This window comes from Paenibacillus sp. FSL L8-0494 (assembly GCF_038003695.1).
GTDB classification, from domain to species: domain Bacteria; phylum Bacillota; class Bacilli; order Paenibacillales; family Paenibacillaceae; genus Paenibacillus_AQ; species Paenibacillus_AQ odorifer.
The window spans coordinates 3572808-3630478 of record NZ_JBBOPQ010000001.1 but is presented as its reverse complement, the minus strand read 5'-3'; the positions used below and the strand labels follow the sequence as shown (position 1 = coordinate 3630478).

At 42.5% G+C, this 57671-nt stretch carries 48 protein-coding genes and 1 pseudogene (1 of these 49 only partly in view); 9 read left to right on the top strand and 40 right to left on the bottom strand.

Annotated elements, in window-relative coordinates:
• Positions 1-6: 6 nt before the first annotated feature.
• The 5 genes and pseudogenes from NYE35_RS16535 to NYE35_RS16520 form a co-directional block, all read right to left on the bottom strand.
• Positions 7-987: an aldo/keto reductase gene (locus tag NYE35_RS16535; protein WP_076106617.1), complete on the bottom strand. Its 981-nt coding sequence runs from the start codon at positions 985-987 to the stop codon at positions 7-9.
• Positions 988-1080: 93 nt separating this feature from the next.
• Positions 1081-1311: pseudogene (locus NYE35_RS31435) on the bottom strand (cupin domain-containing protein); the annotation flags it as partial.
• Between the two features lie 15 nt (positions 1312-1326).
• Complete coding sequence (locus NYE35_RS16530) at positions 1327-2163, bottom strand: SDR family oxidoreductase (RefSeq protein ID WP_076106615.1); 837 nt, start codon at positions 2161-2163, stop codon at positions 1327-1329.
• A 34-nt stretch (positions 2164-2197) separates the two neighbouring features.
• Positions 2198-2956 (bottom strand): carboxymuconolactone decarboxylase family protein, encoded by a 759-nt coding sequence (locus tag NYE35_RS16525; RefSeq protein ID WP_076099156.1) that lies wholly within the window; start codon positions 2954-2956, stop codon positions 2198-2200.
• A 205-nt stretch (positions 2957-3161) separates the two neighbouring features.
• A complete protein-coding gene (locus NYE35_RS16520) occupies positions 3162-4220 on the bottom strand; it encodes an NAD(P)-dependent alcohol dehydrogenase (protein ID WP_076106613.1) in 1059 nt (352 codons plus the stop codon).
• A 271-nt stretch (positions 4221-4491) separates the two neighbouring features.
• Here NYE35_RS16520 and NYE35_RS16515 point away from each other — a divergent pair, with 271 nt between their 5' ends.
• Positions 4492-5040 carry a TetR/AcrR family transcriptional regulator gene (locus NYE35_RS16515; RefSeq protein WP_341121680.1) on the top strand — a complete coding sequence of 183 codons (549 nt, stop codon included), beginning with the start codon at positions 4492-4494 and terminating at the stop codon, positions 5038-5040.
• Positions 5041-5140: 100 nt separating this feature from the next.
• Here the strand turns inward: NYE35_RS16515 and NYE35_RS16510 are convergent, their stop codons facing one another.
• The 3 genes from NYE35_RS16510 to NYE35_RS16500 form a co-directional block, all read right to left on the bottom strand.
• On the bottom strand, positions 5141-5503 hold the full coding sequence (locus NYE35_RS16510) for a cyclophilin-like fold protein (RefSeq protein ID WP_076296635.1): 363 nt from the start codon (positions 5501-5503) through the stop codon (positions 5141-5143).
• Positions 5504-5552: 49 nt separating this feature from the next.
• Positions 5553-6140 (bottom strand): NAD(P)H-binding protein, encoded by a 588-nt coding sequence (locus tag NYE35_RS16505; protein ID WP_076296636.1) that lies wholly within the window; start codon positions 6138-6140, stop codon positions 5553-5555.
• A 103-nt stretch (positions 6141-6243) separates the two neighbouring features.
• On the bottom strand, positions 6244-7227 hold the full coding sequence (locus NYE35_RS16500) for an aldo/keto reductase (protein ID WP_341121678.1): 984 nt from the start codon (positions 7225-7227) through the stop codon (positions 6244-6246).
• A gap of 201 nt (positions 7228-7428) precedes the next feature.
• Between NYE35_RS16500 and NYE35_RS16495 the strand changes: the two genes are divergently transcribed.
• Positions 7429-7974 carry a TetR/AcrR family transcriptional regulator gene (locus NYE35_RS16495; protein ID WP_076296637.1) on the top strand — a complete coding sequence of 182 codons (546 nt, stop codon included), beginning with the start codon at positions 7429-7431 and terminating at the stop codon, positions 7972-7974.
• Between the two features lie 353 nt (positions 7975-8327).
• On the opposite strand, the gene NYE35_RS16490 is transcribed toward NYE35_RS16495, so the two are convergent.
• Entirely contained in the window at positions 8328-8471 is a 144-nt protein-coding gene (locus NYE35_RS16490) for a hypothetical protein (RefSeq protein ID WP_176462520.1), read from the bottom strand.
• Between the two features lie 224 nt (positions 8472-8695).
• Between NYE35_RS16490 and NYE35_RS16485 the strand changes: the two genes are divergently transcribed.
• Positions 8696-9508: a class I SAM-dependent methyltransferase gene (locus NYE35_RS16485; protein WP_076296638.1), complete on the top strand. Its 813-nt coding sequence runs from the start codon at positions 8696-8698 to the stop codon at positions 9506-9508.
• Between the two features lie 93 nt (positions 9509-9601).
• On the opposite strand, the gene NYE35_RS16480 is transcribed toward NYE35_RS16485, so the two are convergent.
• The 16 genes from NYE35_RS16480 to NYE35_RS16405 form a co-directional block, all read right to left on the bottom strand.
• Positions 9602-9793, bottom strand: a complete 192-nt coding sequence (locus NYE35_RS16480; RefSeq protein ID WP_036677120.1) for a hypothetical protein — start codon at positions 9791-9793, stop codon at positions 9602-9604.
• Between the two features lie 128 nt (positions 9794-9921).
• Positions 9922-10185 (bottom strand): hypothetical protein, encoded by a 264-nt coding sequence (locus NYE35_RS16475; protein ID WP_081383901.1) that lies wholly within the window; start codon positions 10183-10185, stop codon positions 9922-9924.
• A gap of 159 nt (positions 10186-10344) precedes the next feature.
• Positions 10345-10932, bottom strand: a complete 588-nt coding sequence (locus NYE35_RS16470) for a DUF1349 domain-containing protein (protein ID WP_076099164.1) — start codon at positions 10930-10932, stop codon at positions 10345-10347.
• A 137-nt stretch (positions 10933-11069) separates the two neighbouring features.
• Positions 11070-12080, bottom strand: coding sequence for a phosphotransferase enzyme family protein (locus NYE35_RS16465; protein WP_341121674.1), 1011 nt, complete (start codon positions 12078-12080; stop codon positions 11070-11072).
• Positions 12081-12241: 161 nt separating this feature from the next.
• Positions 12242-14071, bottom strand: a complete 1830-nt coding sequence (locus NYE35_RS16460; protein WP_341121673.1) for an RCC1 domain-containing protein — start codon at positions 14069-14071, stop codon at positions 12242-12244.
• 53 nt (positions 14072-14124) lie between these two features.
• A complete protein-coding gene (locus NYE35_RS16455) occupies positions 14125-16431 on the bottom strand; it encodes an exosporium glycoprotein BclB-related protein (RefSeq protein ID WP_341121672.1) in 2307 nt (768 codons plus the stop codon).
• Between the two features lie 19 nt (positions 16432-16450).
• Positions 16451-18268 carry a glycosyltransferase gene (locus tag NYE35_RS16450; protein WP_341121670.1) on the bottom strand — a complete coding sequence of 606 codons (1818 nt, stop codon included), beginning with the start codon at positions 18266-18268 and terminating at the stop codon, positions 16451-16453.
• Between the two features lie 651 nt (positions 18269-18919).
• Positions 18920-19639, bottom strand: coding sequence for a trehalose operon repressor (gene treR / locus NYE35_RS16445; RefSeq protein WP_038571269.1), 720 nt, complete (start codon positions 19637-19639; stop codon positions 18920-18922).
• Between the two features lie 164 nt (positions 19640-19803).
• Entirely contained in the window at positions 19804-21774 is a 1971-nt protein-coding gene (gene treP, locus NYE35_RS16440; RefSeq protein ID WP_076272597.1) for a PTS system trehalose-specific EIIBC component, read from the bottom strand.
• Positions 21775-21824: 50 nt separating this feature from the next.
• Positions 21825-23528, bottom strand: a complete 1704-nt coding sequence (treC, locus tag NYE35_RS16435) for an alpha,alpha-phosphotrehalase (RefSeq protein ID WP_445321957.1) — start codon at positions 23526-23528, stop codon at positions 21825-21827.
• 384 nt (positions 23529-23912) lie between these two features.
• The gene (gene deoB, locus NYE35_RS16430) at positions 23913-25100 is read right to left on the bottom strand and encodes a phosphopentomutase (protein ID WP_341121668.1); all 1188 of its coding nucleotides are present in this window, start codon (positions 25098-25100) and stop codon (positions 23913-23915) included.
• A 20-nt stretch (positions 25101-25120) separates the two neighbouring features.
• Positions 25121-26302 (bottom strand): NupC/NupG family nucleoside CNT transporter, encoded by a 1182-nt coding sequence (locus NYE35_RS16425; RefSeq protein ID WP_036677141.1) that lies wholly within the window; start codon positions 26300-26302, stop codon positions 25121-25123.
• 15 nt (positions 26303-26317) lie between these two features.
• The gene (locus NYE35_RS16420; protein WP_076274534.1) at positions 26318-27622 is read right to left on the bottom strand and encodes a purine/pyrimidine permease; all 1305 of its coding nucleotides are present in this window, start codon (positions 27620-27622) and stop codon (positions 26318-26320) included.
• A gap of 47 nt (positions 27623-27669) precedes the next feature.
• Positions 27670-28377, bottom strand: coding sequence for a purine-nucleoside phosphorylase (deoD, locus tag NYE35_RS16415; protein ID WP_036677145.1), 708 nt, complete (start codon positions 28375-28377; stop codon positions 27670-27672).
• Between the two features lie 161 nt (positions 28378-28538).
• Positions 28539-29972, bottom strand: a complete 1434-nt coding sequence (locus tag NYE35_RS16410) for a helix-turn-helix domain-containing protein (protein ID WP_036677148.1) — start codon at positions 29970-29972, stop codon at positions 28539-28541.
• Positions 29973-30091: 119 nt separating this feature from the next.
• On the bottom strand, positions 30092-30643 hold the full coding sequence (locus NYE35_RS16405; RefSeq protein WP_076272593.1) for a biotin transporter BioY: 552 nt from the start codon (positions 30641-30643) through the stop codon (positions 30092-30094).
• A 247-nt stretch (positions 30644-30890) separates the two neighbouring features.
• Between NYE35_RS16405 and NYE35_RS16400 the strand changes: the two genes are divergently transcribed.
• Positions 30891-31868: a biotin--[acetyl-CoA-carboxylase] ligase gene (locus tag NYE35_RS16400; RefSeq protein WP_038571255.1), complete on the top strand. Its 978-nt coding sequence runs from the start codon at positions 30891-30893 to the stop codon at positions 31866-31868.
• A 130-nt stretch (positions 31869-31998) separates the two neighbouring features.
• Here the strand turns inward: NYE35_RS16400 and NYE35_RS16395 are convergent, their stop codons facing one another.
• The 4 genes from NYE35_RS16395 to NYE35_RS16380 all read right to left on the bottom strand — a co-directional run bounded on the left by NYE35_RS16395 (position 31999) and on the right by NYE35_RS16380 (position 36304).
• The gene (locus NYE35_RS16395; RefSeq protein ID WP_341121666.1) at positions 31999-33351 is read right to left on the bottom strand and encodes an MATE family efflux transporter; all 1353 of its coding nucleotides are present in this window, start codon (positions 33349-33351) and stop codon (positions 31999-32001) included.
• A 233-nt stretch (positions 33352-33584) separates the two neighbouring features.
• Complete coding sequence (locus tag NYE35_RS16390; RefSeq protein ID WP_051490959.1) at positions 33585-34268, bottom strand: MarR family winged helix-turn-helix transcriptional regulator; 684 nt, start codon at positions 34266-34268, stop codon at positions 33585-33587.
• A 296-nt stretch (positions 34269-34564) separates the two neighbouring features.
• On the bottom strand, positions 34565-35347 hold the full coding sequence (locus NYE35_RS16385; protein ID WP_036677157.1) for an ABC transporter ATP-binding protein: 783 nt from the start codon (positions 35345-35347) through the stop codon (positions 34565-34567).
• A gap of 114 nt (positions 35348-35461) precedes the next feature.
• Positions 35462-36304 carry a helix-turn-helix transcriptional regulator gene (locus NYE35_RS16380; RefSeq protein ID WP_076296645.1) on the bottom strand — a complete coding sequence of 281 codons (843 nt, stop codon included), beginning with the start codon at positions 36302-36304 and terminating at the stop codon, positions 35462-35464.
• Positions 36305-36453: 149 nt separating this feature from the next.
• Here NYE35_RS16380 and NYE35_RS16375 point away from each other — a divergent pair, with 149 nt between their 5' ends.
• Complete coding sequence (locus NYE35_RS16375; protein ID WP_341121664.1) at positions 36454-38163, top strand: glycoside hydrolase family 2 TIM barrel-domain containing protein; 1710 nt, start codon at positions 36454-36456, stop codon at positions 38161-38163.
• A gap of 218 nt (positions 38164-38381) precedes the next feature.
• Here NYE35_RS16375 and NYE35_RS16370 read toward each other — a convergent pair whose 3' ends face one another.
• From NYE35_RS16370 to NYE35_RS16360, 3 genes are all read right to left on the bottom strand, one after another.
• Positions 38382-38954 carry a TetR/AcrR family transcriptional regulator gene (locus NYE35_RS16370; protein WP_076296647.1) on the bottom strand — a complete coding sequence of 191 codons (573 nt, stop codon included), beginning with the start codon at positions 38952-38954 and terminating at the stop codon, positions 38382-38384.
• Positions 38955-39236: 282 nt separating this feature from the next.
• Entirely contained in the window at positions 39237-39989 is a 753-nt protein-coding gene (locus tag NYE35_RS16365) for an SDR family NAD(P)-dependent oxidoreductase (RefSeq protein ID WP_038571241.1), read from the bottom strand.
• A 236-nt stretch (positions 39990-40225) separates the two neighbouring features.
• The gene (locus tag NYE35_RS16360) at positions 40226-41227 is read right to left on the bottom strand and encodes an NADP-dependent oxidoreductase (protein ID WP_076274528.1); all 1002 of its coding nucleotides are present in this window, start codon (positions 41225-41227) and stop codon (positions 40226-40228) included.
• A gap of 183 nt (positions 41228-41410) precedes the next feature.
• On the opposite strand from NYE35_RS16360, the gene NYE35_RS16355 reads away from it, so the two are divergent.
• Positions 41411-41959, top strand: coding sequence for a TetR/AcrR family transcriptional regulator (locus NYE35_RS16355; RefSeq protein WP_038571236.1), 549 nt, complete (start codon positions 41411-41413; stop codon positions 41957-41959).
• Positions 41960-42410: 451 nt separating this feature from the next.
• On the opposite strand, the gene NYE35_RS16350 is transcribed toward NYE35_RS16355, so the two are convergent.
• Complete coding sequence (locus NYE35_RS16350; RefSeq protein ID WP_038571232.1) at positions 42411-42719, bottom strand: WGxxGxxG family protein; 309 nt, start codon at positions 42717-42719, stop codon at positions 42411-42413.
• Between the two features lie 702 nt (positions 42720-43421).
• Here NYE35_RS16350 and NYE35_RS16345 point away from each other — a divergent pair.
• Positions 43422-43943 (top strand): DUF3231 family protein, encoded by a 522-nt coding sequence (locus NYE35_RS16345; protein WP_036677170.1) that lies wholly within the window; start codon positions 43422-43424, stop codon positions 43941-43943.
• Positions 43944-44062: 119 nt separating this feature from the next.
• Positions 44063-44695 (top strand): LysE family transporter, encoded by a 633-nt coding sequence (locus NYE35_RS16340; protein ID WP_038571226.1) that lies wholly within the window; start codon positions 44063-44065, stop codon positions 44693-44695.
• On the opposite strand, the gene NYE35_RS16335 is transcribed toward NYE35_RS16340, so the two are convergent.
• Complete coding sequence (locus NYE35_RS16335) at positions 44692-46128, bottom strand: amino acid permease (RefSeq protein WP_076223656.1); 1437 nt, start codon at positions 46126-46128, stop codon at positions 44692-44694. The two genes, NYE35_RS16340 and NYE35_RS16335, sit on opposite strands and share 4 nt — an antisense overlap.
• 357 nt (positions 46129-46485) lie before the next feature.
• Between NYE35_RS16335 and NYE35_RS16330 the strand changes: the two genes are divergently transcribed.
• On the top strand, positions 46486-47295 hold the full coding sequence (locus NYE35_RS16330) for a MerR family transcriptional regulator (protein WP_076099179.1): 810 nt from the start codon (positions 46486-46488) through the stop codon (positions 47293-47295).
• Positions 47296-47312: 17 nt separating this feature from the next.
• Here NYE35_RS16330 and NYE35_RS16325 read toward each other — a convergent pair whose 3' ends face one another.
• The 6 genes from NYE35_RS16325 to NYE35_RS16300 form a co-directional block, all read right to left on the bottom strand.
• Positions 47313-49079 carry a M20/M25/M40 family metallo-hydrolase gene (locus NYE35_RS16325; protein ID WP_341121660.1) on the bottom strand — a complete coding sequence of 589 codons (1767 nt, stop codon included), beginning with the start codon at positions 49077-49079 and terminating at the stop codon, positions 47313-47315.
• 192 nt (positions 49080-49271) lie between these two features.
• Positions 49272-50597 (bottom strand): amidohydrolase family protein, encoded by a 1326-nt coding sequence (locus tag NYE35_RS16320; protein ID WP_076105761.1) that lies wholly within the window; start codon positions 50595-50597, stop codon positions 49272-49274.
• A 172-nt stretch (positions 50598-50769) separates the two neighbouring features.
• Positions 50770-51378 carry a TetR/AcrR family transcriptional regulator gene (locus NYE35_RS16315; protein WP_341121659.1) on the bottom strand — a complete coding sequence of 203 codons (609 nt, stop codon included), beginning with the start codon at positions 51376-51378 and terminating at the stop codon, positions 50770-50772.
• A 92-nt stretch (positions 51379-51470) separates the two neighbouring features.
• Complete coding sequence (ppsA, locus tag NYE35_RS16310; protein ID WP_341121657.1) at positions 51471-54086, bottom strand: phosphoenolpyruvate synthase; 2616 nt, start codon at positions 54084-54086, stop codon at positions 51471-51473.
• A 286-nt stretch (positions 54087-54372) separates the two neighbouring features.
• Positions 54373-57024 (bottom strand): endo-beta-N-acetylglucosaminidase, encoded by a 2652-nt coding sequence (locus tag NYE35_RS16305; RefSeq protein WP_326047154.1) that lies wholly within the window; start codon positions 57022-57024, stop codon positions 54373-54375.
• Between the two features lie 235 nt (positions 57025-57259).
• On the bottom strand, positions 57260-57671 hold the end of the coding sequence (locus NYE35_RS16300) for a phosphotransferase family protein (protein WP_326047153.1). The gene runs 512 nt beyond the window's last position; 412 of the gene's 924 nt are visible here — the last part of the coding sequence; its start codon lies off the right edge, out of view — the gene reads right to left on this strand; the stop codon is at positions 57260-57262.

Sequence of the window (57671 nt, the reverse complement as noted above, 5' to 3'; positions counted from 1 at the left end):
ATAGGTTCACTGAGCTCCCACTATAGAATGCGGAACATATAGTTCTTCTAGTGATGAAATTTCTTCAGAGGTTAATTTCACAGATAGAGCTTCTACTGAATCTTCGAGTTGAGAAATTTTCGTAGCACCTACAATAGGAGCAGCTACAGATTCTTTTTGCAGCAGCCATGCAAGCGCAATATGAATACGGGGTACACCGCGCTTCTCTGCAATTGACGCCACTCGCTCAATGATCAATCGATCTGCATCAATAGTAGAATCATATTTTGCTTTTTGAATTAGATCTGTTTCGGATCGTTGCGTGGTTTCCGACCAGTCGCGAATCAGTCTTCCAGATGCTAATGGACTATAGGGAGTCACCGCAATTTTTTGGTCCTTACAAAGTGGCATCATCTCCCTTTCCTCTTCGCGGTAGATGAGATTCAGGTGATTTTGCATGGATACAAAACGAGTCCATCCATTTTTCTCAGCCACATGTATTGCTTTTTGAAATTGCCATGCATACATAGCAGAAGCACCGATATATCTGGCCTTTCCAGACTTCACCACATCATGCATAGCTTCCATGGTTTCTTCAATTGGCGTGTTGTAATCCCAACGATGGGTGATATAGAGATCTACATAATCGGTCCCTAGTCTCTTTAGACTTTTATCTATCTCGCTCATTATAGCTTTTCGGGAAAGCCCAGCACCGTTTGGACCTTGATGCATGCGCCCCCAAACCTTTGTTGCGAGGACAATTTCATCCCGATTTGCATAATCCTTTAGAGCTCGTCCTATAATCTCTTCACTGGTTCCACTTGCATAGATATTCGCTGTATCAAAAAAGTTGATGCCGAGGTCCAGCGCTCTTTTTATAATAGGACGGCTGTTCTCCTCATTAAGCACCCATTGATGCCCTTCTGGCTGCACATCTCCAAAGCTCATACAGCCTAGGCAAATCCGAGAGACATCCATACCTGTATTTCCAAATTTAATATATTCCACAATGTAAACCTCCTTCTATTTATATAGATTAATTTCTACAGTTGTTCAAACCATTCATCATCGACAGCTTCAAACCATTCTGTTTCCCCTGGAGTCACCTGTTTTAAGTAATTGGGCAGATTTTCCTTCTTCTTGATACCACCCGTTGCCGCCAGTAATTAACAGAACTTGTCCAACGTGATGAGCGTGCCAATTATTGCGAGCACCTGGAGCAAAGGTTACATTTCCAATTGCAGTATTAAGTGGAGTAGGATCTGTAAACACCATTTGCAAATAAGCATCACCCGTAAAGTTTGCTTTAACTTTTTCCCCTAACGGAAAAATGGTACTGTTATCCTCTTATTCTCCCGCAGAAAAGTCAGTTGAAGCGGCCAGTTCAGTCTGCGTCTCGTAGTCAGCAATACGGGCTTTCAAGGTCGAAACGGTGTTTGCCAGTGCTTGAGAACCGAGTACCATTCTCATTGGCGCAGGTTCTTGATCAACGCTCTCAATGATTCGGGAAACCATACGCACTGGATCACCGGGAGCTAGTCCATTGGAAGGGTCGAGCATATTCAAGAAGCTGTGCGCCGGATTTTCATCGTATTCTGGCATCAGGTTCGCTACCTGTGCACTGCCATATCGAAACTCGGTACGGGCGCCTCCTGGCTCAACCAATGTAATACCAATGTTAAACGGTGCAACCTCTTGAGCGACCGATTCGCAAAATCCCTCAATACCAAATTTGGTGGCATGGTACATTGAATTACCTGGAAAGGCAACCTGCCCACCATAGGAGGAGATCTGAATAATTCGCCCGCCACCCTGAACACGCAGATGCGGCAGAGATGACCGAATTAGCTGGATGGATCCAGTTAGGTTAGTCGCGATGATATGATCAATCTCGGCGTCTGAGAGTTCCTCGGCTGCACCGAAAAGGCCATAACCTGCATTGCTTACGATAACGTCGATATGTCCAAACTTCTCAAAAGAGCCGTCAACAAGTTTATGAATAGCAGGAACATCGGTTACATCCAGTGTCTCGCAAGTGAAGGTATCGGGATAATTCTCGATGAATTCGGCGACCTTGTTTTTGTTACGGGCAGTTCCGATAACCTTGTCACCCTTCTCAAGAAGCTGTTTTGTCATCTCATAACCAAAGCCACTACTAACACCAGTAATAAGCCATGTACTCATAATTAATTCCTCCAAAATTTTATTTCGTTCTTTTTTAATTAGATTTCGCTGCTGCTTCATTCACACATCGTAGAGCATTCAGACTGCGCGGGTAACCTATGAAAGGTAGGCATTGAGATATAATTTTGATCAGGAATGACTTATCATTTCCAAGCCTGATATTGGCGGCCGCATGGCTGGTTAACTGAGGTTCACACCCACCCTGGGCAAAGAGAAAGCAGAATGTAATCATCTCTCTTTGTTTGTAGTCGAGTCCTTTTCGGGTATAGTAATCGCCAAAGCAGTTAGCAGCAAGCCAATGATTAATGTGTCGACTCTCTTCCGGACCGGATTTCCAGAATTGTTCCATGCTTTCTCCAAAAATTTCTACTTGTGCTTGAATTCCTGCTTCTAAACGATTCTCTGTGGTTGTAGTTGCCTGACTAGGTAAAGGTAGTTCCACACCTCCGGCAGTCAAAATATCATTTACCGCATGCAGAAAGGGAAATACCCTTCCAATGCCAAGGTAAGGCACTGACTGATAGACAATTTCCTTCGCTTCCACAGGAGTAACACCAAAGTTTAGTGCTGCTGGAAGCATGGCTTTAAACTCGTCAATCCCTTGACAGCCAATTAAAACAGAGAGAATGGCCATCATACGAGTACGATCATCCAAATCGTCCTGATTTACCACTTCATCAAAGGCAAAGTTATCGAACCGTTCAATAAAATCTGGATCCGTTGTTAATAATTTAGATTCATAGCCTGGGAACATTCTTTCATGGTACTTATTTGCTGCCTCCGTTATTCTCATGATTCAAACCTCCTCTTAATTTAATAAAAGCTGGTTTATCGCTTTCTGTAGATACTTTTCCGTGAGATCTCGATTCCTATTAAAAGTTTATCCTTTTCGGTTATTTCATAGTCGACTTATCTACCCCAATAACGGTATGGAAGTTACAGATAAACTAAAGATGAGTCAATCCTTTGATTGACCCATACTTCATCAGAATAAACAATTACAATGTAGACATATCGATTACAAACCGATATCGTACATCACCACGAAGGACATGTTCATATGCCTCGTCAACTTGGTCCGCACGAATGACTTCGATCATTGGAGCGATTCCGTGCTCAGCCGAAAAGTCGAGCATCTCTTGAGTTTCTTTGATACCACCAACGTTTGATGCAGTTATGCTCCGACGCCCAGCAAATAAGGAAAAAACATTGTATTGATCTGGTTTGTTTGGCAGACCCAAATTAACTAATGCTCCGTCCACATTAAGTATGGATAGAAAGGCATCGACATCTATATTCGCAGAAACTGTGTTTAAAATTAGATCAAATTGACCTGCCAACTCAGTAAATGTGGCGGGATCATTCGTTCGATAATAGTGATTTGCACCAAATGCAAAGGCTTCTTCTTTTTTGTTCAAATTATGACTTAGGACAGTTACTTCAGTGCCCATCATATGGGCAAACTGAACTGCCAGATGACCAAGTCCTCCCATTCCCACAATCGCAACCTTCTTACCTGGTCCAGCGTTCCAATGTCTAAGAGGCGAGTAAGTGGTAATGCCTGCACACAACAGTGGGCTTGCCACATCCAGTTCTAAGGCATCCGGAATACGTACAACAAACTTATCTTTCACAACGATTTTCTGACTATATCCACCATATGTTAGATTTCCGTCGTAATCTATAGAATTAAATACGACGACGACACCTTTCTTACAAAACTGCTCTTCTCCTCTGAGACAGAAGTCACATTCCCCGCACGAGTCAACAAAGCAGCCTACGCCAACACGATCGCCAGCAGTGAATTTTGTCACACTACTACCTACAGCAGTAACAACACCTGCAATCTCATGACCCGGAACCATCGGGAAAACTCCGCTGCCAAAATCATCATGAGCATTGTGAATATCAGAATGGCAGATACCACAATATTTAATATCTATTAAAACATCATCTGGCCTTAAATCTCTACGTTCTATGGTTGTTAGTTCAAATGGTGTCTTTGCCGCTGGAACACATAGTACTCGAGTAGTAATGTTGTTATGATTGTTACACATATTACAACAATCCTTTCTAATAAAAGATGAATTCCATAATTAATGTTCATAATTATCTTAATGAACTTATGTCTATTATTATAATTGATTTGCATTTGAGGTCTATTGTCAATTTCAAGTGATTTGTGCATTAATAAATAGAATGATTGAATTTGTTTATTATTTACTGATTTATATTGAAAAAATAATAAACATTTGTTAATAATTAAAAACAAGTACAAAAATGTATTTTCTCTATATTTATGATGATAAAGAAAGTTCGGTGGGCAAAATGACTAAGGTCGATAGAAGAATTCTTAAAACCCAGGAAGCATTAAAAACAGCAGTAATTAAACTAATGGCTGAGAAAAATTTTGATGATATAACCATTCAAGATCTTTCGGATCAAGCAAATGTCAGCCGTGGGACGATTTACCTCCACTACATGGATAAATACGATTTGTTGGATAAACTTATTGAAAACCATATTAATGAGCTTCAGGAGAGATGCGAAGCGGCAGCTGATTTGGATTTTGTAACTGGGTCTCTGATTTGGACGGAATACTTCGAAAGTAATTACGATTTTTTCTCCATGATGTTAGCGAGTAAAGGAGCGCCTTTCTTTCGCAACCGGTTCCTTGAATTTTTGATTGAAGAGTTCAAAGATGAAGTAGATAACACAAAGGGGAAAAACGAAGGGCTAAATAAAGATCTTGTCGTACGATTTGTGGCTTCCTCGTATGTGGGCGTAGTTGAATGGTGGTTTACGAACAAAAGGCCTATAACTCATCAAGTATTAGCAGAACAGTTAGGGGCCTTGTTGGATAGAATTTGTGAGTAATAGGTGCAAGTTCTTGGCTTAATCAAAGATTGTACCCATAAAACAGAAAATCCGCGCTGGGCGCGGATTTCGTACAGTATATTTAATATTTTATTTTTCACTAGTTTATCTCAACTTTAGCCTTTACAGTAGCACCCGCTACGGATAACGGTAGGATGACATCCTCATTTACATCTCCGATATGCACGACCTCATAAGGAGCAATATGTGCGTCATCAAAAAGCACTGTAAAAGCACTCCAGCCATCATAGTAGTATATGCCACCTGCATGTGCATCTGAAGTCATAGGAACTCCCTGAATTGATGGCTTGTTAGGAAGTGAACTGTAGTATTCGTGACCTGCATATCGTTGCAGGGTTAATTCCATTGGTAACATATTTAGTATATCTTCTACTGTACGGTTACTGTTTAATGTTGCTGTATATTCTTTTCCATCTAAAGTTAATTTTATTGACTTCCCCATTGCTCTCTCCACTCTCCTGATGAATTCAGAAGCCCATCGTATTCTAAACTTACTCAGGCTTATTCACACCCAAGCTACTACGGACTTCCAATCCCGGCGTTACAGCTAATTTAACAATTAAATCAGCAACACTCTTACGTGATACTTCCGACCCCTTAAACAATTCGCCTTTCTGAGTTGTTTCATAGTTGATTTCATTCTTATTGGTAAACCATGCGGATCGCAATATCGTATAGTCAAGATTTGAAGCCTCAATGACTTGAGCTGACTTTCGATATGGGTTTAAAATGCTACCATATTTCTCCCCTGGAACTTCATCATAAATGCCCATAGAATTGATGAAAATAAGGCGTTTCACGCCGCTCGCATTCATAGCTTCTACAATGTTCTTAGCCATCTTTTCCAAGTTGCCCGCTAGATTGGCATAGACAACGTCTTGGCCTGCCATTGCTTTTTCTAATGTTTCCATATCCATAACATCGCCTTCAAAGACACGAGTGCGATACGGATCAAGTTTTCTTAGGTTGCCAGCATTCCGTAGGAAAAGCGTTAACTCAGCATCCGTTTCTTTGAGGAATAAATCGATAGCATAACCAGCAATTCCTCCGTTTGCTCCAAGAATCAATACTTTGGTCATAATTAATACTCCCTTTCATCTTTAAAAGTTAAAGCTTTGACATATCAATAACAAATCTGTATCGAACATTACTTTTGAGGACTCGTTTATACCCGAACTTAGATTAGAACGTCATACCCAGAACTGGATGTGGCACATAAGATTCTTCCAATAAGTCCATTTCTTCAGGTGTCAACTTAATCGAAAGTGCAGCTACTGCGTCTTCAATATGAGAGATTTCAGTTGTTCCAACAATTGTAGATGTAACGGGCTCCTTGTGAAGCAACCAAGCAAGTGCGATTTGTGACATCGGTACCCCCCTTGTTGCAGCAACTTCGGCTACATGTTCAACGACTAGTAGATCTGAATCAGCTGTTGAGGAATATATCGCTGTTGCGATTGCATCAACTTTGGCACGCTCGTCCGTTTCCCCCCAAGGTCTTGCCAATCTTCCAGCAGCCAGCGGACTCCAAGGCATTACTGCGATTTTATCTTCCTTACATAGTGGCATCATCTCTCTCTCCTCTTCTCGGTATAAGAGATTGTAATGATCCTGCATAGCTACAAACTTGGTCCAACCATTACGGTCAGCAGCATGTTGTGCTTTTAAGAACTGCCAAGCATACATCGTGGAAGCGCCAATATATCTAGCCTTACCTGCCTTCACGACATCATGCAAAGCTTCCATAGTCTCTTCTATAGGCGTATTGTAATCCCAACGGTGGGTATAATAGAGATCGACATAATCGGTTCCTAGACGCTTAAGTGTTTTATCAATTTCACTCATAATAGCTTTGCGGGAAAGCCCACTACCATTTGGACCTTCACTCGTTGGGTAAAAAACTTTAGATGCTAGGACGATTTCATCCCGGTTGCCATACTCCTTTAGGAGCCGTCCAATGATTTCTTCACTCGTTCCGCCCGAGTAGACGTTCGCAGTATCAAAAAAATTGATTCCTACATCAAGTGCTTTTCTAATCATAGGACGACTGCGTTCTTCATTAAGTGCCCACGGAAAATCGCCTCGTTCTCCTATACCAAAACTCATCCCTCCAAGACAAATTCGTGATACATCCAAACCTGTATTTCCAAGTTTTACATATTCCATTCTATAGTTCCTCACTTTCATTTCGTTATATTTTTTAGATGTACCGTATAAATTAACTTGAAAGTTGCTCTGTTAGGTTACATCTGTGTATTATTATATATAGATATTAAAGGTCTACAATTACTAATTGACCGATATTTGTGCATTAGTTCACAGATTGATTCAAAATAGCTAATATTTATAGAAAGCAGTGATCCTCATATGCCTAAAGTAGATAGAAGAATACTTAAATCTAAAGAAGCGATAAAACAAGCGGTTATTGAACTTATTTCCGAAAAAAACTTTAATCAGATTACGATACAGGATATTTCCGACAAAGCAAACGTAAGTCGTAGAACGATTTACCTTCATTATCTAGATAAATTTGATCTGCTGGATAAGCTTATTGAAGAACATATTAATGAACTAGAAGAACTGCGTAATGCATCAGTTGAAATGGATTTTATAGATGGAGGTTTGATTTGGTTTGAATACCTAGAAAGCAATTATTTATTCTTCTCGACGATGTTAGCCAGTCAAGGCGCCCTCTCTTTTCGTAATAGATTCCTTGAATTTGTCATGGAAGGTTTAAAGGATGAAGTGACTATAGAAGAAGGGAAAAATGAGGGGTTCAATGAAGAGGTAATTCTTCGATTTATTGCAGCGGCTTATGTAGAGGTAGTGGAATGGTGGTTTAAGAATGAAATGCCTTATCCACCTCGTGAAATGGCCAAACAAGTGGGAGTATTGATAGAGAGGATTGTATAGTCAGTATCTTAAACAAGGATGAATTATCCCAATTTCACGTAGCCATTCAGATACAGCTTCTTGTGCAGTTGTCACTTCATTACACTCTATATCAAAGCCTTCTAAGACGTTTTGCCTCCGGGACAAGCTCTCTGATCATTTCAAAGCTCTGTCCAGGTCCATATCCACATGAGTAATAAAAGGTACGATGGTTTTTCCTGAAAAATCATATTCAGATATAAACGATGCAATTGGAGCAACTTGAATAGGTTCCTATTATTCGGAGTTTGTTATAGTTTTCAATATGGCGTACATCCAATAACTTTAACGTCGCTTGATCTGCAGTCAAACGGACAACCAGATAATTGCGCTATTTAGTGAACAAACCCATAGGCATCCAGATTGGCAAAATAATTTATTGAGATCACCTCGTATAGGTCCTGATGATAGAATCGCCATTCTAGCGAATGGAGCAGCAAGAAAAATTGATCCTGACCGTAATTCATATATCGTTCCATTCATACGTATTCTTCTCCCCCTGCGAGTGGAACAGAAATTCATGCTTTATTATAAATGGAAGTTTTAGTGGAAAATTTTGGGTAGATATGTTAATAGAAAAATGGTAGATTATTCTATGGTTGATACCTCAGCTTGTTCGTGTTCGATATATGTTATTAGGATTACGCGCAAGTCGGGAGATATGTTTAGGCTTATATAATCTATATTTGGGGCGGGTGTCTGCATGGACAAAAATTCTGGTTATAGAACAAACGTTATAGGCGCGGGTGAGGTTGGCGTCGCCATCTCGGTCGATATGAATACGAATGCTATTCATGAAACAAACAGCTTATTTTGGGATACAAAAGGAAATGATGTTTTAGGAGCTACCGCACTACCTTTATATGGAGCATTTGTCTCAGAAGAACAATGTCAACTTTTTGGTGATGTCTCAGGGAAAAAGTTGCTGGAGATAGGCTGTGGAAGCGGTCAATCTTTGCAATATTTGGGGGAACGCAATGCATCTGAACTATGGGGTACGGATATATCAGAGAATCAAATCGAAAAGACTAGGCAACTTTTGACGGCGCACGGACTTTCAGCAAATTTGATCTGTTCTCCCATGGAAGAAGAATGTGGCCTGCCAGAGGATTATTTTGACTTTGTTTATTCGGTTTATGCCATAGGCTGGACAACAGACCTTGAGGGTACTTTTAGCCGGATTGCTTCTTACCTTAAAAAAGATGGAACATTTATTTTCAGCTGGTCTCACCCTATACACAAATGTGTTGTTGCAGAAAATGATATGCTTGTTTTCAAAAAATGTTATTTCGATGAATCTTGGTATTCAGTATCTCTTGAAGAAAGTACGCTAACCTTATCGGATCGTAAATTATCAACCTATGTGAATGCGCTCTCTAAAGCTGGATTTGTTATTGAGCAAATGATTGAGCAATCTGATGATGAACTTATGCAGTCGCGGGACGATAAAAGCGATTTTGCAAAAAAAGCAAAGATGCTTCCTGTAACTTTTGTAATTAAAGCAAGAAAACTCTAGCATCCGATACCTATTGAACAACCTTACAACGTAATAATTATTATTCTAAGCCGATCCAGAAAAGGATCGGCTTATTTGATAGCTTTTTTAAGATCAATCTTGTCTGTTCTCAACAGATTTCATACGGTTTTGATCATCTGGCACTCGGTCATTACTGAATTCCTGGCCTGCTTCTACTTCACCATGACCGGAAGCACTTCGGGCAAAATTTGTGAACTGCCTCTTCTGCTCATCTAGCTTATGTTTACTTTTAAGAAGCTCCTGCGGATCTTGATTTGTCATCATTATCACCTCGCAAAATGGATTCATGCTGTTTATTCGCACTACATAAGTTTTCCATAATAGAGCGGTGCTTATGCAAGATAAAAAAACTCCTGCTCACCATAAGCAGAAGTTTCTAAATGAAGTTCTATTTAACGAAAAATATCAATTATTTTATGCAAAACAAGGTATTCCAAAACAACAATCCCACCGCAAATGAGTATAAAAAACTGAAGTCTTGCCGTATTCATTCTATCCTTCCAATACTCTCCCCGGAATAAAGAAATGATGTTAGGCGTAAAAGTATGCCTAATCGATTCGTTATAATCATCATTATCCTCGAAGAACACGCGAAACAAAAATCTATATACTGGAATATTTAAGAACAGTAACAAAATGATCATCACAAGACTCAATGTCCTCTCCTCCCAAGATCCACTTATCCTAATTTTACCACATGGATAACTGTAGAAAATGGAAACTGATGACAACTTTATAACCGCTCCACTAAAAAAGACCTTTCCTTTATAGGAAGGCCATTATTGAGTAATATTCACTTTCAGCTGTGTAAACGACTATTTATGCTCCAACCACTTACACTCAGTAATTTCCATTTCCGTGAAAACGCCTTTAAATGAAGAATTCTCTGGGCTACAAGCATATAAGCCAAAATTTATTTCCTCATTCCCTTCAAACAAATGAAAAATACGCATCTGTTCAAACGTAGTTCCATCCAAAGAGCTTTCAATACAGAAATCACTTTCACGTCGACTTAGTCTATAATACATTGTTTTAATATTTGCATCGATATCTGTTGTTGCCCAATCTGAATATCCGTGATTTGTAACCACACTTCCAAGTCTTTGGAATTCCTCATTTTCATATTCTACCGATGCTTTGAACCAATTGTCACTGTCCTGATAGATGACTATCCCACACTGCTCGTATCTATTTGCACTATCATAATCTGTTCTTACTATAAATGAAAAATACTTCTCAGCAGTTTTCATTAACAGTGCAGGTGAATTATCATTTCTAAAACCATAATAGGTTCGTTGCCAAAAATCTGTATTCGGCATCGTTACAAATTCAATCCTGTTTTCTGTAATAGAATAATCATTGATTGGATTTATCCAAAAAAGCTGTTCTTTATTAAAGTTCATTGCTCTACTCCTCACTTTTTATAAAGTTTTGTCAACCATTTTCATTGCTAAGATTCCAAATACAATTTAAATAGTTTTCAGCAGTTCATCCTAATAATACCATTTGAAGAATATAACGCACATTATTTTCTAATCTTTTATATTGAAGTATCCAGAGAATTAAATAAAAAGGTTGTCCCGTTCACATAAGCTCTCAAAATCGCTTGAGCATATGGCTGCTCTTCAATCAAACCCTCGGTCTCTAGCGGATTCTCTGCATGAAAGCTATAGGCTTCGATTATTGCCATGACTAAGAAGCACTCTAGCTTCATTATATGTTCATCTTCCAGCTTTCTGATTCTCTGATATCCTTCGACGAAATAAGCTCTTTGTGTTGGGTATAATCCCATAATAGCCTGAGCTATATCGTAAAGATGGTAGCCGAAGCCACACCTGCCAAAATCAATAGGGTACGGTTCATTATCCTGAAAAATGACATTTCCATTATGTAAGTCCGCGTGGATCATCCCATAATTTTGTTCATGTCTTGTGATCGTTTCGAGACATGTTGCCACTTTAGTGGCAGCTACGGAATACAACTTAAAACCCTCATCCGATATGAAATGTTTGCGATGTAGACTTAGGTGATCCCAGTCCCGTTTAAAGCTCAGTGCACCCCAAGAAGGACGAGTAAAGCCGCTGGAAGGACTAAAATCAGAGCTGGCCTCATGAAGCTTTGCCATCAATGATCCTGTTTTACGGATGCCTTCCTCCGTTAGTTCGCTTTTGTCTACATGCTTTCCCTCGACCCATCTCATTAAGCTCGAATAAAACCGTTGTCCGTCACACACCGACGTTTCCGTAATAAAGGCCCCTTCACGATTGATTACAGCTTCGGGCAAGATGAGGCCCTTACTCTTCAATGCGAACAACCACTCTATTTCTGAAATGGTTCCTTCGCGTTGTTTGTTATTCGGGTGAATACGGAGCAAGAACTGTTCCCCCACTTCTCTTACAATGCGGAAGGTGACATGTTCGGATACTTGAATGAAGTGAATGGAGTTCCAGTCTATTTCGTATTCCTGCAAAGCATGAAAGGCCGCTTGCTTTACTTGTCTCAGAGTTCGGAGTCGATTCTCCTCAGTATTGATCTGAAAACCGTTATTCATTGCTTATCTCCTTTGTCTACCATACTTCCATCATTTTAACAGTCTAAACGGATAGCTGTAATGATAAAGAATGAATATGAAAAGATTTTTCTCTTTTTGACTCACCTATAAAAATAGGGAATTCATTGCCATTTAGGCATGAAATTCCCTACTCTTTAAATCTAATAAGATTCTTCTACAAGCGAAATTGCAACAGGTTCTATGACATTAGTATAAGTGCCATCACCAAGCTGGGCTAACCCATTATACCCCCAGGTCAGCAAGGTCCCCTCCTCACTAACCGCACCGCCGCTCATATAACCTGCACTAATAGCGACGATACGACTGCCAATGTTGAGCTTAGAAGCGAGGGAACGCTCCGACTCAGCACTACCACCGAGCTGGCCCTCATTGTTCGCTCCCCATAACCATACGTTTCCATCGCTTTTCAGAGCCATGCTATGCAAGGCGCCAGCGGATACACTGATAACTGAACCAAGATCCAAGGCTTGAACGGGAGTATAATGATCTTCGGTTGTCCCATCCCCCAAGATTCCCTTAACGTTCGTTCCCCAGCTCCATACGGTTCCGTCCTTTTTCACTGCCATGCTGTGATAAAAGCCGGCAGATACGGAAGTAACGCTGCTTAACTCAGCAACCTGCACTGGGGTCACGTGGTCGATTTTTGTGTTATCTCCGAGCTGACCGTAGGCATTGAACCCCCATGCATAAACCTGACCATCGTGGCTAACCGCTAGATTATGAAAGGCTCCGGCTGAGATCGATGCGATTGAGTCCAAACCTGCAACCTGCACCGGTAATGCACTATCCTCGGTGGTTCCATCTCCAAGCTGCCCATATGTGTTAAGTCCCCATGCCCACACCGTTCCATCGGACAACAACGCTAACGAATGCTGCTCACCTGCTTGAACCGCTATGACATTCACTAATCCAGTCACTTGCTGCGGCACAAGCTGGGGCGCCGACGTACCATTACCCAGCTGGCCCACGCTATTGCTTCCCCATGTCCAAATCGTTCCGTCCGTCGCGAGCGCGATGGAATGGTCTTGTCCAACGGATGTGGCGCTTATCTCCGGCAAGCCAACAATTCGCACAGGCTTATTACGAGCAATGGTTGTGCTATCACCGAGCTGGCCCATCCTATTATTGCCCCAAGCCCATACGGTACCATCCGGCTGTACAGTCAATGTATGAAAGGAATTCCCGTTGCCCATGCTCATAATGGGACCAACATTACTTACAACATCAAGTGTACTAACCTTCAACTCGTTACTAATTGCTGATTTGTTCCCTGCTTCGTCTATAGCTTGTACTACAAAGGTATACTCCTGTCCAGCCTTCAAGTCGACGGCCGTGTAGACCGTTGTGCTAACTGTTACTTCTGCCAACAGATCAGAGTCCTTATATAGAACATATTCCGCAACTCCGACATTATCCTCGGATGAAATCCATGCCAAGCTAATGCTATCTGATGTGCGACTGAAAAGAGTTAGCTCGGGCGTACTCGGTGATTCTTGATCGGTTAGAGGGAGTTTCTCTTCCTTCGTTGTTGGTGGGTACGCTTCCGCTGGAAGCGTACTTGCGGTTAAAGGTGGACTTGTTTTTGACACGGGTCCGGATATGTTTACGGCTTGGACCGTAAATGTATAGCTCCGGTCGGAAACCAACCCCTTCACCGTATACTCCGTTAATTCGCCTGAATCGAAGGTATAGACCACATCGGTTACGCTAGGATTGGTAGACTCCATTAGATTTACCTTATAACTCACATCCGTGTTAGAGGTTCTCTCTACGGCATCCCAGGTAAGGCGAATGCTTGTGGAGGTTGAATCGCTGACTGCCAGATTCGCTGGTGCAACCAATAGCTTTACTTGTTCAAAAGAGCGTCCTTTTGCATCTCCTACAGACGGGAATTGAATGACGGATGGAAATATAAGAACTAACACCAACATTAAGCTCATTTTTTTTATCGGAAATAGCTTCCTTGCCATTTTTAATCACTTCCTATCAAATAAAATGGATGGTTCCTACCTCAAATCTTGAATTACTTAATCTCAATTCCGGCGCTGGCATAACCTGTTACAGTATTTATCAAGCTTAGACCGGAAGCCGTCGAAGAGAACACTAACATTAAGCGATCGCCAGCCTGAACAGCCGTATTTATGCCTTTGACTGATCCGTCACTAGTAGATCCAATAGAAATTATTCCTGTCAAACTAGGCGCCAAGGATACTGCTGAACCAATAATAGGTGTAAAACTGTTGCTATTACTATCCGCTTTATATATTTCTGCTTGAACGTTTATGGTCGTGCCTATTAAAGAAAACGCTAAAGTTGGGCTGAAAAAAGCATATATTGAAGTGATCGTACCATTACGTGGAACGATAAACGCTTGGTTGTACGGATCTTTTGTAGGATCAGAACCATTACTTCTGGTTAAATCTATTTTTCCACCTACTATACTAGCTCCTGAGTACGAACTGCCAAATCCAAGCATCGCAACTGTACCTTTTAATCCCCCGACGATTGTTGTTACAGTAATTGGTGATCCGGAAGAGAATGGAATTATAGTTGATGCGCCAGATGCCCCGGTAGCTCCGGTTACCCCTTGAATTCCTTGTACTCCCGTAGCTCCGGTTGCGCCAGTTACTCCTTGAACTCCTATTGCACCTGTAGCTCCGGTAGTTCCAGTCACCCCTTGAACTCCTTGTGCGCCTGTATCGCCAGTTACGCCTTGAATTCCCTGAACTCCTTGTGCCCCGGTAGCTCCGGTTTCACCTTTAGAGACAAGCAGGGTAAAGTCGTTATTTATATCAGAAGGTACTCCAGATGGGTTGTTTATAGTAACGATGTAGATACTTCCTAAATAAGTAACGACTTGTCCTGCATGATAGGAAGTCGCTGAATTGAACGGAGCAATGCTATCAAGACCAATGCCAGTTGCGCCAGTCGATCCGGGAGCACCGGTTATCCCTTGAATACCCTGTGCACCCGTTACGCCAGTTGACCCCATCGCTCCATTAGCGCCAGTTGCACCGTTAGCACCCGTGGCACCTGTTGCCCCATTTGCTCCGGCTGCTCCAGTAGCCCCGACAGCACCAGTTGCTCCGGCTGCTCCAGTAGCCCCGACAGCACCGGTAGCTCCAGTAGCTCCGGTTGCACCAGTAGCTCCAGTAGCTCCAACAGCCCCAGTAGCCCCGACAGCACCAGTTGCTCCGACAGCACCAGTCGCTCCATTAGCACCAGTAGCCCCGGTTGTGCCAGTAGCTCCAACAGCCCCAATTGCCCCGACAGCTCCGGTTGCACCAGTCGCTCCGGTCGCACCAGTGACACCTTGCGGTCCACTTGAACCAGATGCCCCATTTTGACCCGCTGGGCCGGTAGCACCTGTGTCTCCTTTTTCCCCTTTCGAACTAGTCTGGCCTACAGCCCCTAATCCCAACACTTCAACGAAGGATGCCATTCCTCCATTATGAATAAGCGTCACCAAAGATCCCGCAGGAAACACGCCCTTGCCATGGTCCCCGAACAGAACAGATTTACTATTGATTTCGAACTTCTCTGTCTGACCGCTGCTGCTTAAGAGTTCGATCGAATTTTTGGACATCGAGACGACAGAGCCATGGATAATCCGATCGGATACCTTGCTCGCAAATATTTCAGTCTTAGACAAGATAGCTGCAAACTCGGCGCGAGTAGCCGTCTGCTTAGGCTTGAAAGTATTATTAGGGAAGCCAGATATGACCTTGCGGTTAACTGCGGCATTAATGTAGCCTGCTGCCCAGTCCGATGCGTCTGATGCATCCGAGAAACCTATGTCGCTATCCCTAAACTCGATAGCCTCGGATTCCTTGCCTGCGGCACGAATAATTAAACGTGTTATCCACTCACGACTTGCTTGCTCTTTTCCCCAGATTACGGTGCTGGGTCTCCCTTCCTCGCTTGGAACCACGAGGCCAATGTCAATCGCTTGTTGTATCCAAGCAGTAGCCCAAGAATCTACGGTGAAGGGTAGACTTCCACTAGTAACCTTAGGCTGTTCATATCCCATGAACCTGAGCACCATAACAACCGCTTCCTGATTCGTGACTGGACGGTTAGGACTGAAGTTGCCGGTACCGTCTCCTTCGATTACCCCAAGCGTGGAAGCTTTAGTGATATACTGATATGCCCATGAGGTAGAATCGACATCACTGTAAGCTGCTGCACTTGCCCGGGGTAGAATACTGCTATAAGCAGGGCTCAAGGGTGCAATCAACTGACTCATCAGAATAAATGCCATTGAGCTCTTGTAAGCTAACTGCTTGCCACTTTTCTTGCCACTTGCCTTCGTCCTCTTTAATCTTGCCATTACTAAATCCCCCTCAAATTTATAAAGTTATGTATTGCTTCAAATAATCGCGATTAACCATGACGCTCGGATAATCCGGTACATAGCCCCCAGCTATCTCATTGTGATAATGCGCTTGTTCGTATTGTCCTAAGCGATCGTAACAGACGCATAATTGCAAATGCGGCAGCCACGTCCATGCCGGAAGGTCTACTCTAGCGTTAAGCTCAGTCGGCTTTGGTACTTCCGTGGCTAGCTTGTACCAAAAAGCAGCATTCTCGAACCGTTGTTCGATTAGCTCATAAGACCCTAATTGACAACAGGCTTCGGCTCGGGGAGGCGACAAGGCAAAAGCTTGAAGTACTTTAAGCTTGGCTTCTTGAAAGAGACCTAATTGTGACAATGCATCTCCGGCACGCCGACTCGCAAGTAGCTTGTCCTCCAACCAGCCATTCGGCATGACAATGAAGGCATCATATTGCTTTATCGCTCGCTGCCATTGGCCGTGATCGTATAGCTCGTTGGCATAATAAAATAAATCCCGCGGAGTGAACCTCGTTTGCGCTTTCAACATCCCCTCATAGATGAGAAGATTACGCGAGGACTGCGTATGCTTTCGATCATGTGTTATGCCTAACTCGGCATAGAACACATTGCCTGCGACCTCAAGGTACTCATGAACGACTCCAATCCAACGGAATTCACAATTTCGTCTTAGAAGGCGATTACGTCTCAAGCTCGAAGTTACACTTCCGTCTTTGTCACGGTCGAGATAATAATGCATCGATACAGCATCGATATCCCATGGTAGATCGGATACGATGGACTGGAGAGCCTTTGCATCCTCTAACTGCAGATAATCGTCCGCATCCAACCACAGCAGGTACTCTTGAGTAGCGAGACTGAAGGCATAATTTCTTGCTTTGGAGAAATCGTTCACCCATTCGAAATCATAAACCTGTGCTCCATAAGATGCCGCGAGCTCTTTGGTTCCATCACTCGAACCTGTATCCACAATAATGATCTCATCGACAAGCTCCCTCACGCTGGATAAACAACGCCCTAAGGTGTACTCTTCGTTTTTTACGATCATGCATAGGCTGACAGTGACTTTCCTTGTGCCACTATACAAGGAAGAAGTTAAATCGAATCCCCACTTGCTTATGGCCATAGCACGATTTAAGATTAATCGGTTATTGTACCAATCAGGATCATTGGGATCTACTGAAGGAGGTTCATTCCGGAAGACTACGCATCCTTCGGCTATGTAAATATCCAGGTTCATAGATAACGTGCGATAACACAGATCGTCATCCTCGTAAGATTCGACCTCAAATCGCTCATCAAAGGACCCGATCTGCTCAAAGTAGCGACGGGGTATCATCATTAGTAAACTGACAAGTCTAGGAACCCGGGTCCAAGACATTGATTTCCCGATGGAAAGCATCGATGACGACTGATAGAGTTGCTCCATATTCTGATATACAATCGGAATCTGTTGAGCCCCGCTAACGTCATTCATCCTCGGACCCACGATTGCAGCATTCGGATGATGATCCAGACAGCCCGACAACTGTTCTAACCATCCCTCGTTAACCATAATCTGATCGCGGATGAATACAAGATGATCTCCCGAACATGACACCGCGCCCAGATTGAATGCTGCTGCAACCCCTTTGCTCCGGCTATGAATGACATGAACGCCGTATTCATACGCAAGGTAATTCGACACTTCGGCAGATTCGTTATCCGAGACGACAATCAGCTCATAGGACATGGACGTATATTTCTTAATCCGATCCAGACATTGTACGGTCAGGTTAAAGTGCTGAGCCAACAATATAATGCTAATATTCAATCGCTTTTCCTCCTATATTCGACATTTTCCCTAAATCTACCATTCTATTAGCGTTGCATTCAAGACAACCAAAGTTGCTATTAGCCAGTTTCACAAATAATGATAAGCTTAAAAAGACAGCCGGGTATGCAACTCTGCTCTATTAATGCAATAAATAATTTTTACAGAATGCAGGAAATTTCCACCTACTAATTCTGGCATGCAACGTATACCGTATTTGTTACGACTGGCAACGAAGGTATCGCTGTTTCCATATTCCAACAATATATATGTATAAAGAACATTTAAATAGTGTGGGTTGTCATCACTTTTGTCATATGACAATATGGTGTTTAATGGGTTTTACATGAAAAGATAGGGTCGTTAATCATTTATCTGTTCCTATTGAGATTCAACATTCGATCGTCTTACAGAAAAAAACTGCCTCTGAGGGCAGTTTTTTTCTTAATATATCGTTTTTGCGAACGGTGAGAATGAACCTCTAAAGCGCTCTTGTATCGGAAATTTACTCAACTTTTACTGAATAGATCCAACACACCTGATAATGATGAAAGAAATAGAGATTTCATATTTCATATTCGGATTGTATTTTTTCTCAGGAAACTCTCATAAAAAAAAGGGTATCCCAAACTGGGACACCCTCTGATTAGCTTATCGTCTCACCCTCCGAGCAAAATCCACAAACTGAAATTTATCCAGCCGGTGTCTAGACTCGGTATATTGGTAAAGCACCGTGTTCTCCAAATAAACATAGTTTCGTACTACTACAATATGCGTAAAATTCTTCAAATCGAGCAGTCTATGATCCTCCTCTGTGGAAGGTTCAACAGATATCAGCTTCTTCGCATAACTGATCTTAAGGCCCAATTCCAGCTCCAAATATTCATAGATTGAGCCCTCGGCGATTTCCGCACTCAGGAAGGAAACGATATCCGCACGAAAATAATCCTTATCCAAAATGATCCGTTCACCTTCAATCTCTCTGGCACGAACAACCTTCCAAACCAGAGTTTCAGGTGGAATCTGCAGATGTCTGGCGAGAGCGGAGCCTGCCGGCTCTTGTATCGTCCGCTCTACCAGTGTCCGCGAGGCAGTACCCAGTGTATCGGCCATCTCTTTAAATGAAATCAAACCGGTAACGGGGAAATCCATTCGGGTCATGTCAAGCACAAAGGAGCCTCTTCCCTTAATTTTGTGAATATATCCTTCTCGGAAAAGTAGATTCAGCGCTTTGCGCACGGTCTCTCGTGAAGTGGCGTAAGCTTCGGCGAGTTCACTTTCGGAAGGCAGCTTGGTTCCCGGCAGCAGTTGTCCAGAATGGATTTGGTTGCTGTATTCATTATAAATTTGCAAATATTTATTTTCTCTCAATTTTGATCACCGCCCTTTATTGTATCACGTCATGCCTTTGGAAGCATCGATTCAATTGGAGGGGAATTCATAGCGTTGAACATATAAATTCTTATATTTATAGAAAAACAGCCCCCAAGGGGCTGTCTTTCTATAGTATAAAGTCTTTGCCAATATAGCCTTTATCAACCCTTGAGATGAATAGTCAAGACGCTTGTTTGTTTGGCCGTAGCTGGTCCGGTCTTCTCTTCAATCTTCTCGACCATCTCCTGACCTGCAGGAATGATGATTGGAGTAATCACCGGGTAACCTGCTGCGCGGATAGCTTCCATATCAAATTCTAGTAGAAGCTCGCCTGCCTGCACCTTATCACCAATATTCTTCAGGCTGGTAAAACCGCTACCTTTAAGCGCCACCGTGTTAATTCCAACGTGGATTAATACCTGAACACCGCTGGCATGCTCCAGTATAAGCGCATGTTTGCTCTTAATCACATGAGCTACTGTAGCATCAAAGGGAGCATATACTTTCCCCTCAGAAGGTTCGATTGCAATTCCCTCACCCATTTGCTTTTCAGCAAAGGCAGGATCGGGTACCTGTTCTAGCGATACTGCAGTTCCACTAAGCGGGGAGACAAGCTCCAAAATATTAACTGATTCCTGTGACCCTTGAACTGAATGACGGCTGCTCAATTCCTCTGGTTCGCTCGTAGTACTAGAAGCCTCTGTAGCTGTGTTCTTTTCGGAACGACCCACTACAGAACGTCCGTACAATACTGTGGCGGCAAATGGCACAACGAGAACAATAACCATACCTATGAAGAATACGCCCCACTGGTTCGGGAAAATCGAAAGGAAACCGGGAATTCCCCCTACGCCAATGGATGAAGCGCGAACCTGGTTAACGGTAAGGAGCATACCGGCAATTGCTGAGCCGATCATCCCGAAGATGAAAGGGTAGCGATAGCGGATATTCACCCCAAAGATTGCCGGTTCAGTCACGCCGAGGAATGCAGAGACGGAAGACGTAGCCGCCAAACCTTTTGCCTTTTGTTCTCTAACAACGAACATCATCGCCAGTGCCGCAGCGCCTTGTGCAATATTGGAGAGCGCCAGCATCGGCCAGAGGAAGGTGCCTCCCTCACTGCCGATGAGCTGTACATCGACTGCCAGGAAAGTATGATGCATCCCAGTGATGACCAGAAGTGCATAGAATCCACCATAGATCAAACCACCAAGGAGCGCAAAATGATCAAATACATAGATCAAACCCGAGGTGATAGCATTGGCAATGGCGAACGTAACCGGTCCGATAATGGTGAAGGCCAGAAAACCTGTAACCAGCAGGGTCACTGGAGCAACGACCAGTAGTTTAATGGAATCAAGCACCCGACGGTTGAGGAACTTCTCCAGTCTAGCCAGAATATAGGCCGAAACCAGTACAGGCAATACTTGCCCCTGATAACCGATCTTCTCCAAATGCCAGCCGAACAAATTCCAGGTCGGAACGGTTCCCTCAGTTGAAGCACTTGCATAACTGTAGGCACTTAATAGATCCGGGTGTACGAGAATGAGACCTAGCACGATCCCGAGCAGAGGACTGCCCCCGAAACGTGTAACAGCTGCCCAACCGATAAGTGCTGGTAAAAAGGTGAAGGCTGTGCTGGCAATCGTGTTAATAATCGCAGCAATGTCTTTCCATGCAGGATAGACATCTACCAATGACTTACTATCAAAAAAGATACCAGGTCCGGTCAAAATATTATTAATACCAAGCAGCAAACCTGCGGTTACGATGGCCGGAAGAATCGGAATAAAAATATCAGCCAGTGTTTTGATCGCCCGCTGCAGTGGATTCTGTTTCCGTGCTGCCGCTGATTTCACGTCATCCTTGGAAGAGCGGGCACCACCAGTGATCTGAATCATTTCATCGTATACTTTATCTACAGTTCCTGGTCCGATAACGATCTGGAACTGCCCCTGCGTAGAGAATTGTCCTTTTACGAGTTCGTTACGGTCCAGGGCTTCCGAATCCACCTTGTTCTCGTCATACAGCGAGAATCTCAGCCGGGTTACACAATGCGTCGCAACTTCAATATTCTCCTTGCCCCCAACCGCCCGTACAATATCTTCAACATTTTTGCGGTCTATAGCCATATCTTCACTCCTTACAAAATTGATGTGTGCTCCTTCTTAAGTACACCTCGTTAGCGGACTAACCACATGTAGGAAGCATAAGGACTGAGCTGAAGCTTTTGTGTTAATTTAGGTGCATCTGCTGTATTTCCAATCAGAAGCTCGTCCTTACCACTTGGCGACAATTCAGTCCAGTGATTATCTTCAAAGCGGAAAGAGATCTCTTTACTGCTGAAGTTCGAGACCACAACAAGTGTCTCTTCATCGCCTGTTCTGGCGTATGCGAATACTTCGGGATGACCTTCATCGAGTCTCTTGAAAATACCTTCTATAAATATTTCATATTCCTTGCGTAGTGCAATCAGTTTACGGTAATGGTGGAAGATGGAACCTGGATTTTCCAGCTCCTTCTGCACATTGATGTTTGGATACCGCTCGTCTACCTTCAACCATGGAGTACCAGTGGTAAATCCGGCATTCCGGCTGTCATCCCACTGCATCGGCGTACGTGAATTGTCCCGCGAACGTTCTTGGAGAATGCTGAGAGCAACCTCCGGGCTTTTCCCCTGTTCACACAGAATGCGGTACATATTTAGTGACTCAATGTCGCGGAACTCATCGATGCTTTTCCATACCGGATTCGGCATACCGATTTCTTCCCCTTGATATACATAAGGTGTTCCCTGAAGGCCATGCAGAGTTGTCGCGAGCAGCTTGGCGCTTTCCACACGGTAAACCCTATCATCAGTGAATCTGGAAAGGGCACGTGGTTGATCATGATTGTTAAAAAATAGTGCGTTCCAGCCTCCGCCTTTCTGCATTCCAGTCTGCCACTGCGAGAACAACTGTTTCATTGCCTCGAAATCATAAGGCATCAGTTCCCACTTCTGTCCATTCGGATAGTCGACTTTTAAATGATGAAAATTGAAGGTCATGGAAAATTCCCGCTCTTCGGGACTTGAGTACCGGATACAATGCTCCAGTGTAGTTGAGGACATCTCTCCTACAGTCACCATCTCAAACGAACCAAACACCTCTTTATACATTGCTTTGATGTATTCATGGACCTGTGGACCGTCAGTATAGAATTTACGTCCATCCCCCGGTGGAACACTCCCGTCATCGTTAGGGAAGCGCTGATCTTTGGAGATTAAATTAATTACATCCATGCGGAAGCCGTCGACACCCTTTTTAGCCCAGAATAACATCATATCATTCACTGCTCTACGTACCTTCTCATTCTCCCAATTCAGATCCGCCTGGGTTTTATCGAAGAGAGTAAGATAATATTGTCCCGAAGTTTCGTCGAACTGCCAGGCAGGACCCCCGAACTTCGACTGCCAGTTGTTGGGTAAGCCCCCGTCCGGAGCCGGATCCTTCCAGATATAGTAATCACGGTAAGGGTTGTTCCTGCTTGAAATGGACTGTTTGAACCACTCATGTTCAGTCGAAGTATGGTTAACCACGATATCGATCATTAGCTTCATTTCGCGTCTATGCAATTCCTGTACTAGCTCGTCAAAATCCTCCATCGTACCGAAATCCGGGTTGATATTTTCATAATCTGCTACATCGTAACCGTTATCATGTTGCGGCGAAACATAAACCGGCTGTAACCAGACAATATCGATTCCAAGCTTCTGCAAATAATCTAATTTCTCAATAAGTCCTTTTATATCTCCTGTTCCGTTGCCTGTAGTGTCCTTAAAGCTCTTTGGGTACACCTGATACACCGTGGAGCGGCGCCACCATTCCGAATACTGGGACTGACTCAAGTTGAACACCTCCAAAAAGAATTCCTTTATTTCATCCATTAAACCTGTATATACAAGTTCAAACACTCCACACAGTTTAAACCTGTATATACAGGTTGTCAACACTATTACTATCGAAGGAGTGGCATGAGTAGAAACTAGATTATTTATAACGTTGTATTAGAATGCGATTCATCGAATAAAGGATTAACGACAGGTGGCTATAAAATTAACCCCTTTAATAATTGATTATTACCCTAATATTTGATCCGTAATAACAAAAAAAGCCGCTTACTCGGCAGCTTTTTAGATACGAAGATATGTAGATAAAAAACAAACAGGATACCTTTTACTAATACAAGTTAGGTACCCTGTTTCTATTCAAAGTGTCTATTCAAATTAAGTTTATTTAAGCTCCTGTAGGAGACTCTGACCAAATTGGGGCATGGTCACAACAAAGTTATCAGCAACTGTTGCTCCAATATCCGAAAAAGTCTTCGATATAGGCAGCTCCCCTTGTCGATTGAAACTCTTACTGTAGAGGAGTAAAGGAACATATTCACGGGTGTGATCCGTACCCGCATGAATGGGATCATTCCCATGGTCTGCCGTAATTATTAGAAGATCGTCTTCACATAGCTCCTTTAGAACTTCATGTAATCGATCGTCAAATTCTTCTAGCGCTTTCCCATACCCGATCGGATCTCTACGATGGCCATAAAGTGCATCGAAATCAACAAGATTCAAGAAACTAAGTCCTGTAAAATCAGTATGAAGGGTCTCCAAAAGTTTATCCATGCCATCCATGTTAGACACTGTACGCAAAGACTTGGTGACACCCTCCCCATCGTATATATCTGAGATCTTGCCAATCGCTAGTACATCGAACCCGGCATCCTTGAGCTCATTCATCACGGTTCTTCCATAAGGCTTCAAGGCATAATCATGACGGTTCGATGTTCTTTTGAAATTTCCGGGCTGCCCGAGGAATGGTCTAGCAATCACTCTGCCTAGCATGTACTCCTCACGTAAAGTAATCTCTCTGGTAATCTCGCAGATTTGATACAGTTCTTCTAAAGGAATAACCTCTTCATGAGCCGCAATCTGAATCACGGAATCTGCTGAAGTATAGACAATGAGTGCACCTGTGTTCATATGCTCTTGTCCAAGCTCATCGAGAATAGCTGTGCCACTAGCGGGTTTATTCCCAATCACCTTTCGTCCTGTTCTTTCTTCTAATTCATTAATTAATTCATAAGGAAATCCTTCAGGAAACACTTTGAAAGGAACGTCAATTCGTAGGCCCATGATTTCCCAGTGACCTGTCATCGTATCCTTTCCATTAGAAGCTTCCTGCATTTTGGTCCAATAAGCTAAAGGGCGCTCTACTTTGGGAACTCCGGGTATTGGGTCAATATGACTTAACCCTAGCTTGGATAACGCAGGAACATGTAGCCCATTCATTTTTTCTGCAATATGCCGTAATGTATGTGATCCTGCATCCCCAAACTTTTCAGCATCTGGAGCTTCACCAATGCCTACCGAATCCATAACGATGACGAAAATCCGCTTAAACCGGGGTGTTTGTTTCATGTTAATACTCCTTGCTTCAACTAGAATATGATACCGATAATCAAAGCTGATAAAACGCTTACAAGTGTGGCGCCAAATAACAGCTTTAATCCAAATCGTGCGACGATATTCCCTTGCTTTTCATTCAATCCCTTCACTGCACCCACAATGGTACCAATCGACCCAAAGTTAGCAAATGAGATTAGAAAAACGGAGACAATGGCTGTAGTACGGCCACTTAAACCTTCTTGAATCTTAACAAAGTCAAGCATAGCAACGAATTCATTCGCAACAAGCTTTGTCGCCATAATACTACCGGCCTCAACAGCTTCATGCCATGGCACACCGATAAGAAAGGCGATGGGTGCAAAGACGTAGCCTAACACTCCTTGGAACGAGATTCCGAATATGCCACTGAAGACCCCGTTAATCAAAGCAATGATTCCCACAAAACCAACTAACATTACCCCAACTACTATGGCTACTTTAAAGCCATCCATAATATATTCGCCCAGCATTTCAAAAAACGTTTGTTTTTCTTCTACCTGAACTTCAACAATATCTTCTTCAGGTGTAACTTCATAAGGATTAATGATGGATGAAATGATAAATCCGCCAAATAGGTTCAATATCAATGCAGCTACTACATACCGAGGTTCTAGCATCGTCATATAGGAACCAACGATTGACATGGATACCGTAGACATTGCAGACGCACATAATGTATACAAGCGATGTTTAGGCAATAGGCCAAGCTGGTTTTTCACCGAAATAAATACTTCATTTTGTCCGACAATTGCGGCTGCAACTGCATTATAAGATTCCAATTTACCCATGCCATTTATTTTACTTAGCACCAAACCAATATACTTTATAATGAATGGCAGTATTTTGTAATGTTGCAAAATCCCTATCAATGCTGACATAAAAACAATGGGCATCAAAACATAAAGGAAAAATGTATGCGCCCCTTCATTTGCAATCCCGCCAAACACAAAGTCAGTACCTTCATTGGCGTATCCAAGTAATTTTGCAAAACTATCAGCAAACCCTTTAATCAAAAATTCTCCAATGCTCGTTTTTAGGATAATTAATCCCAAACCTATCTGAATAGCAATCATTACAATGATTGGACGATATTTAATCTTTTTCTTATTGTTACTTCCTAGCCATGCCAGTAATAGAACAATAACCAGACCAGCAATAGAAATTAGATAATGCATTTTTAGCCCTCCAAATTATCGGTTAATTTTCTTGGAATCCTCATATCGGAATGCATCTTTCCACATTAACCCTTGTTCCAAAATAATCGCTAACAGGCTTCCGCATATTAATCCATTATTTAAAATGGCTATCACGATCGGAGATAAATGGGCCGTAGCTGATGCAGGAATAAACATTAAACCTACACCCACTAAAAGGGAAAGCCCACTGACAATAAATGTTCGCTCTTCATGAATAACCTTTTTCAATTCCTTTAGCGCTAGTCCGACCATCTTCACAAAAATGACGAAGGTAACAGAATAGCCTATGGGAGCTGGAATCGCAGATATGAAATTCATCATAGGCGGAAACAAGGATATTGAGATCACTAAGCTGCAGCCTATTAAAAATGATCTGCGCTCCCTCATCCCTGTTTGCTCAACATATCCCGCCGCTCCCGAAATAGGGACTGAGCCGATCGCTCCTAAACCACCACTAATAAGATGCGTAATTCCAGAAGTAAACCCGGCGCGCAAATAACGACGATGATCCCCTTGCTTGGGTTTCATAACGGTCTCCATCAAACGGATGGATGCCACTGCATTGGTTATTAATAATAGGGTTAGTAAAAATGCAGTAGTAATTGTCCCGGCATCGAATCGGGGTTTTCCAAATGGGAATATTTCCGGCAGCTTAAATAGAGTATCCGCACGAGAAACCGCCGGCATACTACCGCAGATTATAAATAATAGGCAGCCTATCACTATACTGAAAATTATTGAAAACTGGCTGAGTAATACAAAGCGGCTGTTGCCTAACCAAAAGGTAATGCAGACCACAATCACACTAAGGATGAATACTTTAACATCTAACATGGTGTGGGATATGGTAATCCCCATCATCCCTTTCATAAAAGATCCGCTTAATTGAAAGATCAATAAAAGTAAATAAATAAAGGTGATGGTTGGAGTAAATAAACGAGCGATTTTATCCATTAGCTTAAATGCTGAAATTAGGATAAACAACACTCCGCTAATGATCATCGCTCCACTTAAAGCCTGTAAAGCTCCGTTGTTAGAGGAATAGAGTCCCCCCACTAAACTCGCGTAAATGGTAAAAATGCTCCACCATAACCCTGCCGGACCTTCATGAATAGGGAATTTATGACCCATCAGGCCTTGTGAAAATCCAGCTATTGCTAAAGTAATCATGGTGCTCTGAATAAGTCCGGAAGTCTCTATGGGTGTTAAGTTATATAAATCTGCGATAGCAATGGGTGCAGCAATTGCACCAGCGATCATAAAAATCATCCACTGCAATCCTGACAGTATTACCTTCATTTCTTTCTCACTCTCTTTTCTAACAACACTACACTCTTATCAATAAATCAGCCTTCAATGACTGTGTTAAGAGCTACTTCGACCATTTCATAAAAGGATTGTTCACTTTCTTTATGAGTTAGGTGTTCCTGTCTTAACAATTGACTGCCGACGGTCAAAATCGATAAAGCTTTTACACCATATTTAGCGGCTAAAGTGTATAGGGCGGTACTTTCCATTTCTACAGCTAATACACCGAAATCCATAAACTTGTGAAGCCGATCTAAATTTTCACGATAAAATTCATCAGAATTATAGATGTTACCAACAAACACATTGGCATTTTTAGCTTGTGCTTGTTGATATGCTTTCATTAGCAATGAGAAATCTGCCGTTGGTGCAAAATTACAGCCATGAAAGATCTTTTCCGTCATATTACTGTCTGAAGATACTGCTTGGGCTAATATAATATCGCGGATATTGATTTCTTCCTGCATCGCGCCACATGTACCAATGCGAATCAATTTCTTAACTTCATAATCGACGATCAATTCTGTCGCGTAGATACTCATCGATGGATTTCCCATCCCTGTCCCCTGAACCGACACAGGCACACCCTTGTATAATCCAGTGTATCCATACATCCCTCTTACTTCGTTATAACAATAAGCCTCCTCTAAAAAGTGTTCTGCCACAAACTTTGCACGCAAGGGATCTCCTGGGAGCAAAACGAGCTCTGCTATTTCTCCCTTATTTGCACCTAAATGCCTACTCATAGTTCTTCCTCCAACTTTTAATAGTAAACTGAGGTTTACCGAAATCGCTTTCCACTTGCCGTCAAGTAAAATCAGTTTCGAAACTAGATTGAGCATAAGGTTTTTTAACTTTACAAACTAGACCAAAAACTTACGGAGCTTACGGAAAATAATTGGTCAAATTATAAAAGCAGTTCTTTACGAATGTTGTCTAAGTCTCTTTTAGAGGGGATCGTAGAAATAATAACAACAGGCACTGTCTTTAATGCAACCGGGATATTACTAATGACAAGATCGATATTATTTTGCTGCATGATCTCGTCGGTCAGGCCTTTCATTATGGAAGTATTAAGGATCAACTGATCCCCAATTTCTTTTTTTATCAAATCTGCTATGTAATGACGAATTGAAAATTCTTCCCCGATCACTAAAAAAGCCCTCTTACTTTTGTAACGTAAACTCGAGCGGACAATTAAGGTTAGCTTTGTTAAATGAAAGTGATTAAACAAAACAGAAGGGTAAGTTTTATTCCACGTTTGCATACAGGTTTGCAATTCTTGATAAATCTGCTGGCACTCCTTTTGAACATATGTTGTTAAATGACTTGTTGAAATCATCATCCACTCAGGAATGGCATTTTCGATTAATAGCTTGTCAAAGAACCCGTAAATCTCCAAAATAAACCGTTCTTGCATATGCAAGTTCGGGTATACCTTTGCTAATAACATTAGAAGCAGATTCCCCATTTGATATTCTTCTTTATCCTTATGTAATTCTACTTCTTTCATCGGAGTGATCTCTGACCCTTCATAATAATGATATTGGCTGAGACTAACCATGGATTGCATAAAGAATATTTCACTGTTTGGAAATTTAAGGGACAGCTTGTCCTCAAGACGTTTTGCAATAGTTTTCACTGGAAAATAAAACATCCCCTTTTCCCAAGGGTAAGCATTTTCGTCTATTTTCACACACTTTCCTTTAGCCACTCTTTCTATAACAATGGCCAACAAAAACGATAATCTCCTTTTGGAATTGATAAAATATACAATGTTATTTTCATTTTCTATATTTGTGATTAACTGATTAATATAAGCAAAATCAACATTCGCAAAGGGCCAGCCTGTAAACTCATACGCATCACAATATAACTTCCAATAAAAATATCGAATATTCATTTCATTCCCTTTGATCATGGGGGTAGAAAAACTAATGCGTAGCTTATAAGCTTTTAGATCATCATTATTTAATTGCACAATCAATTTCTTCAAAGACGAGGTACTCATAAACATGGCTTCGGAGAGCTCCTCCACAGACAGTCGCCCTACATTCGTAAACAAAAAATCCATCAGCCGATAAAAGATGGTTTGTCTGAACATAGAAGAAATCACTTCACTAATCGTACTTCGCCCATCACGTTGAAGAACTATTCCCTTTCCTCTAGAAACCTCAATGGTTACAGTAGATGGTAATTGCTTGCTGATTTCCTCCACCATCTTCCGGATGGTCTTATCAGAGATCCCTAAACTTTTTTCAATTTCCGCTAAGGTAAACCATCTATGTTCCGTATCAAGCAGCGTTAATAGTTGACTAGCTAAATTAAATCCCTTATCCATTTTTCTACACCCACTTCAATTTCGTTTTAATTTTTATAGTATAAACAAATTCGCAACCATAACCCTATTATTTTTCAATAAAAAAACCCGGGTTTTATTTACCCGAGTTTCACATCACATTATATTTGTGTTTTTTCTTCAATAGGGCTAATTGCTTTCAGCTGCATCGTTATAACGGCTGCAATAACGGCTTTAATGATGTCTCCCGGAAGAAAGGCCAACGCTCCGACAAGACCAGCCCAGATCGAAGTATTGGTTATCAATGCCATGACAGGGGCACCAATCAGACTCACTAGTAATACACCGAAGATTATGTTGATACCTACCAGCTTCCAAGTTCGAACCTTCGGCCAGATTTTTTCGGAATACCAGCCAATAAGGCCGGCCGCAATTGGAAAGCTAAATATGTATCCTGCAGAAGGTCCAACTAGCACCGAGATTCCGCCGCGACCGCCGGTCAGTACAGGCAGCCCAATGGCTACTAGTATGATGAAAATAATTAGACTGAGAGCGCCCATCCGTTTCCCCAGAAAACATCCAGCCAACATGACGCCAAGTGTCTGGGCAGTGATCGGAACGGGGATGAAGCCGAGTGGGATGGGCGGTATCATCCCCAACACCGCGATAAGTGCTGCGAATAATGCAGCATAAATAAGTTCTTTTGTCTTCAAAAAAATGACCTCCATTGGATATCAATGATTGTATTCTGGTTAGTAAATACGTCCAGTAAGCTGAATTATAATGGAGATATTCTTTATTGTAAACCATAATATTTTATATGGTTTACAATAGAATAAAATACCATGCTTGAGTTTTTCCTATTGTTATATAGAATTAGAGTATTCAGTCGCAATCGTTGGATGTTAATCTATTCAATGGGTTTTGGTCGGAGAGTTATACTTTTGGAGGTTTAAGTTCATGACAGTAAAAGAACATATTCTTGCCTTACTCGACAGTAATAAGGGTGAATATTTTTCCGGCGAGGAAATAGCCGTTCAGTTATCCGTGACGCGCAGCGCGGTCTGGAAAGCCATAAAATCTTTACAGACAGACGGTTATTCCATACAAGCTGTAACCAATAAAGGATATTCCATGTCACCACAAACGGATATCTTATCAGCCAGTGCAATTTCAAAGTACCTGGATACTCGGGGGCAAAAGTTACGAGTCGAAGTCTTTAAGACCATATCTTCCACGAATGAAGCCGTAAAGAACCTTGCCTCAAATGGAGAAGCTGAAGGTAAGGTGATTCTTTCGGAAGAACAAACAGCTGGTCGCGGGCGAATGGGCCGGAAGTTCTTTTCTCCACCTGGAACGGGTATCTATATGAGCATCCTGCTGCGTCCCAAGCTGTCCGCAACAGACTCAGCTTTATTGACCACTTGCGCCGCAGTAGCTGTAGCCCTTTCTATCGAGAGCGTATCCAGTAAAGAAACGCAGATTAAATGGGTAAATGACGTTTTCATGGAAGGGAAAAAAGTGTGCGGGATTCTTACCGAAGCATCCGTGTCACTGGAAAACGGCTGGCTTGATTATGCTGTTCTCGGCATCGGTATCAATGTAGTCCTCCCTTCCGAAGGCTTTCCCACTGATCTTACCGAGATTGCAACAACTGTAATTTCCGAAAACAATCCTTATGGTGATCTCCGCAACCGTCTCGTTGCAGAAGTACTAAACAATTTCATGAGATATTATGAGCATTTAACGGACAGATTGTTTCTTTCCGAATACAAAAAAAGGTTAATTTCACTTGGAGAACCTGTGACCGTGATAAAGGATAATGAACAACGTAAAGCAACAGCCATTGATATCGATGACGATTGCCATCTGAAAGTCAGATATGAGAATGGTGACGAGGAGTATCTTTCAAGTGGAGAAGTCAGCATTAAAATTTAACTGGAGCTTCGCCTCCAAAGCAGCTATGTGCTGCCTCATGGCAGGCTGCGTCATCATACGAGCCAAAAAAACCTTGCTGATCCAAGGTTTTTTTAGATGAACTTAAAGTATCAACTTAAAGCTTAGGATTTTACTGTACTAAAGTATCTAAATCAGGCTGCAATTTGTTCCGCAGAACATACAGCATGATGGCCCCCACAAGGAACGCAACAGCATCCGAAATGACGAGCGACCAGACTACTCCGTGGAAACCGTTCATTCGATTAGCGATATACAATACTGGAATCAGAGTAATACCTTGAATAATTGACATAATAAAGGCGGCGGTTCCTTGTGCTGTCGCTTGGAAGATCCCTGTAAACAAAGCGGTCGTTCCTGAAATGAACAGGGATAAGAACGTTACATGAAGAATGTAGCTGCCCAGTTCAATTAATTGAGGGTCATTCGTAAATAAACCGATTAAGTGGTCTGAAATCAGATATACAATAATGCCGAACACGGCTGCTAATGCCACAGTCACTTTGATTGTAAAAGTAATGGTGTGCTTCATGCGTAATTTGTTAGCTGTAAAAGAGAAGGCAATCAGCGGCACGACTCCCTCACATAAGCCCATCAGGATAACCTCTGGAAATTGTAATAAACGTGATGAAATCCCGAAGGCCGCAATGGCCTGCTCCCCATATTCGACCAGAAAACGGTTAAAGATGAGTGACATTGCACCCATGAAGAGACTCATAACAAAGACTGGAACTCCAATTTTAAATACATTGCTGAGAATGTCTTTGGAAGCTTTGAACCATTTTACGGAGATGGTTAAGAATTGGCTCTTATATCCCATGTGGAAGGCATAGAATGCACTAGCAACCAAGTTAGAAATGACTGTAGCAGATGCAACCCCGATCACGTCCCAATGGAAGACGAAAATGACTAGCGCATCGAGAATAATATTCACAACAACACTGAGAAGCATACCGATCATCGAAGTGATTGCTGCCCCCTCCGAGCGCACGATATTCTCCAGCGTGAAGAATAGAACGACGAAAGGTGAACCAATAAGCATAATCGTGACATAGTCCTTCGTGAATCCGAAGGAGTCAGGCGTCGCTCCCAAGCCATGAACGATTGAATCGATCAATGGGATGCCGGCAGCCATCAAAATAAGACCGAGAACTAAACTGCTGTAAAAGGCGAATGAAGACACATGCTTTACATCATCATATTTTTTCTCTCCCAGCAAACGGGAGATAAATGCACTGCTACCGATGCTAATCAAGTTACCAAGCGCCATTATGGCGGCAAATAACGGTAAAGTTAGTGCGAGTGCGGTTAACATCGCAGTATTGCCCAGTGTACCAAGGAAATAGGCGTTCAAAATGGAGTATATGACACTCATCGACATGCCTAGCATCATCGGTACTGCGAAGTGAGCTACGGCTTTTGCGACAGGTGCTTTTTCAAAGTAATGGAGGTTTTCTGCATCCATAGGGTTCACCACTATCTTTCTTTATTTTGTTTTTTGAAATACTTAGAATTCTAACTATCGGTCCAATATGAACCGTGACGCAGCAACAAGCAAACCTGTACCCTAACGTCGAGTTTTCAGATTTGGCATACGAAATTTGATTATTCTTCAGTTTCACATTACGCTGCCTTTGCCGTTCATCTTTCTCTGGTGGAAAGGCAGCGCCTCAGCTACTGTTTGCAAAAAGACTCTAATTACTTATCGTCCGGGCCATGTGACTTGTCAGGTGACGAATTACTGTCATCTCTGGAAGGCCAGCCGAATCCGCGCATGTCACCATGCCCTTCTCCGCCAAACCCAGGGAATCTGCCGCTAAAGCGTTCGTCCCTAGAATTTCCCCACATTTTGTGCATTTGTCCGCGCATAGCCATCAGTTTTTCAAATTCCTCTGTTCCCATACGCTCCTTTGCGGCTTCCATCCACATAGCCATCACATCACGTTCTCCGTCCGTTCCAAGTTCTTCCTCCAAAGCTGTAATGACGCGAGTTAGGTAATCCCCGAAAGCTATCTGCTCTTCTGGCGATAAGCGAGAAAATATGTTGCCGTTGTCTATCTCTTGTTTCTCTTCCTCTTGCCCTTTTTGCGTTAGGTAAATCAACATGATACGTTTGTCTGTTTCTGAGGGCTTACGGGTGATGTATTCTGCTTTCTCCAGTTTACCAAGCAATTCATTGAGGGATGATACACGGATGTCCAGCATATAGGATAAGTCTTTGGTGCTGATACCGTCTTTCATCCGAAGAAATGCTAATATCCTGCCTTGCCCACGTGATGCGTCGGCCATCGGACCAACCGCGGCGTGAGTTTTCAAGTGTTGCCTTTGCAACAGCCATTGCAGTTTCGCGAGTTTTTCGTATAACTCATCATTCATGTCCATAATGAATCCTCCATTGAATTTTTACGGTACCTGTTGCTCTTTGTGACGGTACCTGTTGATTTGTATTATAACGGTACCTGTTAGATATGTCAAAATGTTTTTTGCAGGTACCGTTAGTATGTTGTTACGATGTTTCTGGGAGATGGCTTATAAGCTTGCAAACAAATACAAAACCCGCGCCCCGCGCGGGTTATTTTAAAATTATATTGTGATCAGTTTTCATTTTATATATCTGCAAGCAATCCTTCAAAGCACTTTAAAACGGTTTGCTCGCCTATTCGATGTGCCTTGACATTCTACTTATCACCGGCAAGTGTAAGCCACTTGCGGTTATGATGTTCCTGTACTTCAACAGGGGTATCGAAGAAATCGCTCAAGACATCCGACTGCAAGCAGTTTACTGTCTCATCCCCTTTGTAGATTTCGCCGCTCTTTACCAGCAGCGTGTGCGTAAAGCATGGTGTTATCTCCTCGATATGATGGGTTACATACAGCAAGGTTGGTCCACCGGGTTGCTTTGTTATCTTCTCGATCATCTGCAGCAGCTGTTCTCGGGCAAAAATATCAAGTCCCGTGCATGGCTCATCAAGAATTAGTAGATCTGGATTGGCCATTAGTGCGCGTGCTATGAGGACTTTCTGCCGCTGTCCTTGCGACAAGGTATCATATGTACGACTAACCAAGGAAGAGCAGTCTAGAAACTCCATTAACTCCTCGGCTTGTTTTTGATCCTCTTCATTCGTTTTATCATACAGACCAATCGTCGCGAATTTTCCGCTTAGGACGATGTTCAGGGCAGTCTGATGGCCGTACAGCTTCTGCTGCAAGGAGGTGCTTACCCAACCGATTCGTTTGCGTAGCTCTCTCAAGTCCACATCGCCAAAGCGATGGTCCAGCACCTCGACTTGTCCTGTTGTCGGCCAGATATAGCCGTTCACTACATTTAGCATCGTCGTTTTTCCTGAACCGTTCAGACCGACGATACACCAGTGTTGTCCTTGCTTCACTTCCCAATTCATATCGCGTAAGATCATTGTCGTATCACGTTGCCATGATACATTTTTGAGTGATATAATCATGCCCAATTTTCCCTCCTTATACATGCTTCAATGAGTTCAATACTATCATGGTACAGCCCTTCCCGTAAAAAAACCATAACCTCAAGATTTTTTTACCAGTGGTTCTACGGACAATTAATCTTTGATTCTCTGTTTGTTTCGGTATACTGTCGGAGGGATCCCGTTAAGCTGTTTAAAAATCTTGCTGAAATGATATTCTTCGTAGTACCCGCATAATTTGGCTATTTCCTTAACTGGATAATCGGTAAAGACTAGATAACGGCAAGCTTGCTGGTTCTGTATGTGCATATGGTATTCCTTAGGCCCCATCCCCGTAAATTTTAGGAACATCTTACGCAAGTAAGATGGCGAAATGCCGTATTTCTCCGCCAATTTCTCGATCCGGTGATGATCCTTATAGTCGTTCTCGAGTGTTTTCTTGATCTGTTCGAAGGCGGCGAAAGCTCCAGACTCCATCAGATTCCAGTCCGGTTGTACGGTCTGGTGCAGCATATGCAGCAGGATCTGCATTTTAGCCCGGGATACAGCTATGCCATCGGTTAGTCCGGGCAGCCAGTCCTGGTGAATCCCCCAGACCAGCTTGCTAATTTCCTCAGCTTCCTGTTGATTATATTGGCTTAAGAAGGGAAGTCTCAGTTTTCCGATTGGCTTGACTTCCTTCCATACCGCATCATAACCAAGCTCTGCACAATCGAAGAGCAGCATCGTTATGCGAAGTGGAGCATCCATCTGCGAGCGCATGGACAGTTTAAGGCCTGGTTTTAAATAGATTAGCATTCCAGCCTCTACTTTGTGCTCAACATTGGTCAGGAAAACCCCTTTACCTTCATGAATCCAGTACAAGCTGTGCACATTTACCATGTTACGGATGTCCTCCCAGCCGGGATAAGTAGCTTTGTCGAGTACAAAATGGATATGCACTATGAGGTCATTCAGCTTGTAATCATTTTCTTCCAATTAATATCCCCTCCTGCTGCTAAAAGAGCGATTTAAACAAGACGATAACGTTTTTTTCTATTCAATGCTTAAACTCCAAATGTTACTATCCATATTATCAAGATGTCTGAAATTCTCAATACATTACAGGAAAAAAAGGAGGAACACACTTGTTAAGGACTTTTAGCGAGTATCAAATTCGGAGAACTGAGCTGTTGGATGGGCCTTGGGATTTCATGAAGGATCCGTTAAATACGGGTGTTCTAGAAAAATGGTTTGAGCGATTTCCACATTCTAGGCAGTCTCTTTATGTGCCCTCGTGCTGGAATAATGAACTGGGAATGTACGATTATGAAGGTGTCGGATGGTATCGTAAAAAAATACAGATTGTGAATTCGCAGCATGTCAGACTCATCTTTCATGCCGTGCTGGGCCATGCCGATGTCTATTTGGACGGGCGGCACCTTGGGTATCACTATGGCGGATTTACACCTTTTGAATTTATTGTTCCTTCCTTAGGGGCAGGAGAACATGAGATTATCGTCCGGACGGACAGCACCTTGGACCTACTTACGATTCCGACAGAGCAGGTGGATTGGTATCATTATGGGGGTATCATACGGTCGGTGGAGCTGCAATATTTGCCTGATATTTACATCGAACAGCTGAAGATTGATTATGCACTGCATGGATCAGATGCAGATGTTACTGTTCAGGTGCAGCTCCATTCCTTCCATAAGGAGCAGCATACTACCAAGATCATATTCTCCGAAAGCGGACATGAATTGCACTCGGAAGAAGTACAGATTGAGACTGGCCAAACCCTCAGTCATACGTTCAAGTTGCTTATGCCTGAAATACGTTTGTGGAACGTAGGTCTTCCAGAACTGTATACCTTTCAACTGCGGACAGAGGAAGACGACAAGATTGAACGGATCGGTTTTCGCTGTATTGAAACAAAGGATCATCGGATTCTAATTAACGGTTCACCCGTATATCTTAAGGGGGTGAACCGACATGAAGAGCATCCTGAGTGGGGTTTTGCCTTCCCTCCGAAGCTGATGCACAAGGAGCTCAGTATCATTTTGGAGTTAGGTTGCAACTCCGTCCGGGGCTCGCATTATCCCCAGAGCCCATATTGGCTTGATCTACTCGATGAGCAAGGGATTGTATACTGGAGCGAAATTCCGATATGGGGAGCCTTTCTGCCGAACGAAACGGTAAGTGAGCCGCTCTTCCAGGAGCGTGCACTGTTTATGATTGAAGAAATGATTGGCCTGCATTTTCATCACCCAAGTGTGATCTTCTGGTCCGTTCATAATGAGATTGATACCCGGACTCTAGAAGCATATGCTTTCACACAAGCTCTAGTCGGATTGGTAAAGAAACTCGACAGCACTAGGCTTGTCACCTACGCTACGATGCATCCACTCGAAGATATTCTACTTCCATTATTCGATGTTATCGGTATAAATAAATATTTCGGCTGGTACGAAGGCGATACAGCCAGCTTCAAAGACATGCTGGAACAGTTCCATGTGCGTGCGGAGCAGATGGGAGCCGGTAACAAGGTTGTGCTCATGACCGAATTCGGTGGTGCTGGACTATTCGGGGATGTGGGCTGGGAGCCGAGATTGTTCAGCGAGGATTATCAGGCAGATATTGTGACTGAAGCGCTGGCAATCTTCAAGAATGATTCGAAAATTGGCGGGACCTACATCTGGCAGTTTGCAGACATCCGCGGCGATCTGAAGAGCAGCAGTAAGAACTTCCGCGACCGGGCCCGCGGCTTCAACAATAAGGGTCTGGTTAATGAATACCGTAAACCCAAACAATCCTTTCGTGAAGTGCGCCGTATCTACCGATCTTGGACAGATTAATATCCACATTGACTAAGAAGCCCATCGTCAGCATGGGTTTTTTAATGTCTGCATTCTTAGATCCTTACAGCTGGTGTCGGATGCCGTATATATAGTTAAGCTGTGCGTATTAAGCCGGTTCTATTCTTTGCGTACTCGGGTAGCAGTAAGTTGATTGACTATTTTCGGCATTTGATACAAGTGCTTCTCCTCTTACATTGCAGATAGATAAAGGAGTTTTAATTTAGAGTGATCAGTATGGTATGAATAATACTTGTTAATTTTTTATGATCCGTTGCCGTTTTTACCATTGTACGCAGTCCTAACCAGGCATTCATTAAATAATGAGAAATGGCCTCGGGCTCCAGTGAAATTCTAAGTTCACCTCTTTGCTGGCCAGTCTGAACGAGGTCATATAACAACTTCTCCGTTTTTGAATAGCTATTCTCAACAAAGGATGCAACCTCCGGATCCAGTACTCCCAACTCCACACCCGAATTAACTATGAAACATCCTTGAGGTTCTCCTTCGCTCCTCATCGAGGATTCTAGAAATTGTCGAATGATCTCCTTTACCGGTTCTTGCTTCTCAACCAAGAATCTCATTTTTTTGTTTTGAGTAGATTCGTACCGTTGGAGTGCCGTCAAATATAAGGCGTGCTTATCACCAAATGTATCATAGATACTTCTTCTGTGAATTCCCATACAGTCTACCAAATCTTGCATTGAAGTTTTCTCGTAACCTTGCATCCAAAATAGTTGTATCGCTTTATCTAGTACTTCATTAATTTCAAATTCTTTGCTTCTTGCCATTGTAATCACCTCAAGCAATCATTATACATTTAAGTAAACGATCCGCAAACTAATATATAAAACGTAAATAAAATCAAGCAAGATGCTTGATTTTATTCATAACATGATAACTGAACTGATGCTTACCATTGGATTCTTACTTTGGCTGTTTTTAAACAATCCAGAGTCCAATCTTTTTCCAACGTGTGCAAAAGTTGTACCCTACGTTTAAGAATAGGGAAGCCAGTTCTTTTTGCTCCAGTTTCTTCGACGATCGTTTTCGTGACTAATAACTAATTCGATTTAAAACTCAGATATAATTGGATAGATTTGATCTCTCAGATTGAAGTTATAATTCTGGTCAACAATCCCTATCATATCATTGCTATTATAAAGTTCTACCATGAAACTCGCCATTTGTTTGGCAGTGTGGTACTTAGGCATGTTTGCTTTGTAATCAAATTCTTCAGCATCTATTGATTTCTTCACAAATTCCGTTTCAGTTATTGCTGGAGCTAAAACTTTTGCTTTTAATTTCGCGCCTTTAAGCTCTAGTTCTTTTGCAAGCCCTTCGGTGAAGGCACTAACATAATATTTAGATGCAGAATAAGCAACGCTCCCAACAGCAATGGCATATCCGAGTGCGGATGATACGTTAATTAACTGAGTTCCTTCTACATCAGCATAATCTCGCACAAATAGTGTAGAAAGGATCGTCAAGGATTCGATGTTAACACGTAACATAGTTTCAACTTTATCTAAATTCTGTTCTACCACAAAAGAAGCTTCACCAAGTCCTGCATTATTAATCCAGGTTTCTATTTGGTATTCCTTCAAAGTGTTATACAGTGTGTAAGCCTGCTCTGTAACAGACAGATCACTTGAACGAACAAGAACATTTACATTAGGATCAATATTCTGAATTGTTGATTTAAGTTCTTCTAATTTATCTAATCTTCTAGCTACCAAAATTAAATTTTTACCGCGTGCAGCAAACGCCAATGCTGTTTCATACCCAATTCCTGAGCTTGCTCCTGTAATCACTGTATATTTCATATTATTCTCTCCCTTTTAAGTTTTTTGATCATTTAACAACATTTCGATAGAGTTTTGTTCACGATTAAACTTGTATCTCGTTCATCCCTCCCTTAATAAATTTCTTCGAAATATTCAAGAACGATCATTCTAGTTGCGGCAAAAAAAAACTACACTATTAACTCTAATTTAAATCAGTATATCAATTCTAGAATGATCAGTAAAGAATTTTTTGACAACCAATTGAGATATACTCCTTAAAATCTGATAATAACTTTCCCTTTAGGATGACCTTCAGCAACAAAATTCAGTGCTTCGTTAATCTCTTCTATGTGGAATTCTGTTGGGTCCACTGCTGGTACAATCCCATTATCTTCAATAATCTTCGTGATTTTCTTTAATTGTTCGCCATCACTGCGAACAAAAATGAAATGATATTGAATCTTCTTTTTCTTCGCTTTATGATCATACCTAGCCCCGGCGATGGTGAAGAGCTTTTTTTTCCAGCCAGAGAAGCCCAGATCTTCTGCAAAACGTTTGTTAGGACCAGTCCGCAGAGAAAGAAGGCGGCCTCCTGCTTTAATAATTGAAAGCTCATGATCAAATTCGCTTGGTCCCAAGGTATCAATCACATAATCAACATCACCAAGCTGTTCCCAATAGTTCTCAGTCGTATAATCAATATATTGGTCTGCACCAGCGGCCATTGTCCGTTCACGTGCTTCTGGATTTCCACTGATGATGACCTTGAGCCCCATACTTTTGGCGATAGGAATGGCCATTTGGCCAAATGAACCAGAACCTCCAGGGATAAACACGATTTCGCCAGCTTTAGCATCTAATTCTTCATTTAATCCTTGATAGGCTGTCAATCCTGTTAATGGCGCAGCTGCACCAGTCACAAAATTCAAATTAGCGGGTAGGTGCCCGATGGCATTTGCATTAATTGCCGCGTATTCCGCAAAAGCACCGATTTTTTGTAGTGGCAGACGTGAATAAATTGCATCGCCAACTTTGAAGCCTTGCACCTTCTTACCTACTTTTTCAATAACACCCGTCAGCTCGTTACCAAGTACCAATGGGAATTCATAATCCTGAATCAGCTTTACGCTTCCGGTACCAATGAGCAATTCCAAATGATTAACTGCTGCTGCTTTCACCTGGACCAAGACTTCGTTATCACTTATTTCTGGGATTGGAATATCGTTCACTTTTACTATGAACTTTTTTGAATATTTGGTGATCTGTGCTGCTTTCATAATTAATGACCTCCTATGCGTTAAAAAAGTAACATTTATTTATTTTTGTAACTTATACAATAAGCATAAAGCAATAAGTTACAAAAATCAATAATTGTTACTGATTATTTTATATGTTAAAATATTCGCAAGTGTATTAATGATAAAAAGGAATTTATTGAAGAAAGAAGGGTTGGCAGTACTGTGGCTAAAATCACACAAGAGCTCATTATTGAAACAGCTGAGGCATTAATTAAACGCACGGAAAAATCCGAAGTGACACTCTCACAAATTGCGGATGAATTAAGTATCACCCATGCAGCGCTCTATAAGCACTTTAAAAATAAGCAAGAGCTCTGGGCAGCCGTATCTAAGAGCTGGTTCAACCGGATGATTTCAGAACAAATTAAATTAGATATGACTAGTTTAACTAAACCGCAAGAATTGCTTCACGATTGGTTATGGGCATTTGTTAACGCAAAAAAACGGGCTTATAACGAGAATCCCAAGATGTTTGCCTTGAATACTCAATACGTGGATAGCAATCCACTGGTATTACGCGATGTTCTCTGGGATTCCTACCAAATTATTGACGGCTTCATGGACTATCACGATCCCCACTTGGAACGGGCTGAGGCGATTCTCTCTGCGTTTGCAGTATTTAGCCTCCCATCCTTCAAAGAATCCTGGAATTTACCTGACTACCAAGACAGGTTTGAACGCATCTGGAGTTTAATCAAACAGGGTCTATGAATTCAAATCCTCTAGTTTTTTAAAAAATTATTCTTCAATCATAAACATGGTCCAGAAGCTTCTGTCTTCTGAAGTACTGCCGTTGCTCTCCCACTTTTGTCCGGTTCCCCAATTTTCGTAAAACTCGGAATAAAATTATCATTACGAAGTCCTGTTTTGGTGGAATACGCGGAATTCCTGAATTCCTCACTGAGCATGCCAATATGTGCGGGTTACGGACGACTTCTGGAACCTGTGGCTGGTGAATGGCAAATTCAAGTGCGATTATCTTTAAATCTCTCCTAAAAATGGTTTGCTAAAAAAATGTAAAGCCGGTTATTCAGGATCATCCTGAAACCGGCTTTTTATTTAGAACAAATTAAAGGTATAAATTTTTTGCCGAGTCTGTAAATGCAGTCCTCAGTTCTAATCATAAAAATGGCCCCTATAGTTCCCTTTAACTCTAAAAAGTTTAGCTTTTTTCTCGGCTTCTATTCCGCAAGCCTGTAAGTCCAAGCAACCCTAAGAGACCCAACCAGCTCCAATTAGTGCCTCGATTCTCATCCCCGACTGCCTGCGCTCGGTAATTTCCATTCTCGACCGCTGTTGAATTATGATTACCCGTTGCATTAACATTCCTTGCATTCAGGTTATCATTTGTTTGATTAGCCGAGTAATGTGTTTGTATCCCTAGGTTTGCTTCATCTTGGTTCGCAAATGCTGGAATACTTAAAAGTAAACTAAGACATGCAACTGATGCAAAAGTAGCAATCTTCTTCATTTTTTTCCCTCCAGAACAATATTGGGCAGGCAGCACCCATTGCTATTTTCCCCTATTTAATCCTTCCTATCCGAGAATTTTGAGGAATAGCTTTGCTTCTGATTGTTCTTCCCTCCTGTCTTTCCCTCGCTTGGAGTAACAGCGAATAAGGATAGCAGTCACGTTCCGCCCCTACGGCTGCTATATAAAGAAGTGATCGTGCCTCGATTTCTTTTTCAATTCCTTCAAGGGTGCAAACCATAACAATGTACCTAAATAAGCGCCGAGGACAGGGCTTAACATTTTACCAAAGGTGTTGGAAGCAATGACTCCCATTCCATCCCTGCCTCGATGGAGATACACTCGACTCTCTCCAGTGATAACCAACTTCATTGAATGCAAAGGCAATTATACTTGCAAGCGGTCCGTTAGAACGATTACTGATAAGTCCTCTCTAAAATAGTATCTGCCATCGTCCATGGAAGTATCTATCCAATCATCACGATGAAAAACATTTGATTCCTCCACAACTCGTGTTCAATTTTATCGTTCCTTATTTTCACATTTATCCTATTATGAGAAAATTAGTGCTATTTATTCTTAAACTTGCACGGATGTCGAAGCCTCAAATTGACATACCTATTTTATGTGAAAAGCTGCAATTTTCTTGTTGTTGTGGGCATGCTAATGTTTGTTCAAATCCAACAATAAAGGAGACTATTTATGACAGGGATTCTAGGCGGTAACCCCAAAGAAGAACCGATGCATTATGGAGAGATTTTTACGGTTTGGCAAGCCTCAATGGTCGCAAAGGGAGCCCTCTCTTGTTACAGAGCTTATATGTACCACGCGGGCGACAATGACCTGAAAAAAATATTAGGAGCTTTAATTGATCAAGCGGAGCTTGAAATCAGTGAGTGTGATACACTGCTCTCAGAGCAAGGTATTGCATCTGCACCAGTAATGCCAAATCGGCCCGATGCTAAACTTGAAGATATTCCTGTAGGGGCACGTTTCACAGATCCTGAAATTGCAGCCAAACTTGCAGCTGATAATGCTGTTGGACTTGTGGCATGTAGTCAGGCAATGGGACAATCGATCAGAGAAGATATAGGGGCTTTGTTTGCTAAATATCACCTTACCAAAGCAGCCATCGGCCTTAAAATTCTACATTTGACTAAGAAAAAGGGCTGGTTGATTCCTCCACCTCTTCTTGTTAAAAGACCTGAATCCGTGAAGGCGTAATTCTACTCACTCTTTAGTTTCTTATAAAAGAAGGCCCGCGATCTTCCGCGGGCCTTTTTTTGGTTGTCCTACCACTGCCTTTATCAGAATAAGCTATCTATATAAAGGAGGAGGACAACATTAACGTATTTATAGGTTATATGATTATAGGATTATCCCTCTCGGCACCTCTCGGACCCATTAATGCAGCACAGCTGGACAAGGGACTCCGCGGAGGATTTATGCCTGCCTGGATAGTCGGTTTAGGGGCGGTTAGTGCCGATATCATCTACATGCTGCTTGTTTATTTTGGCCTCATTCATCTGCTGGATGCTCCGTTTGTTAAAGTGTTTTTATGGTTGTTCGGATTCTTTGTCCTCGTCTATTCAGGTGTAGACAGCATTAAAAATACAGGTGACATTTCAGCTGACGGGCTGAGGGGCAACGATACCTCACTATCCAAATCTTATCTGTCGGGATTTCTCATGTCCTTGTTCAATCCCCTCTCGATCCTTTTTTGGTTGGGTATTTACGGCTCAATATTAGCCAAGGCGGTCAGCGAGTATCCGATGCAGCAATTATTGATCTATAGCGGAGCAATCGTACTAGGGATTCTTTTCTGGGATGTAACCATGGCTGCCGCCTCCAGTCTCTTTCGTAAATTTCTAACCGTTCGGGTATTGAAGGCGATCTCCGTTCTGTCAGGTCTGTCGCTGATTGGATTTGGTTTTTATTTTGGTGTACAGGCTGCCCGACTTCTCTTTTTTCATTAAACCTTGTTTTTTCGCATCCTGATGCCCTTAATCCGAAATTCAGGACCGCCCGGTAAAGAATGATATTCATGGGTCTGTTCGTCCGCCCCATGCCCCATAACATAACTGTCCTTCTTATTACGGATGTGTTGAACGATCCAATCACTCAAGGCAATCAGCGAAACAATTAGCAGGCTGATGTAGAAGCCTGGACGACTGAGCGCATGAAATAGCGTACCTGCTACAGCAGTAGCGATCAGCACTAAGCCTAGCCAGCGTTTCACCCCGTTTAGAAGACTGGGCTTAAGCAGCTTGCGGGAGGAGAGCAATATAAAGGACCAGTTATAGAGGATCATCAGTCCGGCAGCTGTTGTAATGTATTCGTATACTTTTCCTGGCAACCACAATGACATCATAATGGCACCCCCTAAACCTCCAGCTATTAAACAAAGGGCAAAAAACGGATATTTATCCTTCCATTTCTTCGAAAAAACCTTGGGTGCATCCCCTTCCTGTGAAAGAGTGATCATCATCGAGGTAATGGCATAAAGCGAAGCTGTCATCGTGGAGAACCCAGCTATGATCAACACCCCGTTAAACAAATGCGGTATAAAGGTCAGATGGTCGCTGCTGAGCGCGAGCACAAAAGGACTTTCTTTTGGATTAAAAGCACTAAGCGGCACCATGATTACTGCAAGCCCGATTGAGAGAACGTATACTGTAGCCAGTCCCAGCAACATCACCTTTCCTGCTTTTGGAGCTTCCTCAGGTTTCTTTAGCCTGTAGGACATAATTCCCAGCACCTCAATGCCACCATAGGCATAAAAAGCAAAAATAAAGGCAGACCACAACCCAATACCTCCAGATGGAAACAACGCTTTAAACCCAAGTGGAACTTTCGGTGAGAACTTAGAACCGCCGATCCAACCCGTCAGAAGTACGGCAGCAATAACAAGGAACATTAGTATAGCCGCCACTTTAATGATGGCCAGTATATTTTCAACCCTGTCAAAGCCCTTATTACCAAAAAACACAATCAATAGGCTCACGGCCGCAAAGCTGGCAGCAAATACCCACATCGGTACGGCCGGGAACCAAAAACGCGAGAATATGGACAATGCTGTGAGCTGACTTCCCATAATCAACAGTTCCGAAAACCAATATACCCAGCCGCTCCCGAACCCTGCCCAATTTCCAAATGCTTTTTTTGCATAGGATCGAAATGAACCCTGCTCCGGATCTTCCGCTGTCATCTGAGCCAGTGCATCAAATACGACATATGTTCCAATAGCAGCTAAAATGTAGGCTAGCAGCACTGCTGGCCCTCCCATAGAAATTGCTAGACCTGAGCCAAGAAAGTACCCGGTTCCTATAGTGCCTGCTATGCCTAACAAGCTTAGTTGCCACCATTTCAGTTTATCGTCTTCTTCAGTTTTACTGGAAGGTTGCTTCATGAATTCCGTCCTCATCCTGATTAGAATTTGAGATATCTCTCATCTCTAGAATTCCCTTCAGGCGGGTCCGTTATTTACAGGAATCATAATAAATAAGCTTCCCGACCAGAAAGGCTGACAGGCTTATAGTTATTCATACCGGGTAGTATGCAATAAAGAAGAAAAGACTGGTTAATCAGTATGGCTTTTTTGTGGTAGGAATCGTTGTATCGATTCGTATGTTTACGGAAGTTTCTTGTTCTGTGATCTGTGGAATGGCAATCGTAACTAAATCTAAACCGCAGTATAAATGATATCTTTCCGTATAAATGGTACTATTGGGTATGGACTTACTCTATAGTAAAGGATAATTTACTCATGATTAGAAAAAATCTAACGAATTTTTATACTGGTGAATTTGCTAAGCTATTCGGAATCAAAAAAGATACATTGTTCTACTATGACAAAATAAAGCTATTTCAACCAGCAGGAATAAGCGATAACGGATATCGATATTACACTATACAGCAGCTCGATACCTTTTGGGCTATACAATCACTCCGATCGTTGAACTTTCCTATTAAAGATCTGAAGAGCTATTTCAGTTCACCTTCCTCGGAGAAATTGACCAAGCTTGCTGAAGAACAACTCATAAAGGTGGAAGAAGAAATTAAAAAGCTACAAGAAATTTATTGGTTCCTTTCGAAGTTGACATCCATATCAGAAGAATTAATAAATACCACACTAGGTGAAGTTACAATCGTTGAATTACCGGAGGAACACGTGATATATAGTGCCCCGAATCCACGTACCGGTGATACCTCTAACGAAGAATGGAATTACGATTATGAAGTTTTTTTAGAGCAAACAGGAATGAAAGGTCCAGCTTTCATTGGTTCTGTGACTAGCAAAGAGGATATCTTGCATGGTCGGTTTAACCGAGTTGAACGTTTGTTTGTTCACACTGAAACTCCGAATGCCGAATTAAAATCCGCAGGTCTTTATGCCATTCTTTATCATAAAGGCAGCTATGAGAGCATAACGGAAGTTTATCCGTTCCTGTTAAATGAAATTAGGGATAGAGGGTTTCATGTATCCGGTAATGCTTATGAAGAATATTTGGTCAATGCATTGTCAACCAATAGAGAAGAAGACTTTGTCACGAAAATCAGTCTTGCTATAAAGTAGAAAATTTAATTTATAGCTTAGCGTCGTGTGACGAGTTGCTGCAACTCGGTAGCCCAGAGCTCTTGCGGATTCGGTTGAGCCACGATGTAGAACTCGCGGTATACTTCCTGAGGCCGATACCCCTCTCTACTAATCCAACGTCGGAGATTATTCCAGGTGGCAGCAGTGCTTTCTGAGCCACGGTGGACCGTCGTTACAGCCGCTTCAACACCAGAGAGTACTACGACCTCGAATCCGTCTCCGGAGACAACCTCTGGTCCGACAGGAAATGCGGCAGTTACAATTAACCCGTTACCGTCCACGTCTTCCTCAAAGGTGGCTAGCGATACCGCACCAACAATCACACCTGCCTGGGTAAGGCTGAGGTAGAGCTGATTAAACATTGGACCAATGATAGGGTTGATGTGATTAAAGCTCTTCGCTTTTGCCATGATGCGGGCGACGCGCAGAGCCGGCAGCGATTTGATCTCTGGTTTGTGTGCAGCGAACTTAGGTTTTTCTTCAGACACTGCTGATCCTTCAACACTTTTTTCTTCTGTGTCTTCTTCTATATAATTATTCATGAGGTACTGCGTTGCCGCTAAGGCATGGGTGCGAACCAGATGCAGCAAATCCTTGATCGATACCGACTCATTGGCCGCGCTGCAATTGCTTCCGTCCGGACCATACCAGAAAGCAGGCGTACCACGATAACGCCAGTACCGACAATCGGAAATTGCAACATCAGGAACCAGCACCGGTTTTTTCCACCCCAAATCTTCTACCGTCTCCTGCAAGATCCTAGCCATCTCACTGTCTGGATCCGATACATCCGCCGAATCGACGCCTTCCAATTTGATTTCTGCTTCGGGATAGCGAGCAACAATATCTCTGGCTTTCGAGAAAATCGTATACGGATCAGCTCCGACTGGAAGAACAACGGATACCGAGAATATACAATCAGGTGAAATGACACTAGGTGAATTGCCACCCTCGATCGTACCAACATTAACCGTGATTAATGGCAGAATCTCAGCCGCACCTTCTCCTCTGGACTCGTTGTACTGTTCACGCCGCTGCGGATTAGAGAGTATATCCGTAATCGAGGAGGGAACGTCTACCTCGATACCTTCCAACTCGTCAAGGTCGAGGATGATATCGGTGGCGATACGGATCGAGCTTTTGCTTTCGTTAGGATACCCGGATATAGCTCCCCGTGTCGCCACTCGTACAGAAAACTGCATGTAACCCTTCGAGGAGAACGAAATCGCATCCGTTCCAGAGGGTTCGGCGCTGAGGACGCAGTCGGCTTCCATTTCGCTTTCGATCTGCTCGAACATAAAGCCGGTGCCCCGTCCATATCCAGTCTCTTCATCGGAGACGATGGTAAGCGATAGTTTGCCCTTCAGTTGATCGCGTAATTGTGATAGATACGTGTAGGCGAAAAGCATCGCCGTTACGCCTGCCTTCATATCTGACGTCCCGCGTCCCCATACCCGACCGTTCACAATCTTTCCGCTCCATGGATCGTCAGTCCACCCGGGTTCATCTCCAGCAGGCAGTACATCGAGATGTCCGTTGAACATCAGATGCCTACCCTCGCTTGGCATTTGCACCACAGAAATGATATTTGGCATGGTATCTTTGGCGTTGACTTGCCTGTACGGAAGTCCTTCGATGTCGAGGTAACTCTGAACCATCGCCATTGCCTCACGCGTATCACCTGGAGGGCTAGGGGTTTCATATTTAACTAGACTTGAGAAGAACTGAACAATCTTCTCCTCATCACGTTCGACCCAATTCATTATTATCTCGCTAATTTGTTTTAACTGATTCTTTTGCTTCAATTGTTGATCCATATCCTTGTCTCCTTTGAGTGATTGATGATTTGCAGGCTTACATAGGTCATCTGTCCTGACAAAGGGTATCATAAGGTATGGAGTTACTCCATAGTAAAGAGGGGGTTTTTCTTTTGTTTTGGAATATCTGAGTAACTCCTAAATCCAAACCGTATCCAGCAGCTCGTCCACTGCTTGAATTCTGGTCACAGATGGTGTTTGTATTAAATTCCCTCTGACCATAACCATAGCTACATCAGACAAAGCTTTTATGTTCTCCAATGGGTTTTGCTCCATCATGATTAAATCCGCATATTTGCCCACATCTATAGAACCTGTCAGGTGATCGATTCCCAAAATATCTGCATTTGATTTGGTTACTAGTTCAATAACCTCACTTGCGTTCAGCTTTGTTTGTCGCATGAAATGATCAAGCTCACGCCAAAGATCATAGTGGGTTACATAGGACATAGCAGCGTCCGTTCCCACACCGATTTTGATATCATGTTCTATAGCCTGCTGTAGCCCTGTTAACATAGAGTCATACACAAGCCGGGCATTTTCCTTAATGGTTGTATTCAACTTTGTCAGGATCGGATCTAATTTCGCACTGGGATAAGCTGCTTGTAAAGTAGGAATCACAGCGGTGTAGCCCTTTAAGGCTCTGGGATTATTTTTGTACAGCCTGATCATATCCTCATCCATCTCCGCGCCGTGTTCAATAGTATCCACTCCACCCTTTAACGCAACTCTTACACCTTCGGTACTTTCTGCATGTGCCGCCACACGCATCCCAATTTTGTGAGCTTCCTCGCAAATGGCAGCCACCTCTTCTTCCGTCATTTGCAAGCGGCCTGCTTCTCCGATCCTTTTGGCATCGGTGACCCCGCCAGTTACACATATTTTGATTAGGTCCACTCCGTTTTTTACATTGATTCTTACATTTCTTCTCCCTTCCCATGGTGAATCACCGACCAAAGCCAAATAAGGTGCACCGTGGCCATCCGTTACGCTCAGGAAATACCCAGATACCAAAAGATTAGGTCCAATAGATTGATTTGCCTTAATCTCATCCCTCAACTGAACATCAGTATAAAAAAATTCACCTACGCTACGCATCGTTGTTACTCCGGAATGCAGTGCGGTTAGGGCATTTTTTTTCATCCGTCTCTTCAACATGTTTCTGCCCAGTCTCGTATCCAAAATATGATGAAACGCAAAATTCAGCAGCCCTTCACTGGCAGACAGCGTAAACGGCTTACCATCGGCAAAAAGATGGACATGCGCGTTGATGAGACCGGGCATCACATATTTCCCCGAACAATCGATCGTTTGGAAATGGGTGGGGACAGTTACAGCGCTTGCTTTCCCGATCTCCTGAATCAAGCCGTTTTCATCAATCAAAATCGTCATATGGGAATCAGTCCCTTTTTTCGCATCTCCATAAATAACATTACAGTCCATAAACGCATAACCTGTCTTCATCGTAAGTTCCCCCGTTTCTTGATTACACCGCCCAAAAATGAATAAGTAATTCATTATTGGATTAAAAAAATAGGGACCCTCGTAGATGCTAAATGTGCATATCCACTTGGTTGTCCCTCATTGCTGCGTTGCGCCCCAGTTCTACCCCACACCTAAATTCGGCGCATTGATGTTATTCGTTTAAGCTTTTTAGTCCATGCAGCCAGTATAAGCTTAATGCCTCAAAAATCCTTCTCCGGCTATCGGCGCTCATCTCGTGCTTTAATAAATCCAGAATCATATTGATGACATTGTTCGCGATGATCTTCAGCAGAATCATATTTTCTTCGGTTCCGATTTCGTATCTTTTATAATGATCTTTTATAAAGGGTCTTTTAGTTTCGATCATCAGATCGATCAGCTCGTTTTTGGCATTGCTATATACGGTCCCTTTATTCTTTTCAAAAATAATGACAATCTGCCTGCTGTACTGGGTTAATATATTTATTTGCTCTTGAACGATAGCTGATTTTTTCTCATTATTAACATCATAAAAAAAAGTCTGGTTATCGATACGAATATTTTCCACTAGCACATTCTTCAAATAGTCCACTAAAGACGGCGGAACAACCGAATAGAACAACTCTTTTTTATTTTTAAAATAAGTATAAATATTGCCAACAGAAATTTGAATTTCATCGGCAATATCATTCATTTTGGCATCAGAGAAGCCTTTTCGGAAAAATACCTTTAAAGCGGCGGATTCAATTTCCTGTTTTACTTCTTCTTTTTTAGACTGCATATTGCCCCTCACCTTTAATAATGAATTAATAATTCACTATTAAAAATAATTCAAAAGATTCGATTTGTCAAACTACATTCGTGATTCAACCATTACAATATTTCGATATAGCCTTCTGTACCATGCACACGAATTCGTTGCCCATCTTTTATCAATTTGGTAGCATTCTCCACTCCGACAACTGCTGGTAAGCCATATTCACGCGCAATAACTGCCCCATGGGTCATTAGTCCACCAACTTCAGTAACTAGACCTTTTACAGATACAAACAATGGAGTCCAGCTAGGGTCAGTAAATAAGGTAACTAATATATCACCATCTTCTAGATCAGCATCCTCCATGTTTAAGATGACACGCGCTCGTCCCTCTATAACACCGGAAGAAACCGCTAGACCTACAATAGCTTCTGTTGGGAGGTTTTCTCGGTTGTACTTACCCGCAATAATTTCACCATCAGACGTGAGAACACGTGGTGGAGTTAGTTTTTCATATAATTTGTACTCTTCTTTTCGTTTGCTGATGATCTGGTAATCCAGTTTGCATCTACTTACGACTTCGCGAAGTTCTTCAAACGTTAAATAGTATATATCTTCTTTTTCAGGAATAACTCCTGCTTGTACGAGTTGTTCGGCTTCTTTTAATAAAGCTTGCTTATAAACGAAGTAGCGATTAACCATACCGTATTTGGGGTATTCCCTAAACCCGCTGAAATTCCGGATGAGATCAATCATTCGTTTTGTTTCTTTAGCTTTTTGTTCACCATCGGGTAATTGCTTCAATCGATCTAATAGCTCTTGTTCTTTTTTCAAAGCTTCCTGTCGACCTTGCTCAAATTTCCGATGGCCAGCATTAGGTTCAAAGTTTTTGATATTACTAAGAATCATGGGGACAAGTGTAGTTGGTTTTTCGCTCCAACGAGTTCTTGTAAGATCGATTTCTCCGGTACATCGCATTCCGTATTTACTGAGATAGTCATAGAAAGCCTCTTGGGTTTCCTGCCCACCCTCAAAACTAACCAGTTCATCTAAGAAATTATCGTCTTTAACCTGCTGTAAATAATCAATGACTTCCGGATAAGGTCGAATCACATCAGCGAGATTGAGTAACGCCAGACCCATTTCCGAAGTAATATTGCCCTGTACAGATTGAGAAAGCGTATCTGCTACGTTTTTTTCACCTAACCATTCGTTTATTTTTTCATTGATCCATGCTGAAGCATCCATAGCCGCCATAATCACACGCATACTTTGTGGGTTGAATAGAATCTTCTTTAATTGCTGCATATCTTCCAGAATAAAATCAAACAACTCCGCCCCTGATTTGGTTTGAATGTTTTGTTGCAACTCTTCTATTGATGCTTGGTTGCTCTTAATGAGGTCAGAAACGATTGTCGGATCATTTTCGAGTTGTACTTGAGAATCACTAGGTGGCAGGCTTGTATTGCTTTTACTCGGAGTAGAAGCTTTTTCATTATCTGCCGAAAATTTTATAAAATCTTCTCGCTCTACGAGGGTTATGAGTGCGTCTTTTATGAGGGGATCAGATTTACCTAAGGCTTCTATGATCATTTCTCTGCTGCCAGGTGAAGCAAGACTTGATGTGACATCAACAAACAATCTTCCGCCAGCTGTACGCATAGGTGCAGGAGTCGTTAACAGGTAAAAAGCCAATCCCATCGGTTTCATGGGATCTGTCATCATTTGTTGATGACCAACAGATACATAAACGTGGTTTTCTTGATCATTCGCTTCAGGGATGGGGAATAAAGTCGTGATTGGCCGACTCTGGACGATATAAAATGTATCCTCGTCCAAACACCATTCGATATCTTGTGGGCAACCAAAATAGGCTTCAATCTGTCTGCCTATCCTTGCTATTTTTAAAATTTGTTGTTCAGTAAGTGTTTGAGTCTTTTGCTGTTCGAGGTCGATCTGCCGGGTCTCTGTTCCGCCTTCTTTTAGTCCGTAGATAGCCAATTTTTTGGTTGCTATTCTCTTATCGACAATTTTCTCTTGCTGTACTTTATAACAATCGGCAGATACCAAGCCAGAGACCAGTGCTTCGCCAAGTCCAAAACTAGCATCGATGGATAGCAGTTTCCGGTTAGAAGTAATCGGATCAGCGGTAAATAAAATCCCTGAAGCCTGTGGAAAAACCATCCTTTGAACGATAACGGATAAATAAACTTGACTGTGGTCAAATCCATTTTGCATACGGTAGATTACGGCACGATCCGTAAATAGAGAAGCCCAACATTTGCTGATATGCTGAAGGATTGCTTCTATGCCGATGATATTTAAATAGGTATCTTGTTGACCTGCAAAAGAGGCATGTGGTAAATCTTCAGCGGTGGCACTAGAACGCACTGCATAAGCATGTTCATCACCAAGCTGGGTGAGATAGTGAGAAACTGCCTTCACAACATCGGAAGGAATTTCTGCTTCCATAATGATTTGCCGAATCTTCCTACTGATTTCACCGATTTGATCCCGATCTTCTACTTTTAGCATAGTTAGTTGATCCAACAAAGCATGATACGTTTGGTTCTGTTCGAGGGCTTGGTGATATCCTACTGTTGTAATACAGAATCCTTCTGGTACTTGTATTCCTTCTATTTTTGATAATCTCCCTAAATTTAACCCTTTTCCGCCAACGAGCAAAAGCTGTGTATTGTCCACTTCCTGAAAACCGAGAACTAAAGAACGCATTTATTATCGCTCCTAACTATTAAATTGAGAAAAAAATTGACAAGAATTTAACGGCATGATAATATAAATATATAAGATGCAATTATTATGCCTAACCTTTGAATATCAGTCGTGAGTTGATTATATCATCGTGTCTTTTCATATGCAATATATAAGAATCTGATGAGATAAATCAGGTTCTTTTTTTTGATTTCAGCTATCATTAGTGTTAAAGCAAATAAACCGCAGCCCCTCAAGTGGCCTACGGTTTATTTGCTGTAATATTAGAATGTCGTAATAGGGTATATTATAATCCCTTCACTTCAAACTCATAGATCCGCGCTGCTGTATCGGCTCCCTGCGTAGGTTTGAGAATCAATAATTTTACATAGCGGGCTTTTACTAACGCAATTGAATCAGTCGACTCGGCAGCCGAGTTTCCTTGGACGTTGACAACATCCGTCCAGTTCGTTCCGTCGCTGCTGACCTGAATCGTATAATCACTGGTATTAAAACCGGACCACTCTCCTCCGCTCTCAGCATGCTTGATGACAAAAGTGCTGAGTTGATGTTCGGCGCCGAGGTCAACCTGAAGCCAATGGGGCAGATTGCCAATTGCGCACCATTTACTGTTATCCGTCACTTTACCATCTACGGCGTTAGGTGCCCCTTCCTTTTCCCCGCAGGCATGATCGGCTGTTGCAGTTTTACCAAGTGCCAGATTTTTCACTGCGCCAGCTTCCTTGCTCACTGTGATGAGCCCTTTTTTCGTAATTGTGTCTTGGCCCGAGCTGTTGGTTGCAGTTAGCGTCACGCTATAAACGCCCTCCTGAGCGAATGTCGCAACTGGGTTCTTCGATGTGCTGACCGCCGGGCTTCCGCTTTCGAAGTTCCATGACCACCCTTCTGTCACTTCAGTCGACAGGTCGGTGAAGTTTACGCTCTCGCCTGGAGCCACTAGGGTTCGATCAGCCTTGAACTCCGCAATCGGCTTTGGATAATCCGGCCAGCTGATCTTCACGCTAGTGGTTTGACCTTGCTCGTATCTTCCATTGATGGCAACAACCTTCAATACTGTGACCGTTTCTTTGTCTATTCTTCGTATCTCAGGAACGTAAAACACATGATTTGGTGTTGCACCTATGAACATTTCACTACCATCTGGCAGTACACGATAGATTTCGTATTGTTTGACCTGCTGGTCAAGCTGTTTCCACTGTAATCGGGCGTCTCCATAAATACCATTGCGGAAATCGGATTGAGTGACCTTAAGATCGCGAACCGCGGGCAATGGTTTGATCGAGTCATTAGCATTTTGAATAGAGAGCTGGCCAATTTGAATGTTGTAATTATTAATCGCATCCTTAGAGTCAAAATACAGTGACAACGCTACGATCCGTTTCCCTTTGTAGGGGGTCAAATTCAATGTTTCAGTAGTCCAGTCTGGCGATGTCTTATCCTTCACGTTAAGGAAGACATATTGGTTGGGATGGTCTGCGAAAGCGAGACCAACCTTCAGGCTTGGCTTATTTTGTGTTTTGTACGTAATAGACAGCTTTGTGCTTGCTTCGATCTTAAGGTCGGTCTTGTAGAGCTTCAGATGTGTCGCATTGTTAGGGTTCAGCACGCCTGATACCTTCAGCGAACTGCCGCCGTAATAGGCATCGGACCAATCGAGCACTGGTGAAAGCGGGGTACCTTTGCTGTCTGCAATCCAGCGCCAGGAGGGAAGAATATCCTGCAGACTCCGGTTGTTCCAGCCTTTATCCCGCACCTGCTTCCCTCTTACAAAATATTTCTGTCCGCTTCCCGTGTTGAAGTTGGTGGTGAAAGGCAGCTCATTTATTGGTGATGATTCGATCACATCGTTAGCGATTCCTTTCCAGGCTTGATCGCTCGAGGTGTTACTCGGATTCCCGTTTGGACCCACCCAGAATTTGTTCTCGCGTACGAAGAAATCTTCCATACTCTCTGCGCTGTTAAAAGCCCAATCCGGGCGGTAAATACCAAGGGAAGTAACGGCAGGATCTTTATCCGGAAACAACAGATTCCAGTTCACCTTTGTATCGTAACCCTTGGCTTCGACATCGATGCCTGCATACAAGTCATATGGACTTCTGCCCAAGCTTCTAGCCTTCTCTGCCGAGCTTTTAAGATCCTTCCACCAAAAGTTCAGGAACATATTGTCTGTAATTTGCTTTTTATTGTCTTGCAGGAACATCGCATTCTTGTCGTTAAGTGCATTTTGCCAACTGATACTGCCCTCATTGGTCATGGAATCATACCATACGATGTGCATAGAATTTGACTTGTGTGATTCCAGATAACTTAGGAAAGCTTTCATTTGCTGTGCGTCGGCCGGCGTTCCGCCCTCAGTCTCCTGGTTAATAAACCAGCCGTCAAATCCGTAATGGCTCGCAACCTGGATCAACTTGTCAGCAGCAGGAAAGGAACCGTCACTATTCTGCTGAAGCATCTGCTCGACCCATTCATACTTCCCGCCATATACGGTCGGTGGGAAGAACACCGTTCCGATGATCGGCACGCCATTTTTATGAGCCGCGTCGATCGTATCAGCGCTTGGAGGTACTATGATCCCTTCGCCCGCGGAACCACCCCAATAGACCAGCTTGTCAACATATTGCCAATAGGTAAATGTGTTAGCTTCGAATTTGCTTGAACCCTGCGATGGAACTCCGCTTGTTCCCGGGTTAAGTGCTGATAAAGCCATGACTTTTGGCGCTTTGGTTGCATGAGCGTTGACTCCATCTGCTACAAAACGGTCCTGCAGCGGGACTGTGCTCCGGTTAAATGCCGCATCCGGGTCGGATGCCGGACTCCACTGAAGCAATTGCTCCGGAAACCAATAGGATGAATAAGGCTGTTTCGCGAACGCAGTTGTGGATAAGACTGCGCACATCACAAGTAAGAATATAAAACCTGCCCCAATCTTTTTCATGCCATACTCCTCCAATCGATAGATTAAATGATTGCGCTTACATTTTATCAAGTTGAACAAAGCTATAGATAGTGGATTAATGGCAAGTTCAGGTGCAATTATTACAGGTCGTAAGTCTAAGGTCAATAATCTCAGTGGGGAATTTGCTCCTATAAATTTGATATTTATATACAAAAAGCCGCAATTATGCGGCTAGTAAATGTAAATGTATAGGATAAGGTAAAGTGTATAGTTATTACGCTTTTAGGTTTAAAAGAAAATGCCGTGTGTCCTGATAAGCATCTGTCCAGCCCATCTTAGCATAGAATCGAAGTCCATCGAGTCCCTTAAAATAATAGGCACCGATTAGCCGCTCCTCAAAATTCGGGGTCACTATTCTAGCTTTCTCTTGATAGTTTTGATACGCGTTAATGACATTACACCAAGGCATATGCTTGTCGAGAATCGCAAGGTCTATGAGAGAATCGCCATACATGCAATTTCCATCAATAATGCTGGTTATCCTTGTTCCGTTGGACAAAATATTCCACTGTTGAAAATCTCCGTGTATAAAGCTTCTATTAGATTCATTATAGGGTACGTAGGTCATCAAACGACTATAGATTTCTTCGTATACGTCTCTTTCCAAGCAAGACGTGCGGAAGAGT

Coding starts and splice junctions, on each gene's coding strand:
- NYE35_RS16530 (WP_076106615.1), bottom strand. CDS start 2,163: ATGAGTACATGGCTTATTACTGGTGTTAGTAGTGGCTTTGGTTATGAG.
- NYE35_RS16525 (WP_076099156.1), bottom strand. CDS start 2,956: ATGAGAATAACGGAGGCAGCAAATAAGTACCATGAAAGAATGTTCCCA.
- NYE35_RS16520 (WP_076106613.1), bottom strand. CDS start 4,220: ATGTGTAACAATCATAACAACATTACTACTCGAGTACTATGTGTTCCA.
- NYE35_RS16515 (WP_341121680.1), top strand. CDS start 4,492: ATGACTAAGGTCGATAGAAGAATTCTTAAAACCCAGGAAGCATTAAAA.
- NYE35_RS16510 (WP_076296635.1), bottom strand. CDS start 5,503: ATGGGGAAGTCAATAAAATTAACTTTAGATGGAAAAGAATATACAGCA.
- NYE35_RS16505 (WP_076296636.1), bottom strand. CDS start 6,140: ATGACCAAAGTATTGATTCTTGGAGCAAACGGAGGAATTGCTGGTTAT.
- NYE35_RS16500 (WP_341121678.1), bottom strand. CDS start 7,227: ATGGAATATGTAAAACTTGGAAATACAGGTTTGGATGTATCACGAATT.
- NYE35_RS16495 (WP_076296637.1), top strand. CDS start 7,429: ATGCCTAAAGTAGATAGAAGAATACTTAAATCTAAAGAAGCGATAAAA.
- NYE35_RS16490 (WP_176462520.1), bottom strand. CDS start 8,471: ATGGAACGATATATGAATTACGGTCAGGATCAATTTTTCTTGCTGCTC.
- NYE35_RS16485 (WP_076296638.1), top strand. CDS start 8,696: ATGGACAAAAATTCTGGTTATAGAACAAACGTTATAGGCGCGGGTGAG.
- NYE35_RS16480 (WP_036677120.1), bottom strand. CDS start 9,793: ATGATGACAAATCAAGATCCGCAGGAGCTTCTTAAAAGTAAACATAAG.
- NYE35_RS16470 (WP_076099164.1), bottom strand. CDS start 10,932: ATGAACTTTAATAAAGAACAGCTTTTTTGGATAAATCCAATCAATGAT.
- NYE35_RS16465 (WP_341121674.1), bottom strand. CDS start 12,080: ATGAATAACGGTTTTCAGATCAATACTGAGGAGAATCGACTCCGAACT.
- NYE35_RS16460 (WP_341121673.1), bottom strand. CDS start 14,071: ATGGCAAGGAAGCTATTTCCGATAAAAAAAATGAGCTTAATGTTGGTG.
- NYE35_RS16455 (WP_341121672.1), bottom strand. CDS start 16,431: ATGGCAAGATTAAAGAGGACGAAGGCAAGTGGCAAGAAAAGTGGCAAG.
- treP (WP_076272597.1), bottom strand. CDS start 21,774: ATGGCTATAGACCGCAAAAATGTTGAAGATATTGTACGGGCGGTTGGG.
- deoB (WP_341121668.1), bottom strand. CDS start 25,100: ATGAAACAAACACCCCGGTTTAAGCGGATTTTCGTCATCGTTATGGAT.
- NYE35_RS16425 (WP_036677141.1), bottom strand. CDS start 26,302: ATGCATTATCTAATTTCTATTGCTGGTCTGGTTATTGTTCTATTACTG.
- NYE35_RS16420 (WP_076274534.1), bottom strand. CDS start 27,622: ATGAAGGTAATACTGTCAGGATTGCAGTGGATGATTTTTATGATCGCT.
- deoD (WP_036677145.1), bottom strand. CDS start 28,377: ATGAGTAGGCATTTAGGTGCAAATAAGGGAGAAATAGCAGAGCTCGTT.
- NYE35_RS16410 (WP_036677148.1), bottom strand. CDS start 29,972: ATGGATAAGGGATTTAATTTAGCTAGTCAACTATTAACGCTGCTTGAT.
- NYE35_RS16400 (WP_038571255.1), top strand. CDS start 30,891: ATGACAGTAAAAGAACATATTCTTGCCTTACTCGACAGTAATAAGGGT.
- NYE35_RS16395 (WP_341121666.1), bottom strand. CDS start 33,351: ATGGATGCAGAAAACCTCCATTACTTTGAAAAAGCACCTGTCGCAAAA.
- NYE35_RS16390 (WP_051490959.1), bottom strand. CDS start 34,268: ATGGACATGAATGATGAGTTATACGAAAAACTCGCGAAACTGCAATGG.
- NYE35_RS16385 (WP_036677157.1), bottom strand. CDS start 35,347: ATGATTATATCACTCAAAAATGTATCATGGCAACGTGATACGACAATG.
- NYE35_RS16370 (WP_076296647.1), bottom strand. CDS start 38,954: ATGGCAAGAAGCAAAGAATTTGAAATTAATGAAGTACTAGATAAAGCG.
- NYE35_RS16365 (WP_038571241.1), bottom strand. CDS start 39,989: ATGAAATATACAGTGATTACAGGAGCAAGCTCAGGAATTGGGTATGAA.
- NYE35_RS16360 (WP_076274528.1), bottom strand. CDS start 41,227: ATGAAAGCAGCACAGATCACCAAATATTCAAAAAAGTTCATAGTAAAA.
- NYE35_RS16350 (WP_038571232.1), bottom strand. CDS start 42,719: ATGAAGAAGATTGCTACTTTTGCATCAGTTGCATGTCTTAGTTTACTT.
- NYE35_RS16345 (WP_036677170.1), top strand. CDS start 43,422: ATGACAGGGATTCTAGGCGGTAACCCCAAAGAAGAACCGATGCATTAT.
- NYE35_RS16335 (WP_076223656.1), bottom strand. CDS start 46,128: ATGAAGCAACCTTCCAGTAAAACTGAAGAAGACGATAAACTGAAATGG.
- NYE35_RS16330 (WP_076099179.1), top strand. CDS start 46,486: ATGATTAGAAAAAATCTAACGAATTTTTATACTGGTGAATTTGCTAAG.
- NYE35_RS16325 (WP_341121660.1), bottom strand. CDS start 49,079: ATGAATTGGGTCGAACGTGATGAGGAGAAGATTGTTCAGTTCTTCTCA.
- NYE35_RS16320 (WP_076105761.1), bottom strand. CDS start 50,597: ATGAAGACAGGTTATGCGTTTATGGACTGTAATGTTATTTATGGAGAT.
- NYE35_RS16315 (WP_341121659.1), bottom strand. CDS start 51,378: ATGCAGTCTAAAAAAGAAGAAGTAAAACAGGAAATTGAATCCGCCGCT.
- ppsA (WP_341121657.1), bottom strand. CDS start 54,086: ATGCGTTCTTTAGTTCTCGGTTTTCAGGAAGTGGACAATACACAGCTT.
- NYE35_RS16305 (WP_326047154.1), bottom strand. CDS start 57,024: ATGAAAAAGATTGGGGCAGGTTTTATATTCTTACTTGTGATGTGCGCA.